The 54,955-nt window shown below is 68.2% G+C and carries 54 protein-coding genes and 5 tRNA genes; 58 read left to right on the top strand and 1 reads right to left on the bottom strand.

Translation table 11 applies throughout. The features are described 5' to 3' along the window. The 26 genes from H6A07_RS07785 to H6A07_RS07660 all read left to right on the top strand — a co-directional run. Positions 1–185: GreA/GreB family elongation factor (locus tag H6A07_RS07785; protein ID WP_204814360.1), on the top strand; the 185-nt coding region annotated here is incomplete at its 5' end. A gap of 80 nt (positions 186–265) precedes the next feature. After that, the gene (gene lysS, locus H6A07_RS07780) at positions 266–2,491 is read left to right on the top strand and encodes a lysine--tRNA ligase (RefSeq protein ID WP_204814359.1); all 2,226 of its coding nucleotides are present in this window, start codon (positions 266–268) and stop codon (positions 2,489–2,491) included. 377 nt (positions 2,492–2,868) lie between these two features. Beyond that, positions 2,869–3,981 (top strand): hypothetical protein, encoded by a 1,113-nt coding sequence (locus H6A07_RS07775; RefSeq protein ID WP_204814358.1) that lies wholly within the window; start codon positions 2,869–2,871, stop codon positions 3,979–3,981. A gap of 302 nt (positions 3,982–4,283) precedes the next feature. Then, the gene (locus H6A07_RS07770) at positions 4,284–6,866 is read left to right on the top strand and encodes an ATP-dependent Clp protease ATP-binding subunit (protein ID WP_204814357.1); all 2,583 of its coding nucleotides are present in this window, start codon (positions 4,284–4,286) and stop codon (positions 6,864–6,866) included. Between the two features lie 85 nt (positions 6,867–6,951). Further along, positions 6,952–8,028, top strand: coding sequence for a DNA integrity scanning diadenylate cyclase DisA (gene disA / locus H6A07_RS07765; protein ID WP_204814356.1), 1,077 nt, complete (start codon positions 6,952–6,954; stop codon positions 8,026–8,028). Then, complete coding sequence (gene ispD, locus H6A07_RS07760; RefSeq protein WP_204814355.1) at positions 8,028–8,792, top strand: 2-C-methyl-D-erythritol 4-phosphate cytidylyltransferase; 765 nt, start codon at positions 8,028–8,030, stop codon at positions 8,790–8,792. Before disA ends, ispD begins: the two co-directional genes overlap by 1 nt. A gap of 45 nt (positions 8,793–8,837) precedes the next feature. Next, complete coding sequence (gene ispF, locus H6A07_RS07755) at positions 8,838–9,320, top strand: 2-C-methyl-D-erythritol 2,4-cyclodiphosphate synthase (protein ID WP_204814354.1); 483 nt, start codon at positions 8,838–8,840, stop codon at positions 9,318–9,320. Between the two features lie 124 nt (positions 9,321–9,444). Then, positions 9,445–9,981, top strand: a complete 537-nt coding sequence (locus tag H6A07_RS07750) for a zinc ribbon domain-containing protein (protein ID WP_204814353.1) — start codon at positions 9,445–9,447, stop codon at positions 9,979–9,981. 77 nt (positions 9,982–10,058) lie between these two features. Then, the gene (gene cysS, locus H6A07_RS07745) at positions 10,059–11,537 is read left to right on the top strand and encodes a cysteine--tRNA ligase (protein WP_204814352.1); all 1,479 of its coding nucleotides are present in this window, start codon (positions 10,059–10,061) and stop codon (positions 11,535–11,537) included. Between the two features lie 6 nt (positions 11,538–11,543). Then, positions 11,544–12,455, top strand: a complete 912-nt coding sequence (gene rlmB, locus H6A07_RS07740) for a 23S rRNA (guanosine(2251)-2'-O)-methyltransferase RlmB (RefSeq protein ID WP_204814351.1) — start codon at positions 11,544–11,546, stop codon at positions 12,453–12,455. After that, positions 12,448–12,987, top strand: coding sequence for an NYN domain-containing protein (locus tag H6A07_RS07735; RefSeq protein ID WP_204814350.1), 540 nt, complete (start codon positions 12,448–12,450; stop codon positions 12,985–12,987). Before rlmB ends, H6A07_RS07735 begins: the two co-directional genes overlap by 8 nt. Before the next feature lie 252 nt (positions 12,988–13,239). After that, a tRNA-Thr gene (locus H6A07_RS07730) sits at positions 13,240–13,314 on the top strand. A gap of 196 nt (positions 13,315–13,510) precedes the next feature. After that, positions 13,511–13,594, top strand: a tRNA-Tyr gene (locus tag H6A07_RS07725). A 3-nt stretch (positions 13,595–13,597) separates the two neighbouring features. Next, positions 13,598–13,673: transfer RNA gene (locus H6A07_RS07720), tRNA-Thr, on the top strand. Between the two features lie 28 nt (positions 13,674–13,701). Next, a tRNA-Met gene (locus H6A07_RS07715) sits at positions 13,702–13,778 on the top strand. Positions 13,779–13,868: 90 nt separating this feature from the next. Then, positions 13,869–15,074 (top strand): elongation factor Tu, encoded by a 1,206-nt coding sequence (gene tuf / locus H6A07_RS07710; RefSeq protein ID WP_204814349.1) that lies wholly within the window; start codon positions 13,869–13,871, stop codon positions 15,072–15,074. Between the two features lie 210 nt (positions 15,075–15,284). After that, positions 15,285–15,434 carry a 50S ribosomal protein L33 gene (rpmG, locus tag H6A07_RS07705; protein WP_075575821.1) on the top strand — a complete coding sequence of 50 codons (150 nt, stop codon included), beginning with the start codon at positions 15,285–15,287 and terminating at the stop codon, positions 15,432–15,434. Positions 15,435–15,452: 18 nt separating this feature from the next. Continuing rightward, positions 15,453–15,528: transfer RNA gene (locus H6A07_RS07700), tRNA-Trp, on the top strand. 70 nt (positions 15,529–15,598) lie between these two features. Then, positions 15,599–15,997 carry a preprotein translocase subunit SecE gene (secE, locus tag H6A07_RS07695; RefSeq protein ID WP_204814348.1) on the top strand — a complete coding sequence of 133 codons (399 nt, stop codon included), beginning with the start codon at positions 15,599–15,601 and terminating at the stop codon, positions 15,995–15,997. A 2-nt stretch (positions 15,998–15,999) separates the two neighbouring features. Beyond that, entirely contained in the window at positions 16,000–16,548 is a 549-nt protein-coding gene (gene nusG, locus H6A07_RS07690) for a transcription termination/antitermination protein NusG (RefSeq protein ID WP_204814347.1), read from the top strand. Between the two features lie 94 nt (positions 16,549–16,642). Next, positions 16,643–17,071: a 50S ribosomal protein L11 gene (rplK, locus tag H6A07_RS07685; RefSeq protein WP_204814346.1), complete on the top strand. Its 429-nt coding sequence runs from the start codon at positions 16,643–16,645 to the stop codon at positions 17,069–17,071. A 122-nt stretch (positions 17,072–17,193) separates the two neighbouring features. Beyond that, positions 17,194–17,901 carry a 50S ribosomal protein L1 gene (gene rplA / locus H6A07_RS07680; protein ID WP_204814345.1) on the top strand — a complete coding sequence of 236 codons (708 nt, stop codon included), beginning with the start codon at positions 17,194–17,196 and terminating at the stop codon, positions 17,899–17,901. Positions 17,902–18,166: 265 nt separating this feature from the next. Beyond that, a complete protein-coding gene (gene rplJ / locus H6A07_RS07675; RefSeq protein WP_204814344.1) occupies positions 18,167–18,688 on the top strand; it encodes a 50S ribosomal protein L10 in 522 nt (173 codons plus the stop codon). A gap of 73 nt (positions 18,689–18,761) precedes the next feature. Beyond that, the gene (rplL, locus tag H6A07_RS07670; RefSeq protein ID WP_204814343.1) at positions 18,762–19,145 is read left to right on the top strand and encodes a 50S ribosomal protein L7/L12; all 384 of its coding nucleotides are present in this window, start codon (positions 18,762–18,764) and stop codon (positions 19,143–19,145) included. 349 nt (positions 19,146–19,494) lie between these two features. Then, positions 19,495–22,974 carry a DNA-directed RNA polymerase subunit beta gene (gene rpoB / locus H6A07_RS07665; protein ID WP_204814362.1) on the top strand — a complete coding sequence of 1,160 codons (3,480 nt, stop codon included), beginning with the start codon at positions 19,495–19,497 and terminating at the stop codon, positions 22,972–22,974. Positions 22,975–22,979: 5 nt separating this feature from the next. After that, positions 22,980–27,401: a DNA-directed RNA polymerase subunit beta' gene (locus H6A07_RS07660; protein ID WP_204814342.1), complete on the top strand. Its 4,422-nt coding sequence runs from the start codon at positions 22,980–22,982 to the stop codon at positions 27,399–27,401. 819 nt (positions 27,402–28,220) lie between these two features. On the opposite strand, the gene H6A07_RS07655 is transcribed toward H6A07_RS07660, so the two are convergent. After that, the gene (locus tag H6A07_RS07655; RefSeq protein WP_204814341.1) at positions 28,221–28,943 is read right to left on the bottom strand and encodes a biotin--[acetyl-CoA-carboxylase] ligase; all 723 of its coding nucleotides are present in this window, start codon (positions 28,941–28,943) and stop codon (positions 28,221–28,223) included. A 184-nt stretch (positions 28,944–29,127) separates the two neighbouring features. Between H6A07_RS07655 and H6A07_RS07650 the strand changes: the two genes are divergently transcribed. From H6A07_RS07650 to rpsQ, 32 genes are all read left to right on the top strand, one after another. Next, positions 29,128–30,084, top strand: coding sequence for a beta-ketoacyl-ACP synthase III (locus tag H6A07_RS07650; RefSeq protein WP_204814340.1), 957 nt, complete (start codon positions 29,128–29,130; stop codon positions 30,082–30,084). Between the two features lie 91 nt (positions 30,085–30,175). After that, the gene (locus H6A07_RS07645; RefSeq protein ID WP_204814339.1) at positions 30,176–30,412 is read left to right on the top strand and encodes an acyl carrier protein; all 237 of its coding nucleotides are present in this window, start codon (positions 30,176–30,178) and stop codon (positions 30,410–30,412) included. A gap of 2 nt (positions 30,413–30,414) precedes the next feature. Further along, the gene (gene fabK / locus H6A07_RS07640; protein ID WP_204814338.1) at positions 30,415–31,359 is read left to right on the top strand and encodes an enoyl-[acyl-carrier-protein] reductase FabK; all 945 of its coding nucleotides are present in this window, start codon (positions 30,415–30,417) and stop codon (positions 31,357–31,359) included. Next, positions 31,347–32,282 (top strand): ACP S-malonyltransferase, encoded by a 936-nt coding sequence (locus H6A07_RS07635; protein WP_204814337.1) that lies wholly within the window; start codon positions 31,347–31,349, stop codon positions 32,280–32,282. The genes fabK and H6A07_RS07635 overlap by 13 nt, the downstream gene beginning before the upstream one ends. A gap of 2 nt (positions 32,283–32,284) precedes the next feature. After that, positions 32,285–33,055: a 3-oxoacyl-[acyl-carrier-protein] reductase gene (gene fabG, locus H6A07_RS07630; protein WP_204814336.1), complete on the top strand. Its 771-nt coding sequence runs from the start codon at positions 32,285–32,287 to the stop codon at positions 33,053–33,055. Between the two features lie 31 nt (positions 33,056–33,086). Next, positions 33,087–34,334, top strand: a complete 1,248-nt coding sequence (fabF, locus tag H6A07_RS07625) for a beta-ketoacyl-ACP synthase II (protein ID WP_204814335.1) — start codon at positions 33,087–33,089, stop codon at positions 34,332–34,334. Between the two features lie 2 nt (positions 34,335–34,336). Next, positions 34,337–34,828 carry an acetyl-CoA carboxylase biotin carboxyl carrier protein gene (gene accB / locus H6A07_RS07620; protein ID WP_204814334.1) on the top strand — a complete coding sequence of 164 codons (492 nt, stop codon included), beginning with the start codon at positions 34,337–34,339 and terminating at the stop codon, positions 34,826–34,828. Positions 34,829–34,889: 61 nt separating this feature from the next. Then, positions 34,890–35,318, top strand: a complete 429-nt coding sequence (gene fabZ / locus H6A07_RS07615; RefSeq protein WP_204814333.1) for a 3-hydroxyacyl-ACP dehydratase FabZ — start codon at positions 34,890–34,892, stop codon at positions 35,316–35,318. 41 nt (positions 35,319–35,359) lie between these two features. Next, positions 35,360–36,697, top strand: a complete 1,338-nt coding sequence (locus H6A07_RS07610) for an acetyl-CoA carboxylase biotin carboxylase subunit (protein ID WP_204814332.1) — start codon at positions 35,360–35,362, stop codon at positions 36,695–36,697. Next, on the top strand, positions 36,690–38,411 hold the full coding sequence (gene accD / locus H6A07_RS07605; protein ID WP_204814331.1) for an acetyl-CoA carboxylase, carboxyltransferase subunit beta: 1,722 nt from the start codon (positions 36,690–36,692) through the stop codon (positions 38,409–38,411). Before H6A07_RS07610 ends, accD begins: the two co-directional genes overlap by 8 nt. Next, positions 38,399–39,217 (top strand): DegV family protein, encoded by an 819-nt coding sequence (locus H6A07_RS07600; protein ID WP_204814330.1) that lies wholly within the window; start codon positions 38,399–38,401, stop codon positions 39,215–39,217. Before accD ends, H6A07_RS07600 begins: the two co-directional genes overlap by 13 nt. 214 nt (positions 39,218–39,431) lie before the next feature. Beyond that, positions 39,432–40,547, top strand: coding sequence for a zinc ribbon domain-containing protein (locus H6A07_RS07595; protein ID WP_204814329.1), 1,116 nt, complete (start codon positions 39,432–39,434; stop codon positions 40,545–40,547). Positions 40,548–40,885: 338 nt separating this feature from the next. After that, positions 40,886–41,968 carry a zinc-ribbon domain-containing protein gene (locus H6A07_RS07590; RefSeq protein WP_204814328.1) on the top strand — a complete coding sequence of 361 codons (1,083 nt, stop codon included), beginning with the start codon at positions 40,886–40,888 and terminating at the stop codon, positions 41,966–41,968. Positions 41,969–42,205: 237 nt separating this feature from the next. Further along, the gene (rpsL, locus tag H6A07_RS07585; RefSeq protein ID WP_075279247.1) at positions 42,206–42,577 is read left to right on the top strand and encodes a 30S ribosomal protein S12; all 372 of its coding nucleotides are present in this window, start codon (positions 42,206–42,208) and stop codon (positions 42,575–42,577) included. Between the two features lie 44 nt (positions 42,578–42,621). Further along, positions 42,622–43,098: a 30S ribosomal protein S7 gene (gene rpsG, locus H6A07_RS07580; RefSeq protein ID WP_087227308.1), complete on the top strand. Its 477-nt coding sequence runs from the start codon at positions 42,622–42,624 to the stop codon at positions 43,096–43,098. Positions 43,099–43,122: 24 nt separating this feature from the next. Continuing rightward, positions 43,123–45,219, top strand: a complete 2,097-nt coding sequence (gene fusA, locus H6A07_RS07575) for an elongation factor G (RefSeq protein ID WP_204814327.1) — start codon at positions 43,123–43,125, stop codon at positions 45,217–45,219. Between the two features lie 39 nt (positions 45,220–45,258). Next, positions 45,259–45,567, top strand: a complete 309-nt coding sequence (rpsJ, locus tag H6A07_RS07570) for a 30S ribosomal protein S10 (RefSeq protein ID WP_075575844.1) — start codon at positions 45,259–45,261, stop codon at positions 45,565–45,567. A gap of 215 nt (positions 45,568–45,782) precedes the next feature. Next, positions 45,783–46,490: a LytR/AlgR family response regulator transcription factor gene (locus H6A07_RS07565; RefSeq protein ID WP_204814326.1), complete on the top strand. Its 708-nt coding sequence runs from the start codon at positions 45,783–45,785 to the stop codon at positions 46,488–46,490. A 6-nt stretch (positions 46,491–46,496) separates the two neighbouring features. Continuing rightward, on the top strand, positions 46,497–47,390 hold the full coding sequence (locus H6A07_RS07560; RefSeq protein WP_204814325.1) for a hypothetical protein: 894 nt from the start codon (positions 46,497–46,499) through the stop codon (positions 47,388–47,390). Beyond that, positions 47,374–48,303, top strand: coding sequence for a GHKL domain-containing protein (locus tag H6A07_RS07555; RefSeq protein WP_204814324.1), 930 nt, complete (start codon positions 47,374–47,376; stop codon positions 48,301–48,303). The genes H6A07_RS07560 and H6A07_RS07555 overlap by 17 nt, the downstream gene beginning before the upstream one ends. Positions 48,304–48,627: 324 nt before the next feature. Further along, positions 48,628–49,227, top strand: a complete 600-nt coding sequence (thrH, locus tag H6A07_RS07550) for a bifunctional phosphoserine phosphatase/homoserine phosphotransferase ThrH (RefSeq protein WP_204814323.1) — start codon at positions 48,628–48,630, stop codon at positions 49,225–49,227. Position 49,228: 1 nt separating this feature from the next. Continuing rightward, positions 49,229–49,831: a histidine phosphatase family protein gene (locus H6A07_RS07545; protein WP_204814322.1), complete on the top strand. Its 603-nt coding sequence runs from the start codon at positions 49,229–49,231 to the stop codon at positions 49,829–49,831. Between the two features lie 257 nt (positions 49,832–50,088). Next, complete coding sequence (gene rplC / locus H6A07_RS07540) at positions 50,089–50,709, top strand: 50S ribosomal protein L3 (RefSeq protein WP_204814321.1); 621 nt, start codon at positions 50,089–50,091, stop codon at positions 50,707–50,709. Between the two features lie 37 nt (positions 50,710–50,746). Beyond that, positions 50,747–51,373 carry a 50S ribosomal protein L4 gene (rplD, locus tag H6A07_RS07535; RefSeq protein WP_204814320.1) on the top strand — a complete coding sequence of 209 codons (627 nt, stop codon included), beginning with the start codon at positions 50,747–50,749 and terminating at the stop codon, positions 51,371–51,373. After that, positions 51,373–51,675, top strand: a complete 303-nt coding sequence (gene rplW / locus H6A07_RS07530; protein ID WP_204814319.1) for a 50S ribosomal protein L23 — start codon at positions 51,373–51,375, stop codon at positions 51,673–51,675. The genes rplD and rplW overlap by 1 nt, the downstream gene beginning before the upstream one ends. A gap of 134 nt (positions 51,676–51,809) precedes the next feature. Beyond that, positions 51,810–52,646, top strand: coding sequence for a 50S ribosomal protein L2 (rplB, locus tag H6A07_RS07525; RefSeq protein WP_204814318.1), 837 nt, complete (start codon positions 51,810–51,812; stop codon positions 52,644–52,646). 30 nt (positions 52,647–52,676) lie between these two features. After that, positions 52,677–52,937, top strand: a complete 261-nt coding sequence (rpsS, locus tag H6A07_RS07520; RefSeq protein WP_087227318.1) for a 30S ribosomal protein S19 — start codon at positions 52,677–52,679, stop codon at positions 52,935–52,937. A gap of 15 nt (positions 52,938–52,952) precedes the next feature. After that, positions 52,953–53,312: a 50S ribosomal protein L22 gene (gene rplV, locus H6A07_RS07515; RefSeq protein WP_204814317.1), complete on the top strand. Its 360-nt coding sequence runs from the start codon at positions 52,953–52,955 to the stop codon at positions 53,310–53,312. A 6-nt stretch (positions 53,313–53,318) separates the two neighbouring features. After that, positions 53,319–54,029 carry a 30S ribosomal protein S3 gene (gene rpsC / locus H6A07_RS07510; protein ID WP_204814316.1) on the top strand — a complete coding sequence of 237 codons (711 nt, stop codon included), beginning with the start codon at positions 53,319–53,321 and terminating at the stop codon, positions 54,027–54,029. Then, positions 54,029–54,454, top strand: a complete 426-nt coding sequence (gene rplP / locus H6A07_RS07505) for a 50S ribosomal protein L16 (protein ID WP_204814315.1) — start codon at positions 54,029–54,031, stop codon at positions 54,452–54,454. Before rpsC ends, rplP begins: the two co-directional genes overlap by 1 nt. A gap of 3 nt (positions 54,455–54,457) precedes the next feature. Continuing rightward, positions 54,458–54,673, top strand: a complete 216-nt coding sequence (gene rpmC / locus H6A07_RS07500) for a 50S ribosomal protein L29 (protein WP_075575861.1) — start codon at positions 54,458–54,460, stop codon at positions 54,671–54,673. Between the two features lie 15 nt (positions 54,674–54,688). Then, a complete protein-coding gene (gene rpsQ / locus H6A07_RS07495) occupies positions 54,689–54,955 on the top strand; it encodes a 30S ribosomal protein S17 (RefSeq protein WP_204814314.1) in 267 nt (88 codons plus the stop codon).

Here is a 54,955-nt window from a genome sequence, read left to right as displayed (position 1 = left end):
AGAAGGGCAAGCGGTCTACGTTCAGCATCGTGGGCACCACCGAGACCAACTCCCTCGAGCACCGCATCTCCGTGGAGTCCCCCGTGGGCAAGGCCCTCGTGGGTCACGAGAAGGGCGACAAGATCGAGGTCGTCGCGCCGTCCGGCAAGACGCGGAAGTACACCATCACGGGGATCTCCCGCTAGGCTACTTCCTCACCCAAGCAAGCGTGGCGCCCCGTGTCTGCGGCAAGCAGGTGCGGGGCGCCTTATCTGAAAGGACCCCCATGGCCGACAACGCCACCACCGGCGCCGCAGGCGCCACCACCGACGAGCGGACGATGCGCCGCGCCCGCCGCCAGGCCCTCATCGGCGCCGGCGTGAACCCGTACCCCATCGCCTCCGAGGTCACGGCCCACGCCGCCGAGCTGGACGAGAAGTACGCGGAGCTCGCGGACGGCACCGACACCGAGGACGTGGTGAGCGTCGCCGGCCGCATCCGGGCGCTGCGCAAGCAGGGCAAGGCAGCGTTCGTCGTGGTCGAGGACGTGACGGGCTCCATCCAGCTCTTCTGCCGTCGCGACGTGCTGGGCGACGAGGGCTGGGCGCTTCTCGCCAACCTGGACCTCGGCGACATCGTGGGTGCCGCGGGCACCGTCCTGCGCACCCGCCGCGGCCAGCTCTCCGTCTCGCCGAGCTCGCTCACCGTGCTCTCCAAGGCGCTGCGCCCGCTGCCCGAGAAGTTCCACGGCCTCACCGACCGCGAGGTCCGCTACCGCCAGCGCTACCTCGACCTCATCATGAACCCCGAGGTGCGCGACGTCTTCCGCAAGCGCAGCCGGATCGTCTCCCTCATCCGCCGCTTCATGGAGGCCGACGGCTACATGGAGGTCGAGACGCCGATGATGCACGCCATCCTCGGCGGCGCCAACGCCAAGCCGTTCGTGACGCACTTCAACGCGCTCGACCGCGACTTCTACCTGCGCATCGCCACCGAGCTGCCGCTCAAGCGTTGCATAGTGGGCGGCCTTGAGCGCGTCTTTGAGATCGGCCGCAACTTCCGCAACGAGGGCATGGACCTCACGCACAACCCCGAGTTCACCTCGATGGAGGCCTACTGCGCCTACGGCGACCTTTCCACGATGAAGCGCCTCTCGCAGGACCTCTTCAAGATGATCGCGCGCGAGGTCTGCGGCTGCGAGGAGGGCCACGAGGTCATCACCTACCAGGGGCAAAAGATCGACATGTCCGGCGAGTGGGCCAGCCGCCCGCTCTCCGAGATCGCCTCCGAGTGCGTGGGCGAGCACGTGGACATGGACACGCCGATCGAGCACCTGCGCGAGCTCTGCGAGAAGCACGGCATCGAGGTCCAGCCCAGCTGGGGTGCCGGCAAGCTGCTCTTTGAGCTCTACGACGAGCTGGGCGAGAAGACCATCGTGAACCCCACGTTCGTGTGCGACTATCCCGAGGAGGTCTCCCCGCTCTCCAAGCGCAAGCCCGAGGACCCGCGCCTCACCGACCGCTCTGAGCTGGTCATTGCCGGTCACGAGTACGCCAACGCCTTCTCCGAGCTCAACGACCCGGTGGACCAGGCGGGTCGCTTCGCCGAGCAGGTGGCGGCCAAGGGCCTGGGCGACGACGAGGCCATGGGCTACGACTACGACTACGTGCGCGCGCTCGAGTACGGCATGCCGCCGGCGGGCGGCATCGGCTACGGCATCGACCGCATGGTCATGCTCTTCTGCGACCAGCCGGCGATCCGCGACGTGCTGCTCTTCCCGGCCATGAAGCCGGAGACGGTGACGCGCGCGGACATCCAGGCGCAGGTCGCGGGCGTCGTGACGGACAACACGGCGGCCTCGGTGGACGACATCGCGGCGGACAGCGAGAAGGTCACGGCTGCGGCCGCCGAGAGCCCTGTGGCGCTCGTCGCCGGGATTGACCGCGACGCCGCGCTCGCGCTTCTCGCCGAGCACAACCACGAGGAGTTCCACATCGAGCACGGTGAGACCGTGGGCGGCGTGATGCGCGTCTTCGCCGATGAGATGGACCCCGACAACGCCGACTTCTGGGAGGTCGTGGGCATCCTGCACGACCTCGACTGGGAGGAGCATGCCGACGACCCCGTGGGCCACACCACCTATGCGGCGGAGCTCATCCGCGCGGCGGGCGGCTCCGAGGAGCTGATTCGCGCGATCCAGTCGCACAACTCGATGAACAACCCCGACCTGCCGGCGCCCGAGCTCCCCATGGAGAAGGTCCTCTTTGCCGTGGATGAGCTCACGGGCCTCATCGGCGCGGCCGTGATCATGCGCCCGAGCAAGTCCGTCATGGATTTCGAGGTGAAGTCGCTCAAGAAGAAGTTCAAGGACAAGCGCTTCGCCGCCGGCTGCAACCGCGACGTCATCCGGCAGGGCGCCGAGCTCTGCGGCTGGGAGCTCGACGAGCTCTTCTCGCGCACGATCGACGCGATGAAGGCCATCGCCCCCGACCGCGACACGTTCGGGAAGTAGGACGCATTCCTCACGTCTGTCTCACGGCGGCCGGCACTCATAAGTGTCGGCCGTCAATCTGTCTTGAGCAGACACTTGCGCACAAAACGCAAGAAGCCGCCGGCATTCCTCTGCATAATCCGTCAACTAAGCCGACACTCCGTGCGGGCACTCACGAGTGCGTCCCCTCATGTCCCTCGTGGAGAATTCGTGTCGCCGTCACGTCTCGCCCTGATGCGTTGCTCGCGCTTGTCGCATGAGGTCACGTCCTCTGACCAGCCCCTCCCCGTTGCGTCGAGCCCGTCCGTCAGCCTCGTGGAAGCTTGCTGCGAGCCAGCGGAAGTCTGGTGAAAGCGCCCCAGCCTAGTCTCTTGTCCCACCACGTCGAAAGGGGCACCATGGGACAGGACGTCTTCCTTGCCGGACGGCACTCGCTCCAGCTTACCCGCGCCGCTCGCCGCGATCCGGCCCTGCTGCTCGTCCCTGCCCCCGACGAGCATCTGCGAACGGACCAGACCGCGATTGACCTGCCGGCGCTTCGGGCGTCGCTGCCCGACATCCTTCTTCCGGTCGCTCCGGGCGCGCCGCTCGAGATGACGTTCTTCTCGCGCGAGGCGAGAAGCGAGTCTGCGCTCGTGCGGTCGCGCTGTCTGCTCGCAAGGCTGCCGAGCGCGTCCTTTCTCGAAGTGGTTCACGCGGACGGCAGCCCGTGGGACTACGCGGGGGAGGGCGCGCTGCGCCTGTTCGTGGAGTCCCCCGCGCTGAATCTCATCAGAATGTGCCAGCGGCTTGACGCCCTGGTCCGTCACGGGGCGCTCTCCCCCAACGCCGCGTTCTTCCGGTTGCTCACCTTCCCCATGGAGGCGTGCGGCTCCTACGCGCGCGATCCGAGCGACCCGGCGTTCGGGGCCTGCGCCTTCGAGCTGCCGGCGCTCTGTCGCGCCGACGACCTGGGCGCGTTTCTGAGCGAAGCGACGGGGATCAAGGGACTCCGTCAGGCTCGTCACGTGGCGGCGCTCGTCCAGGACGGGGCGGGCTCTCCGGAGGAGACGCTCCTCTCGTTTGCCTTCAAGCTTTCGCCCGAGCTCGGCGGCATAGAGGCGCCGCCCTTCTCGGAGAACGAGCCGATCGAGTGGCCGAGCGACGTGCTCCACCTTATTGAGCACCGCCGAATGCGCCCCGACTTCCACTGGGCGCGCCATCGGACCGCGTCGGAGTACAACGGCAGGGAACACGTCAGCGAGGAGGCGTTCGAGGAGGACCAGCGGCGCGTCCGCGATTACCAGACCTGCGGGATCTCGGTCTTTCCGGCGAGCTATAAGAACGTGAGCACCCTGGCGGCGCTGAACGCCTACCTTGCGCGCGTCGCGCACGCGCTGGCGCAGACCGAGGGCGCGGAGTTCGAGGCTCGGGTGCGTCGGACGCTCGCGGACGAGGGCGCGAGCTTCATGCGGCGCGTTCTTCTCAGCCAGATGCTACCTGCCGTTCCGAGCGAGAAGCCCGACTGGTAGGGGGAGCCCCAGGCGGTCGTGTTTCTCGCCCGCGCCAGGCCGCACATATGAGTGCCGGCTTGGTTGACACCTTATCCACGGGAGTGTCGGCGCTCTCTCGCACTTTGGCGCGGAGTGCGGGCTCTGTTACGCTCAAGAGCCGACACTCATGAGTGCGGGCGAGAAGAACGCGCTCGCTGCGGGCGAGAAGGGCATGGCGGCTCTCGCCCCAGGAGAGACGCGACGTCGCTTAGCGCGTTTGCGCGCACGGCGCCGTGGGTACAAACTAGTACCGTGAGACCACCGTGCGGAAGGACGCACCCATGTTCGAGAAGTTCACCGACAAGGCGCGCAAGGTGATGAGCCTCGCCCAGGACGAGGCCCGCAACCTCGGCCAGATGTACGTCGGCACCGAGCACCTGCTGCTCGCCCTCATGCGCGAGGGCGAGGGCGTGGCCGCCCAGGCGCTGGCCAAGCTCGACGTCACCTACGACGAGACGCTCGCCACCGTGCGCAGCCTTACCACCAGCGAGAACGAGCCCGTGCCCGGGGGCCACATCCCCTTCACGCCGCGCGCCAAGCGCGTGCTCGAGGGCGCCTACCGCGAGACGATGACCCACGGCCAGACCTACATCGCCACCGAGCACCTGCTGCTCGGCATCGTCGCCGAGGGCAACGGCCGCGCGATGGACGCCCTGCGCCAGATGGGCGTCTCCGGCGACGCGGTCCGCAACGCCGTGAACGAGCTCGCCGGCAAGAGCGCCGAGACCGCCTCGCAGCAGCCTGCCACCGCCGACGTGCGCATGGCCGGCTTCGGCGGGCCGTCCCAGCAGGGCGAGGAGGGCTCGGTCCTGGAGCAGTACGGCCGCAACCTCACCAAGCTCGCGGCGGACGGCAAGCTCGACCCCGTGATCGGCCGCGACCGGGAGATCGAGCGCGTCATGCAGGTCCTCGCGCGCCGCCAGAAGAACAACCCGCTCATCCTCGGTGACCCGGGCGTGGGCAAGACCGCGATCGTCGAGGGCCTCGCCCAGCTCATCGCCTCGGGCAACGTCCCGGACATCCTGCGCGGCAAGCAGGTCTGGACGCTCGACCTCGCGAGCCTCGTCGCCGGCTCCAAGTATCGCGGCGAGTTCGAGGAGCGCATGAAGAAGGTCGTGGCGGAGCTCGAGGCCTCCGAGGACGACGTCCTCTTCATCGACGAGATTCACACCGTCATCGGCGCGGGCTCGGCCGAGGGCTCGATCGACGCCGCCTCTATCCTCAAGCCGCCCCTCTCGCGCGGTGAGATCCAGGTCATCGGCGCCACCACGGCCGAGGAGTTCCGCAAGCACGTCGAGAAGGACACCGCCTTCGAGCGCCGCTTCCAGCCGGTCAACATTGGCGAGCCCAGCCCCGAGGACACGATCAAGATCATCGAGGGCCTGAAGGACCGCTACGAGAAGCACCACCACGTCCGCTACACCGACGCCGCGATTCTCGCCGCCGTGACCCTCTCGAGCCGCTACGTGCAGGACCGCTTCCTGCCCGACAAGGCCATCGACGTGCTCGACGAGGCCGGCGCGCGCACGCGCGTTCACAAGATGGCGCTCCCGCCCGAGATTGCCCAGGTCGACGCCGAGCTCGCCCGCGTGTGCGAGGAGAAGTCCGCCGCCGCGGCCGCTCAGGAGTTCGAGGACGCCGCCCGCCTGCGCGACGAGGAGAAGTCGCTCGTGGCCCGCCGCGACGAGCTCGAGCACGCCTGGCGCGAGGAGCTCGCGGCCAACGTGGTCACGGTCGACGAGCAGGACATCGCGGACGTGGTCTCCTCCATGACCGGCGTGCCCGTCTCCAACCTCACCGAGGCCGAGGCCTCCAAGCTCCTGCGCTGCGAGGACGTGCTGCACCAGCGCGTCGTCGGCCAGGACGAGGCCGTGACCAAGGTCGCCAAGGCCATCCGCCGCAGCCGCAGCCCCCTCAAGGACCCGCGCCGCCCCGGCGGCTCGTTCATCTTCCTCGGCCCCTCGGGCGTGGGCAAGACCGAGCTCGCCAAGGCGCTCGCCGAGTTCCTCTTTGGCTCCGAGGAGGCGCTCATCAGCTTTGACATGTCCGAGTTCATGGAGAAGCACACCGTCTCCAAGCTCGTCGGCGCGCCCCCGGGCTACGTGGGCTACGACGAGGGCGGCGAGCTCACCAAGGCCGTGCGCCGCCGGCCCTACTCGGTCGTGCTCTTCGACGAGGTGGAGAAGGCGCACCCCGACGTCTTCAACGTCCTGCTCCAGATCCTGGAGGAGGGTCGCCTGACCGACGGCCAGGGTCGCCACGTGGACTTCTCCAACACCGTCATCATCATGACGTCCAACATCGGCGCGCGCGACATCGCGCAGACCACCACGATGGGCTTCTCGGCCCAGGGCGCGTCCGGCCTCTCCGACCAGGAGATCGAGAGCCGCGTCATGACCGAGCTCAAGAAGCACTTCCGCCCGGAGTTTCTGAACCGCGTGGACGAGGTCGTGGTCTTCAAGTCGCTCACCGGCGAGCAGCTGCGCGACATCGTGGAGCTCATGGTGGCCGACCTGCGCGACCGCCTCGTCGCCGAGGGCATGTCCATCGAGCTCACGAACGCCGCGCGCGACCTCGTGGCCAAGCGCGGGGCGGACCCGGTCTACGGCGCCCGCCCGCTGCGCCGGGCGATTCAAACGCTCATTGAGGACCCGCTCTCCGAGGAGCTGCTGCAGGGCCTCTGGCACAAGGGCGAGATCATTCGCGTGGACGAGAAGGACGGCGCGCTCGTCTTCGAGCACGCGGTCGGCGAGATTCCCGCGCCGCGCCGTCGCGAGTCGATGAGCTCGCCCGACCTTCTCGGCCCCACACCCTCCGCCCCGTCAGCGGCTGGCGCCGGCGGCCTGCTGACCGCAGGGGAGTAGGGGGTTGAGAGCCGGCCGGGACCGACCCGGCCGGCGTGCGGACGGCGCTATACTCGTATCGGAGGCAACGACGAGAGGGGCACCCGTGGAAGCCACCCAGCTCGACCCAGCGACCGAGCGCGAGCAGCGCTTCGAGGACGCGATCAGAAAGACCGCGCCCGGCACGCCGCTGCGCACGGCCCTCGACATGATCCTCGCCGGCCACCTCGGCGCGCTCGTCTGCGTCGGCGACACCGAGAACGTCCTCGCCGCCGGCGATGACGGCTTCAAGCTGGACGTCTCCTTCACCGCCAACCGCCTCTTCGAGCTCTGCAAGATGGACGGCGCGGTGGTCATCGACCGCGACCTCACCAAGATCCTGCGCGCCAACTATCACCTCAACCCGGACCCGTCGCTGCCCACCTCCGAGACCGGCACGCGCCACCGCACCGCCGCGCGGATGAGCCTGCTCACCAAGGCGATGGTCATCTCCGTCTCGGAGCGGCGCTCGGTGGTCAACGTCTACGTGGACGGCCGCGGCTACGAGCTCAAGAGCGTGAGCGACCTGCTCTCCACCGTGAACCAGCTCACCGTGGCCATGCAGAACACGCGCAACCAGCTCGACCGCAGCCTGCTGCGCCTCACGAGCCTCGAGCTCGACAACTGCGTCACGCTCGGTGACCTCACGAGCGTCTTCTACCTCTTCGAGGTGCTCCAGTCGGCGGGCCAGGAGCTCGACGCCTGCATCGCGCAGCTCGGGCGCGAGGGCAAGATCGCCCAGATGCAGCGCGAGGAGTACCTCGCGGGCACGGACGAGGCCTACACGCTCATGATCCGCGACTACGCGGCGGACTCCTCGGAGGAGACGGCGCGCACCATCCGCAAGCGCCTGCACGACACCGTGAACACGCAGCTGCGCTCCGCCAAGCTCGTCGCCAAGATCCTCGGCTACACGGACGGGCGCGGCGAGGACTCCATCATGACGCCGCTCGGCCTGCGCACCCTCTCGCGCGTCTCGGTCGTGCGCGACGGCATGGCCGACAAGATCGTCGACGAGTACGGCTCGCTCCAGGAGGTGCTCGAGGCCGTGGACGACGACCCGTCGCGCCTCGGCGAGATCGGCGTTAAGAACCCCGGCGTGCTGGCCAACAGCCTCCACCGCATGTGGGACAAGGGGGAGTGATGGGCGCGCCCGTGCCGGCCCCCTGCCCGTGCGCCGCGCGCGTGGGGGAGGTCGCCCCGGCCGCCGACACCTGCGCGGTCATCGTGGCGGGCGGCTCCGGGGAGCGGTTCGGCGACCCGCGCGGCAAGCAGTTCGTGGACCTCTGCGGCCTGCCGCTCATGGGCTGGTCGGTCATGGCCTTCGACCGCGCGGCGTCCGTCGCGCGCATCGTCGTGGTCTGCGCGCCGGACCGTGCGGAGCAGGTCGAGAAGGACGTCCTCGCGCGGCTCTCCCTCGAGACGCCGGTCGTCCTCGCGCCCTCGGGCGCCACGCGGCAGGACTCCGTGCGCTCGGGCCTGGAGGCCGTCCCGCGCGACCTCGCGCTCGTCGCGGTGCACGACGCTGCGCGCCCGCTCGTCGAGGTCGAGCAGATCGAGGCCGCGTGCGAAGCGGTGCGCGCCGACGAGGCGCTGGCGGGCGCGATTCTCGCCACGAGGTCGGTGGACACGCTCAAGCTGGTGGAGGGCACCACGATCGTGGCCACGCCGGACCGCTCGTTCTACTGGGCCGCGCAGACCCCGCAGGTGTTCCGGCGCCGCGTCCTTCTCGCCGCCCACAAGGCCGCCGCGCACGAGGGCTACCAGGGGACCGACGACGCGTCGCTCGTGGAGCGCACGGGCGGGCGCGTCCGCGTGGTCGAGTCCACGCGCGACAACATCAAGATCACGCTGCCCGAGGACCTCGCCCTGGCCGAGGCCACCCTCGCCCGGCGCCTACTTGCCTAAAAGGGGTCAGACCCCTTTTAGGCAACTTCTGCGGAGGAGGCCAGAATGACGCGCATCGGACACGGCTTTGACGTGCACGCATTCGCCGAAGGGCGCAAGCTGGTCCTGGGCGGCGTCGACGTTCCGTGTGAGCGCGGCCTCGCCGGCCACTCAGACGCGGACGTCGTGGCGCACGCGCTCATGGACGCCGTGCTCGGCGCCCTGCGCGAGGGCGACATCGGCAAGCTCTTCCCGGACACCGACCCCGCCTACGAGGGCGCGGACTCGCTCGCGCTCATGCGCCGCGTGGCGGAGCTCGCCCGTGCGCGCGGCTGGCGCGTCGCGGACGCGGACTGCACCATCGCCGCCCAGGCCCCCAAGCTCGCCCCCTACCGCGACGAGATGCGCGCCAACATGGCCGCCGCGCTCGGCGTCCCCACGGACGCCGTGGGCGTGAAGGCCACCACCACCGAGCGCCTCGGCTTCGTGGGCCGCGAGGAGGGCATCGCCGCCTGGGCCGTCGTCCTGCTGGAGCGCGCGGGCGCATAGTTCTTTTCGTCACGCACCGGCACTTCTCGCCGCCGCCCCGATGCCGGCCGGCGGACGCCTCCCGATTTGCGGGCTTTCTGGCTGCTAGCATGAGAGGCGCCGAAACGCGAGAGGGGAGACGCCGATGTTCTGCCAAAACTGTGGTGCCCAGCTTCCGGACGACGCGCGGTTCTGCAGGGAGTGCGGCGCGCCGACGGCCTCCCTCGCCCCGGCCGCTCCCGTGCAGCCCGCACCGTCCCCGGTCGCAATCGCCCCGTCGGCGGACCCGGAGGAGGACGCGCTCTTCTCGCTGCCCCTGGGCGTGATGACCACCCAGCCTTCGGCGCGCGGGAAGCGTTCCAACATCGTCGTCGCGCCCCGGGGAGACACCCTGCGGGCCGTGGCCGCCTTCGAGTCCGTGCTCTCGACGGCGGGCTTCAAGCGGACCGACTACCGGGGCGAGCCGATCTGGAAGAAGGGCGTCGGCGCGATGACGGCCATGCAGTACGTGCGCCTGCGCACGCGCGGCGACCTGATCGGGGTCTCGGCCTGGGTCATGGTGGGCCTGGGCAGCGCGGACATCCACGAGATGCCGCTCACGGGCCTTGTCGCCGGCATCCCCAAGAAGTCGCTCGAGAGCACCGTCAAGGCGGGAATCAACGCCGTGGAGGCCTGCGCCTAGGGTGCGTCGCAGGCGAGATGCGTCCGGCCCGCGCGCTATACTGGCATGACCAACCAACGGACAGCCAAGGAGCGCCCATGCTCGTCTACAACAGCCAGACGCACAAGAAGGAGGAGCTCGTCCCCATCGAGGACGGCAAGATCCGGATGTACGTCTGCGGCCCCACGGTCTACGACCAGATCCACATCGGCAACGCGCGCACGTTCCTCGCGTTCGACGTGATCCGCCGCTACCTCATGTACAAGGGCTACCAGGTCACCTTTGCCCAGAACCTCACCGACGTGGACGACAAGATCATCAACCGCGCCAACGAGACCGGCCGCACGGCCGCCGAGGTCGCCGAGGAGTGCTCCAACGCCTTCATCGAGCAGATGCACCGCTTCGGCGTGCTGGACCCGGACATCCGCCCGCGCGCCACGCACGAGATCGAGGCCATGCAGGAGATGATCCAGCGCCTCATCGAGCGCGGCGTGGCCTACCCCGTGCCCTCCGGCGACGTCTACTTCTCCGTCCGTGCGGACAAGAGCTACGGCATCCTCTCCGGGCGCAGCCTGGACCAGATGCGTGCCGGCGAGCGCGTGGAGGTCAACGACGAGAAGCGCGACCCCTTCGACTTTGCCCTCTGGAAGGCCGCCAAGCCCGGCGAGCCCAGCTGGCCCAGCCCCTGGGGCGACGGTCGCCCCGGCTGGCACACCGAGTGCTGCGCGATGATCCACCGCTACCTGGGCACGCCGATCGACATCCACGGCGGCGGCGCCGACCTCATCTTCCCGCACCACGAGAACGAGACCGCCCAGGCCATGTGCGCCTGGGACTCCGCGCTCGCCAACACCTGGATGCACACCGGGATGCTGCGCGTGGACGGCGAGAAGATGTCCAAGAGCCTCGGCAACTTCTACACGCTCAAGGAGGTGCTCGACAAGTACCCCGCCGACGCCGTGCGCCTGCTCATGCTGCAGACCCACTACCGCGCGCCGCTGGACTTCTCCTTCGAGCGCCTGGAGGGCGTGGCCGGCACGCTCGAGCGCCTGCAGACCTGCGTGCGCAACCTCCGCTGGGCCGCCGAGCGCTCCCCGCAGGACGGCGAGCTCAACGACGCGGACCGCGCTCTCGGCACGCAGATTGACGCCGCGCGTGAGGAGTTCTGCCGCCAGATGGACGACGACTTCAACACCGCCGGCGGCCTTGCCGCGATCTTCTCGCTCGTGACCGCCGCCAACACCTACCTGGCCGATGCCGCAGACGACACCTCCACGGCCGTCTGCCTGCGCGCCGCCGACATGCTCTCCGAGCTGGCGGACGTCATGGGCATCAGCCTCTCGCGCTCCGCCGGGGACGACGACCTGCCCGCCGGCCTCGTGGACCTCGCGCGCGAGCAGGCCGGCTACGAGGGCTCGTCCGCTGCGGAGGCGGCCGAGGTCCTTCTCGCCGCGCGCCAGCGGGCCCGTGCTGAGAAGAACTGGGGGGTCGCCGACGCCATCCGCGACGGCATCACCGCGCTCGGCCTCGTGGTCGAGGACACCGCCGCCGGCGCCCGCCTGCACCGCAAGGAGTAGGCGACCATGGCAAAGAACCAGTCTCGCACGCCGGGGCGCGACGTCCGGGGCGGCAAGGGCAAGGGGGGCCGCCCCTTCCGCCCGGCCCAGGGCAAGGGCCCGCGCGGCGAGAAGAACCGTCCGCCTGCGGCCCGCCCGGGCGCCGCGCGCCGCGGCCCGCAGGACCGTACGGACTTGATCGAGGGCCGGCGCGCCGTCGAGGAGGCGCTGGCCTGCGGGATGCCGCTGCGCTCGGCGCTCGTGCAGGAGCGCTCCGGCGAGCGCGACCAGGCGCTCGAGCGGATTGCCGCCCGGCTTGACGAGGCCGGCGTGCCGGTGGAGCGCGTGCCGCGCGGCCGGCTCGACGCGCTCTCCAGCCATGGCGCCCACCAGGGCGTCGTCGTGCGGACGCGGCCCTTCGCCTACGCCGAGCTCGCGGACGTGATCGCGGCGGCGGGGGAGGGCCCGGCGCTCGTGGTGGTGCTCGACCACGTGACCGACCAGGGCAACTTCGGCGCCATCGTGCGCACGGCCGAGGTCGTGGGCGCGGCGGGCGTCGTCGTGGCCAAGGCGCGCGCGGCCTCGGTGGGCGTGGGCGCGTACAAGACCTCCGCCGGCGCCGTCATGCACCTGCCGATCGCGCAGGTGCCCAACCTGGCGCGCGCGATCGACGAGCTCAAGGCCGCCGGCTTCTGGGCCTGTGCGGCCACCGAGCACGCAGCCGAGGACGTCTGGCACGCCCCCATGGGCGGGCGTCTGGCGCTCGTAATGGGCTCGGAGGGCGAGGGCATCTCACGCCTGGTGGCCGAGAAGTGCGACTTTGCCTGCAAGCTCCCGCAGCGCGGGCGCGTGGAGTCGCTCAACGTGGCCCAGGCCACGACCGTGCTCTGCTACGAGTGGCTGCGCCGCGTCGAGTGTGGCGGCGAGGCCGATGCCTAGGGCGGCCTCCTCGCGCGAGCTGCTCGTGGTGGACGGTTACAACGTCATCTACAAGTCCGCGCGCTACCTCGCGCGGATGGATCAGACCGCAGAGGGAGACCCCTTCGAGCAGGCGCGCGACCTGCTCGTCGCCGATGTGGCCGCCTACGCCAAGGGCCGCTACGAGCCCGTGATCGTCTTCGACGCGGCGGGCAACGTCTCCCCGGAGCGCCCCGACCTCTCCAAGGCCGGCGTGCGCCTGGTCTTCTCGCCCGCCGGCGAGTCGGCCGACACCGTGATCGAGCGCCTGGTTACCGAGGCGCGTCTCGCGCCGCAAGCCGTGACGGTGGTCACCTCGGACAACACCATCAGGGCCACGGTGGGTGGCATCCCCGTGACGCGCGTCTCGAGCGACGTGCTCGTGACCAACATGGACGCGCTGGACGCCGAGTACCGCCAGGCCAACGCCGAGCGCCAGACCCAGCACATGCGCCTCGAGGACCGCATCGACCCGGCGGCGCGCGAGAAGCTCTGGCGCCTTCTGCGCGGCTAGGGCAGCACGGCCCTTCTCGCCCGCGCTCCCTCTCAGCCGGCACTCATGAGTGTCGGCTGAACTGATGTCCTGAGCCGGCACTCCTTGTCAAACACCAAGAGGTGGCCGACACTCCTGCCCATAACTAGTCAACTAGGCCGGCACTCCGCGCCGACACATATGAGTGTCGGCTCCCTATCGTAGGGGTGCGTGCGCCGGGCGAAAAGAACGCGCTTCTCGCCGTCCGCCGGACCCGCTATCATGGACGAACACGCCGGCATGGCTCAATGGCAGAGCAACGGTTTTGTAAACCGTGGGTTGGGGGTTCGACTCCCTCTGCCGGCTCCAGGAACCCTTCGCGGGGTCGCGGCGTCGTCGCGGCCCCGCGTTCTTGTCGGCGCCCCCTTCCACCTGCGGATGTGTGCGCCTCGTGAGGATGGATACGCCCGGCCACGGGGTATATGTTGACAAGATTTTTCCCGCGTCGTAATCTATCTCCCGCTTGCAGGGGAGAACGCGCCCTGCGGGTGGCTGAAAACGGAATGGGGATGTGGCACAGCGGCAACTGCGGCGGACTGTAAATCCGCTCCCTCTGGGTTCCTTGGTTCGAGTCCAAGCATCCCCACCATCCGCCCGTGTAGCTCAGTCGGTAGAGCACTTCGTTGGTAACGAAGAGGTCACCGGTTCAAATCCGGTCGCGGGCTCCATCTTCCGCCTTTCAGTCGCACGGCACTTGCCGGTGTAGCTCAGTTGGTTAGAGCACGCGGCTCATACCCGCGATGTCACTGGTTCGAGTCCAGTCACCGGTACCAGAGCTCAAGGCGGCGCCTCGGCGCCGCTTGGCATAAGTACGCAGTTTGTTTGGATTGGCCGCAAGGCCGGTTCCAGAAGGAGGATGGCACATGGCCAAGGAGAAGTTCGATCGTTCCAAGCCGCACGTAAACATCGGTACCATCGGTCACGTCGACCACGGCAAGACCACCCTGACTGCGGCCATCACCAAGGTCCTCTCCGAGACCGAGGGCTGCAAGGCCGACTTCACCGCCTTCGAGAACATCGACAAGGCCCCCGAGGAGCGCCAGCGCGGCATCACCATCAACGTCGCCCACATCGAGTACGAGACCTGGGAGCGCCACTACGCCCACGTCGACTGCCCGGGCCACGCTGACTACATCAAGAACATGATCTCCGGTGCGGCTCAGATGGACGGCGCCATCCTCGTCATCGCCGCCACCGACGGCCCGATGGCCCAGACCCGTGAGCACATCCTGCTCGCCCGTCAGGTCGGCGTGCCCTACATCGTCGTGTTCCTGAACAAGTGCGACATGGTCGACGACGAGGAGCTCATCGACCTCGTTGAGATGGAGACCCGCGACCTCCTGACCGAGTACGACTTCCCCGGCGACGACCTGCCGATCATCCGCGGCTCCGCCCTCGGCGCCCTCAACGGCGAGGAGAAGTGGGTCGAGTCCGTGCGCGAGCTCATGCACACCGTCGACTCCTACATCCCCACGCCGCCGCGTGACAACGACAAGCCGTTCCTGATGGCCATCGAGGACGTCATGACCATCTCCGGCCGCGGCACCGTCGCCACCGGCCGTGTCGAGCGCGGCGAGCTCAAGCTCAACGAGCCGGTCGAGATCATCGGCATCCGCGAGAAGCAGTCCTCTGTCGCCACCGGCATCGAGATGTTCCGCAAGACGATGGACTTCTGCGAGGCCGGCGACAACGTGGGCATCCTGCTCCGTGGCATCAAGCGTGAGGACATCGAGCGCGGCCAGGTCATCTGCAAGCCCGGCTCCGTCACCCCGCACTCCGAGTTCACCGGCGAGATTTACGTCCTCACCAAGGAGGAGGGCGGCCGTCACACGCCGTTCTTCGCCGGCTACCGTCCGCAGTTCTACTTCCGCACCACGGACATCACCGGTGACATCTCCGAGCTTACCGACTCCAACGGCACCAAGGTCGAGATGGCCATGCCGGGCGACCACGTGACCGTGAAGTGCAAGCTCATCCACTCCATCGCCATGGAGCAGGGCGACAAGTTCGCCATCCGCGAGGGCGGCCACACCGTCGGCGACGGCCGCGTCTCCACCATCATCGAGTAGAACTCGCTGATTCGCACCACCGGGGCCCGGCACTCGTGCCGGGCCCCTTTTTCTCCACGAGACGTCGTTCTTCTCGCCTCTGTACGTTTTGTGATGAAAGAGACGAGAAGAGCGCTGCCTTGACAAAACCGGAAGGTGGATGGTAGCGTATACCACCGCGTCACGTTCGAGGGAAACTCCCTCCAACGAGAAGTACTTTCAGGAGGATCAATGCGTACTCTGGTTACCCTCGCGTGCACTGAGTGCAAGCGCCGCAACTACACCACGGACAAGAACAAGTCCAACAACCCCGACCGCATGGAGTTGAAGAAGTACTGCCCGTGGTGCCACAAGCACACGCTCCACAGGGAGACCCGCTAGCAGGTGGGCTTTCCAAACAGGCCAGTAGCTCCAATGGTAGAGCGGCGGTCTCCAAAACCGTTTGTTGAGGGTTCGAGTCCTTCCTGGCCTGCCAGATTTCACCACCGGCTTTCCCTTCGGGGTTAGCCGGTTTCCATGTAAGGCACGTCTTCGAGGGAGAGCCGATGGCGAACAAGGACCGCAACAAGAGGAGCGCCCGCAAGGCCCGCGCCGAGGAGCGCGCCCGCGTCGAGGCCGCCCAGGCAGCCTCCGCCGGCTCTTCGTCCAAGTCCGCCAAGGACGCCCCGAAGGGCGACAAGAAGGTCGAGAAGAAGGCGGAGAAGAAGCCTGAGAAGAAGGCCGCCAAGAAGTCGGACAAGAAGCCCGGCATCTTCCGCCGCTTCCTCAACTACCTCGGTGACGTCCGCTCCGAGATGCGACGCGTCGTGTGGCCGTCCAGAGACGAGCTCAAGAGCTACTCGGTGGCCATCATCGCCATGCTCATCGTCTTTGGCGTCGTCATCTGGCTCGTCGACTCCGGCATCGTCGCCGCGCTCGTCGGCTACACCAGTCTGAGGGGATAGACATGGCTAAGCGCTGGTACGTGATTCACACCTACTCGGGCTACGAGAACAAGGTCAAGGCCGACCTCGAGCACCGCATCGAGACCTACGGCCTCGGCGACCAGATCGTGGACATCCAGATTCCCACGGAGGAGGTCACCGAGATCAAGGAGGGCGGCAAGCGCGAGACCAAGGAGTCCAAGGTCCTGCCGAGCTACGTCCTCGTGCGCATGGAGGGCAACGACGACACGTGGTCCTTCGTCCGCAACACCCCGGGCGTCACGGGCTTCGTGGGCCCCGACGGCAAGCCCTCGCCGCTGCGCCGCAGCGAGTTCGACAAGATCATGCGCCGCACGGGCGTGCGCGGCACCGCGCCGGTCGCGCCCAAGCGCACCTCCACCTCGATCGAGGTCGGCCAGGCCGTGCGCGTGGTCTCCGGCCCGCTGGCGGACTTCGACGGCCAGGTCTCCGAGGTCATGCCCGAGTCCGGCAAGGTCAAGGTCATGCTCATGATCTTCGGCCGCGAGACCCCGGTCGAGCTCACGCTCGAGCAGGTTGCCACGATCGCCTAGTCAGCACGGAACCTCCGCCCGCCCGAATCGGTGAGGATTGCTTCTCGGGTGCGGCGCGGACATAGCAAGCACGTCATCGCTCAAGGAGAGAACCATGGCCAAGAAGAAGGTTGTCCACTTCATCAAGCTTCAGATTCCCGCCGGCGCCGCCAACCCCGCGCCTCCCGTCGGCCCCGCCCTCGGTGCCGCTCAGGTCAACATCATGCAGTTCTGCCAGGCGTTCAACGCCGCCACGCAGGACAAGGCCGGCGACATCATCCCCGTCGAGATCTCGGTCTACGAGGACCGCACGTTCGACTTCGTCTGCAAGACCCCGCCTGCGGCCCAGCTGATCAAGAAGGAGCTCGGCCTCAAGAGCGGCTCCGGCGTGCCCCAGCGCGACAAGGTCGGCCAGCTCACCCAGGAGCAGCTCACCAAGATCGCCGAGATCAAGATGCCGGACCTCAACGCCAACGACATCGAGGCCGCCAAGAAGATCGTCGCCGGCACCGCCCGCTCCATGGGCGTCACCATCGCCGAGTAGCACGCGTACTGTGTGGAAAAGGGACCGTCCCTTTTCCACGTTAGGAATGTGGAAAAGGGGCTGCCCCTTTTCCACACGACGTGGGAGGGCGAGAAGCCCGCTGACCACAGGAGGAACGTAACATGCCCAAGCACGGAAAGAACTACAAGGCCGCTGCCGCCAAGGTCGAGAGCACCAAGCTCTACTCGCCCAAGGCCGCCATGGAGCTCGCCAAGGAGCTCGCCCCCGCCAAGTTCGACGAGACCGTCGAGGTCGCCGTCCGTCTCGGCGTCGACACCCGCAAGGCCGACCAGAACGTCCGCGGCTCGATCGCGCTGCCCCACGGCACCGGCAAGACCGTGCGCGTCGCCGTCTTCGCCGAGGGCGAGAAGGCCCGCGAGGCCGAGGCCGCCGGTGCCGACATCGTGGGCTCCGACGACCTCGTGGCCCAGGTGCAGGCCGGCGAGCTGAACTTCGACGCCGCCATCGCCACGCCCAACATGATGGGCAAGGTCGGCCGCCTCGGCAAGATCCTCGGTCCCCGCGGCCTCATGCCCAACCCCAAGCTCGGCACCGTCACCATGGACGTCGCCAAGATGGTCGGCGAGCTCAAGGCCGGCCGCGTCGAGTACCGCGCCGACCGCTACGGCATCTGCCACGTCCCGATGGGCAAGGTCTCCTTTGACACCGAGAAGCTCGTCGAGAACTACGGCGCGCTGCTCACCGAGCTTCTCCGCGTGAAGCCGTCGAGCGCCAAGGGCAAGTACGTCAAGTCCGTCGTCATCTCCACCACGATGGGCCCTGGCATCAAGGTCGACACCACCCGCACGCGCAACTTCATGGACGACTAGCGCGTTTTTCTCCACCAGCTTGACGGGCTTCTCGCCCCGTGACAGAATGTCGCGTGCGAGACGCTCGTCTCGCGACCGTTTCATCGCATGTCCGCTGCCAGAGACAGCCGGTGCCGCAAGGCTTAAAGGGGAAACCCGCCTGCCGAGGTGGTCTGAGAGATAGCATCCTCGAGGACCCCGTCTGGCACGCCAGAACGGGGTCTTCTCATGCGGAGGCCCGCCCGTCGGCGGCATGCCCGACCGCAGCAAGAGGAGGTGTAACAACATGCCATCCAAGTCCAACGTCGAGATGCTCGAGAAGGTTGCCGGCTCCATCGAGAAGTCCGGCGGCGTCTTTGTCGTCGACTATCGTGGCCTCTCCGTCGCCGAGACGCAGGAGGTCCGTCGCGCCCTGCGCGCGGCCGGTGCTGAGATGAAGGTGTACAAGAACAACATCGTCAAGATCGCTCTTGAGAACGCCGGACTCCCCAACATCGACGAGATGCTCGCCGGCACCTGTGCCTACGTCTTCTACGAGAAGGACCCCGTCGATGCCGCCAAGGTCATCAAGGAGCAGTCCGAGAAGCTCAAGAAGATGGAGTTCGTCGGCGCCATCGCCGACGGCAAGGCCCTCTCCGCCGACGAGGCCAAGGCCTACGCCGACCTGCCCAACCGCGAGCAGCTCATGGGTCAGATCGCTGGCCTCATCAGCGGCTTCGCGCGCGACATCGCCGTGTGCGTCAGCGAGGTGCCGGCGGGTCTCGCCCGCAGCATCAACGCTGTGTCCGAGCAGAAGCAGGCTGCCTAGCACCACCCGCGGCCCACGCCGCATACGCAAACGCAAATCCGCGCGCACCGCGCGGGACCGAAAGGATTGAAACATGGCTAAGCTCACCACCGAGGAGATCGTTGACGCCCTCAAGGAGATGACCCTGCTCGAGGCTTCCGAGCTCGTCAAGGCCATCGAGGAGACCTTCGGCGTCTCCGCCGCCGCCCCCGTCGCCGTGGCCGCCGCCCCCGCCGCCGGCGCCGCTGCCGCCGAGGAGGAGGAGAAGACCAACTTCGACGTCGTGCTCGAGGGCTTCGGCGACAACAAGATCGCCGTCATCAAGGTCGTCCGCGCTCTGACCAGCCTCGGCCTCAAGGAGGCCAAGGAGGTCGTCGAGGGTGCCCCCAAGGCCGTCCTCGAGGGCGCCAAGAAGGAGGACGCCGAGGCCGCCAAGAAGCAGCTCGAGGAGGCCGGCGCCACCGTCACCCTCAAGTAAGTTCGCTTACCTCAGGGTCACAGGCACTGCCGAGGGGTCGGACCTGCGGGTCCGGCCCCTTTTTGCGTGCGGAGGCTCTTCTCGCCCGGCGCTTCTCGTAACGCGTCCCGATAATGAGGCCGCTCACCGAACCTCCACAACAGGGCTGGGCGAGAAGAACGTTTGTGCAGGTAGATACCTTGGAAGGCGACGGCTACTAAAAACGGGCGCGCAAGTCAAGACTTTACGTTGACCGGCCAGGTTGCTTTCGGTAGATTATTACGTTGCGACAATTGCCGCCTTCCACCCTTTTAGAAGGAGGAAAAGCCTGGTGTCTACCGCAAAGACTGCACTTACCAAACCACAGGGCATGACCGGACGCAAGACCTTCAGCAAGATCGCCCCGGCGATGGAGCTGCCCAACCTGATCGACGTTCAGAAGAGCTCCTTCGAGCGCTTCATGGGCGAGGGCCTTGCCGAGTCCTTCTCCGAGTTCTCCCCGATTGAGAACTCGGCCCACACCATGGAGGTCGTCTTTGGCGACCACCAGTTCGGCGACCCGGCCCACACCATCGCCGAGTGCTGCGCCAAGGACATCTCCTACCAGGCACCCCTCTTCGTTGACGTGCGCTTTGTCAACAAGGAGACGGGCGAGATGAAGGAGCAGCTCGTCTTCATGGGCGACTTCCCGCTCATGACCGACCGCGGCACCTTCATCATCAACGGCTCCGAGCGCGTCGTCGTCTCGCAGCTCGTCCGCTCCCCGGGTGTGTACTTCTCGGCCGAGATGGACAACGGCGTCCTCGTGCACAAGGTCCAGTTCATCCCCGCGCGAGGTGCGTGGCTGGAGTTCGAGGTCGACAAGCGCGGCCACCTCGTCGTCTCCATCGACCGCAAGCGTCGCCAGTCCGCGATGGTCTTCCTGCGCGCCCTCGGCATCGCCGAGAGCGACGACGAGATCTACGCCCTGCTCGGCGACTCCGACGTCGTCCGCAACACCCTCGAGCGCGACGCCTCCACCACCCGTGAGGCCGCCCTGCGCGAGATCTACCAGCGCCAGCGCCCCGGCGAGCCCGCCACGGCCGACGCCGGCCGGCTGCTCCTCGACGGCCTCTACTTCAACGCCCAGCGCTACGACCTGGCGCGCGTGGGCCGCTACAAGATCAACAAGAAGCTCGAGCTCGCGTCCGAGGAGGAGAGCCGCGTCCTCACCAACGAGGACATCGTCGAGGCCATCCGCTACCTGCTGGCGCTGCACGCCGGCGACGACACCAAGCGCGTCGACGACATCGACCACTTCGGCAACCGTCGCGTCCGCACCGTGGGCGAGCTTGTCCAGAACCAGTTCCGCATCGGCATGAGCCGCATGGAGCGCGTGGTCCGCGAGCGCATGGCCTCCCAGGACGCCGACGACATCACGCCGCAGAGCCTGATCAACATCCGCCCGATCGTGGCGGCCATCAAGGAGTTCTTCGGCTCCTCGCAGCTCTCGCAGTTCATGGACCAGGCCAACCCCCTCTCCGGCCTCACGCACAAGCGCCGTCTCTCCGCGCTCGGCCCGGGCGGCCTCGCCGGCCACAAGTCCGGCTCCAGCCGTCGCACCAACGTGCCGACGGCCGTCCGCGACGTCCACAACTCGCACTACTCCCGCATGTGCCCGATCGAGACCCCCGAGGGCCCCAACATCGGTCTGATCGGCTCGCTCGCGCTCTACGCGCGCGTCAACGAGTACGGCTTCATCGAGGCGCCGTACCGCCGCGTCGTGGACGGCAAGGTCACCGACGAGATCCACTGGATGACCGCCGACGAGGAGGAGTCCCACAACATCGCGCCGGCCAACACGCCGTTCGACCCCAAGACCGGCGAGTTCGTGGAGGTCGACTCCAAGGGCAACGTCACGCGCCCCGAGCGCGTCATCGCGCGCACCCGCGACTTCGACGGCTCCTTCGGCGCGCCCGCGCAGGTGGCCGTCGAGGACGTCGACTACATGGACGTCTCCCCGCGCCAGCTGCTCTCCGTGGCCGCCAACCTCATCCCGTTCCTCGAGCATGACGACGCCAAGCGTACCCTCATGGGCGCCAACATGCAGCGCCAGGCCGTGCCCCTGATCAAGGCGCACGCGCCGTTCGTGGGCACCGGCATGGAGGAGCGCGCCGCGCTCGACTCCGGCGAGCTCATCCGCGCCGCGCATGCCGGCACCGTCACCGAGGTCGACGCCGCCCACGTGGTCGTCTACTCCGACGAGCACGGCTCCGAGCGCTACGACCTGCCCAAGTACGAGCGCTCCAACCAGTCCACCTGCATCAACCACCGTCCGATCGTGCACGCGGGCGAGAAGGTCGAGGCGGGCCAGCCGCTCGCCGACGGCACCTCGATCGACCACTGCGAGCTCGCCCTCGGCGCCAACCTGACCGTGGCCTACATGCCGTGGGAGGGCTTCAACTACGAGGACGGCATCATCGTCTCCGAGCGCGTGGTCCAGGAGGACCTCCTCACCTCGGTGAGCATCTCCCGCCACGAGATCGACGCCCGCGACACCAAGCTCGGCTCCGAGGAGATCACCCGCGAGATCCCCAACCTCTCCGAGGACATGCTCGCCAACCTGGACGACGACGGCATCATCCGCATCGGCGCCGAGGTCGGCCCCGGCGACATCCTCGTCGGCAAGGTCACGCCCAAGGGCGAGACGGCCCTCACCGCCGAGGAGCGCCTCCTGCGCGCCATCTTCGGCGCCAAGGCCCACGACGTGCGCGACACCTCCCTCAAGATGCCGCACGGCGCCTACGGCCGCGTCGTCGACGTGGTCCGCTTCTCGCGCGAGGCCGGCGACGACCTCCCGCCGGGAGTCAACGAGCTCGTCCGCGTCTTCGTGGCGCAGCGCCGCAAGATCCAGCAGGGCGACAAGATCGCCGGCCGCCACGGCAACAAGGGCGTCGTCTGCAACGTCCTGCCCGTCGAGGACATGCCCTACATGGCCGACGGCACGCCCGTCGACGTCCTTCTCGACCCGCTGGGCGTCCCCTCCCGTATGAACGTGGGCCAGCTGCTGGAGTGCCACCTCGGCTGGGGTGCCGCGCACGGCTGGGACGACGAGTCCACCGAGTCCGAGCGCTACGTGCCCGGCCCCATCCCCGTGGCCACGCCGGTCTTTGACGGCGCCACCGACGAGGAGGTCGCGGAGGTCCTGCGTCGCACCAACATCAACATGATGAACAAGGCCAAGCTCGACTACGGCGACCACATGCGCGAGGAGTTCGTCCCGCAGCTCAACGAGCTCGGCAAGACGACCCTCTACGACGGCCGCACCGGCGAGGCCTTCAAGAGCCCGATCACCGTGGGCACGAGCTACATCCTCAAGCTCGGCCACATGGTGGACGACAAGATCCACGCGCGCTCGACCGGCCCCTACAGCCTCGTCACCCAGCAGCCGCTCGGCGGCAAGGCCCAGTTCGGCGGCCAGCGCTTCGGCGAGATGGAGGTGTGGGCCCTCTACGCCTACGGCGCGGCCAACGTCCTCCAGGAGATCCTCACCGTCAAGTCCGACGACACCAACGGCCGCGTCAAGACCTACGAGTCCATCGTCAAGGGCGAGAACGTGCCGTCCGCCGGCATCCCCGAGTCCTTCAAGGTCCTCGTCAAGGAGATCCGCTCCCTGGCCCTGGACATCGAGCCGATCTCCTACCAGAAGCGCGCCGAGCGCGCGGCGCAGGACCGCGCCGAGGCGGCCGAGAGCGCCGTTGACGTCTTCGCCGACATGTCCGACGCCGACGACCTCGTCCGCGGCCTGGGCGACCTCGAGGCCGAGGACGCCCCCGCCCTCGTCGGTGACGCGAACAGCGATAAGGAGTAGCAACAGTGGCAGATTTCGACACCACCGATTTCGACGCGATCAAGATCTCCCTTGCCTCCGCTGACCGCATCCGCAGCTGGTCGCACGGCGAGGTCAAGAAGCCCGAGACCATCAACTACCGCACCCTCAAGCCCGAGAAGGACGGCCTGTTCTGCGAGAAGATCTTTGGCCCGACCAAGGACTGGGAGTGCGCCTGCGGCAAGTACAAGGGCATCCGCTTCCGCGGCATCGTCTGCGAGCGCTGCGGCGTCGAGGTGACCACGGCCAAGGTGCGCCGCGAGCGCATGGGCCACATCGAGCTCGCGGCCCCCGTGAGCCACATCTGGTACTTCAAGAGCCCGACGAGCTTCCCGCTCGCCCGCCTGCTCGACATCAAGAGCAAGGACCTCGAGAAGGTCCTGTACTTCGCCAGCTACATCATCACCAAGGTCGACTCCGAGGCCCGCGAGGCCGACGCCGCCGACCTCAAGGAGGAGCTGGACGCCGACCTCGAGGAGCTGGACGCCGAGCGCGACGACCAGATCGCCCGCCTGCGCGAGCAGGGCGAGGGCGGCGAGGACGAGTTCGGCGACATCGAGCCGCTCTCCGAGGACGAGATCCGCGCTGGCATCGCCGACCTCGAGGCCGAGTACGAGGACGAGAAGCGCCTGCGCACCGAGGCCTACGAGAAGTTCATGCAGCTCGAGGAGCGCGAGCTCATCTCCGACGAGGGGCTCTTCTCCGAGCTCAAGCGCTACTACGGCATCTACTTCAAGGGCGGCATGGGCGCCGAGGCCGTCCGCGAGCTCCTGCGCGGCATCGACCTCGAGGCCGAGGCCAAGGAGCTGCGCGAGGTCATCGCCTCCGACACCGCCCAGAAGCAGAAGCGCGAGAAGGCCATCAAGCGCCTGGAGATCGTCGACGCCTTCCTCAAGGGCGGCAACGACCCGGCCAACATGATCCTCGACGTCATCCCGGTCATCCCGCCCGACCTGCGCCCGATGGTGCAGCTCGACGGCGGCCGCTTCGCGGCGTCGGACCTCAACGACCTCTACCGTCGCGTGATTAACCGCAACAACCGCCTCAAGCGCCTGCTCGACCTCGACGCCCCGGCGATCATCGTCAACAACGAGAAGCGCATGCTCCAGGAGTCCGTGGACGCGCTCTTCGACAACGGCCGTCGCGGCCGTCCCGTCACCGGCCGTGGCGGGCGCCCGCTGAAGTCGCTCGCCGAGGCCCTCAAGGGCAAGCAGGGCCGCTTCCGTCAGAACCTGCTCGGCAAGCGCGTCGACTACTCCGGCCGCTCGGTCATCGTCGTCGACCCCAAGCTCAAGCTGCACCAGTGCGGCTTGCCGTCGCAGATGGCGCTCGAGCTCTTCAAGCCGTTCGTGATGCGCCGCCTCGTCGAGCTCGGCAAGGTCGAGAACATCAAGGGCGCCAAGCGCGCGATCGACCGCCAGCTCCCGACCGTGTGGGACGTCCTCGACGAGGTGATCCAGGATCGCCTGGTCCTGCTCAACCGCGCCCCCACGCTGCACCGCCTCTCCATCCAGGCCTTCGAGCCGGTCCTCGTTGAGGGCAAGGCCATCCACCTGCACCCGCTCGTGTGCGCCCCCTTCAACGCCGACTTCGACGGCGACCAGATGTCGGTGCACGTGCCGCTCTCCACGCAGGCCCAGACCGAGGCCCGCGTCCTCATGCTCTCGTCCAACAACCTGCGCTCGCCGGCCTCCGGCAAGGTGCTGACCGTCCCGTCGCAGGACATGGTCTTCGGCTCCTACTACCTGACCACGCAGAAGGGCGAGAAGAACGACGAGACGCCGATCTTCGCCAACTTCGACGACGCGCTTCTCGCCATTGACATGAACCACGAGCTGGACCTCCAGCAGCCCGTCGTCGTGCGCGTGAGCGCCGCCGACGCCAACGTGGTCGAGGGCGACCGCAAGCTCTTCCGCGTCATGAACGCTCGCGGCGACTTCGAGGACCTCGACGTCACCGAGCACACCGCGCGCTTTGACACCACGATCGGCCGCATCATCTTCAACCGCCAGTGCCTGCCCGCCGACTACCCCTTCATCAACTACAAGATGGTGAAGAGCGACATCGGCGCCCTGGTTAACGACTGCTGCGACCGCTACAGCCTGGCCGAGGTTGAGCCGATCCTGGACGCCATCAAGGAGACCGGCTTCCACTACGCCACGCTCGCGGGCCTGACGGTCTCGGTCTGGGACGCCACGATCCCGGCCGACAAGCCGCAGATCCTCGAGGAGGCCCAGGGCCGCGTCGACGAGATCAACGAGTACTACGAGGACGGCTTCCTCTCCGACGTGGAGCGCCACACCGAGGTCGTCAACGCGTGGACCGAGTGCACCGACCTTCTCGCCACCGAGATGCTCGCGGGCTTCGCCGAGGACAACCCCATCTACATGATGGCTGACTCCGGCGCCCGTGGCTCCAAGACGCAGCTGCGCCAGCTCGCCGGCATGCGAGGCCTCATGGCCGACATGTCCGGTGACACCATCGACCTGCCGATCAAGGCCAACTTCCGCGAGGGCCTCGAGCCGCTGGAGTACTTCATCTCCACCTACGGCGCGCGCAAGGGCCTCGTCGACACGGCCTCGCACACCTCCGACTCCGGCTACCTGACCCGTCGTCTGGTCGACGTGGCCCAGGACGTCATCGTGCGCGAGGAGGACTGCGGCACCGACGAGGGCGTCACCTACCCGCTGATCAAGCCGGGCGAGACCGACGTGGACACCGACCTCATCGGCCGCTGCGCGCTGAACGACATCGTCGACCCCGTCACCGGCGAGGTTCTTGTCGCCCGCGACGGCTACATCGAGTCCAAGGAGGACCTCGAGATGCTCGTCGAGCACGGCCTCAAGAAGGTCGAGCTCCGCGCGCTGCTTACCTGCAAGTCCAAGTACGGCGTCTGCCAGAAGTGCTACGGCTGGGACCTCTCCACGCGCCGTCCGGTCAACATCGGCACGGCGGTCGGCATCATTGCCGCCCAGTCCATCGGCGAGCCGGGCACCCAGCTCACGATGCGCACGATTCACTCCGGCGGCGTTGCGGGCGCGGACGACATCACGCAGGGCCTTCCCACGGTCGCCCGCATGTTCGACGTCGTCGGCAACGTCAACGAGAAGATCCTCGGCCGCGAGGCCGACCTCGCGCCCGTCTCCGGCGTGCTCCGCATCACGCCCGAGCAGGCCGAGTACCTGCTGCGCATCGTCGACGCTGACGACGCGACCCGCACCATCGAGGAGTGGCGCGTCCCCGCGTCCGTGCGCTTCATGCCGGGCGTCGAGGACGGCGTCGAGGTCCGCGCCGGCGACCAGATCACCCGCGGCTTCGTCAACTTCCGCAAGCTGCGCCGCCTGACCGACATCGAGTCGACGATGCACACCTTCGTCGAGTCGGTCAAGGACGTCTACACGTCCCAGGGCGTCGACCTCAACGACAAGCACATCGAGGTCATCGCGCGCCAGATGCTGCGCCGCGTCCAGGTGACCAACCCCGGCGACTCCCAGTACCTGCTGGGCCAGTACGTCGACCGCTACGTCTTCGCCGACACCGTGCGCAACGTGGCGCTCGCCGGCGGCACCCCGCCCGAGGCGGAGCCGGTCATCCTCGGCACGCTCAAGGTGGCCTCGAGCATCGACTCCTGGCTCTCCAGCGCGTCGTTCATCCGCACCGCCGGCGTCCTCACCGAGGCCGCCATCGAGGGCGACGTGGATCACCTGCTCGACCTCAAGTCCAACGTCATCGTGGGCAAGCAGATCCCGGCCGGCACCGGCCTCTCCGCCTACCACGACGTGGAGCTCACCTACCACGGGACCAAGATCGACGGCCCCACGTCCCCGCTCGCCAAGAGCCTGCCCGAGTGGGCGCCCGACGAGCTCAAGGGCATCGAGGAGCAGCTCCCCAAGCAGCTCGACTGGGTTGGTGACGACTACGGCTTCGGCGGCGTGTACTCCAAGAACGGCCGCACGCTCTCCAGCGAGGACGCCAAGCTCTACCTGTTCGACGACCTCGGCGTCTCGCAGCGCTGGACCAACAAGTTCAGCGAGGTGGGCATCGAGACCGTGGGCGACCTCATCGGCAAGACCGAGGACGACCTGCTGCGCATCGACGGCATCGGTGCCAAGGCGATCGAGGAGCTCCGCGACGGCCTGGAGGCCCGCGGCCTGCTCTACATCCTCGAGCCCGACGAGGACGAGGCCGACAGCGAGGATCTCTCCCAGCTGCTCAACATGGTCTTCTCGCCCGACGCTGACGCCGACATCATGCTCGGCACCGCCGCGCCCGCGACGCACCACTTCGATGACGACGAGCTGATCGGCGGCTCCGACGCCGCCAGCGAGGGCTCCGACGTCATCAACGAGGACCTTGGCTCCCTTGACGACCTCCTCTCGCAGGTGGTCCGCCAGGAGTCCGAGGAGTAGGCGCTCGTCTACGCATCCGTAAGGGGCGGCCCGGTTCTTCTCCCCGGCTTACTGCGCTTTGCGCAGAAGTCGCCGGGCGAGAAGAACCGGGCCGCCCCGCCTGCTACGTCGAAAGTCGCCAACCGAAAAATGCCGGCCTTGTTCCGCGACGCCCTAAGAAACAGCGCCCTTGTCCCGGGACGTTCTACGAATTGGCGGGCTTGCTCCGTGATGAGCGCGCGAAGCCGCGCAAGGGCCAGGTTTCCTAGAGCGGGCCGTGACAAGGGTAGGGTTTTCCGGAACGTCGCGTGCCAAGGGCCCGGAATCCTGGAAGGCTACGGAACAGGGGCGCCGTTTCCTGGAGCGTGAGGAACGTCGGCGGTCAAGATGAGCGCCCGTTCTAAGAAACGCTTCCCTTGCCCGTGCGCGTCTAGGAATAGCCGCCCTTGTTCCGAAGCGCTCTAAGAATCGGTAAGCTTGCTCCGCGACGTTCTAAGAATCGGCGGGGTTGCTCCGCGATGAGGCCGCAAAGCTGCGCAAGGGCTAGATTTCCTAGAGTGAGTCGTGACAAGGGTAGGGTTTTCCGGAACGTCGCGTGCCAAGGGGCCGGAATCCTGGAAGGCTCCGGAACAGGGGCGCCGTTTCCTGGAGCGTGAGGAACGTCGGCGGTCAAGATGAGCGCCCGTTCTAAGAAACGCCGCCCTTGCCCGTGCGCATCTAAGAATCGCCGCCCTTGTCCCGGGACGTTCTAAGAATCGGCGGGCTTGTGCCGCGCCAGGGGCGCGATGCCGCGACAAGGTTCGGAATTACTAGAGCGCTCCGGAACAAGGGCGCCGTTCTCTAGCCGCGCACGGGACGCAGGGAGGCCTGCTCGGCGGCCCAGGCGACCCCGTCCACGACGGCGCGGCCCCAGGGGTCGACGGTCTCGAAGACGCCGCGCGCGACCTCGGAGCCGTCCGTGGCCGCGAGCACGCGGACCTTCTCGCCCAGCCAGGCAAGACGGGCCAGGTAGTCGTCCCGGATGCCGTCGAGCGGGCGGTCCCCGGGCGCCGCCGCCCACGCGTCGACCCGCGCGACGATCGCGGCACGCAGCTCCTCGGCCAGGGGCGAGAAGGACCGTGCGTCTCCCAGCTCCGCCAGGCAGACCGCATCCAGCTCGCGCGGCGCGCGCCCCACGTTGACGCCGACGCCGCAGACCGCGAACGCCTCCCCGGCGTCGTCGCGCGCGGCCTCCACGAGGATCCCGGCGAGCTTGCGTCCCTGCGCGAGCACGTCGTTGGGCCACTTGAGCTGCGCCTCGTTCAAAACGTCGGTCACGCCCAGCCCGCACGCGGCGGCCAAGCCCGGCAGTCGCGACGGCGCCACGCGCGGCCGCAGCACCACGGAGAGGTAGAGGTTGCCGACAGGTGACGCCCAGACGTGCCCGCGCCGCCCGCGCCCGGCTGTCTGGAGGCGCGCGGCCACGGCCCAACCGTGACAGGCGCCCGCCCGGCCGAGCGCGAGCGCGTCGTCGTTGGTGGAGTCCGTCACGTCACGCACCGTGAGCAGCCGCTCCGCTCCCATGTCCCTCCGTTCGTCGGCGGCCCTGCGGTCGTCCCGAATGTTAGCGTTACCCATGTGGAGACATCGTGGCAAAATGTCTCCGCAGGCATAAGAACGTTTCCATGCGGGAGTCTTTTGCTAGCCTAGCAGAGATGTTGACGCGTTAACAATTCCGCGCCGACAGCGACTCAAGACGGGAGGCGACATGGGGTTCCGCGTACTGGGCACCGGCTCCGCGCTACCTGCGCGGGCGGTCACCAACGACGAGCTCTCCGAGTTCCTCGACACGTCGGACGAGTGGATCTCGCAGCGCACCGGCATCTCCGAGCGGCGGCTCTGCACCACCGAGACCCTCGACGACCTGGCGCTCGCGGCGAGCCGCGCGGCCCTCGAGGCGGCGGGCGTGACGGCCGACCAGCTCGACCTGATCGTCTGCTCCACCACGAGCGGCGACCACCTCATGCCGGCCGAGGCCTGCGCGATCGCGGAGCTTCTCGGCGCGTCCTGCCCGGCCTTCGACGTCTCCGCCGCCTGCGCGGGCTTCGTCTTCGCGCTGGACGTGGCGGACGGCTACTTCGCCCGCGGCCGTGCCGAGCGCGTGCTCGTGATCTCGGCCGAGAAGGTCAGTCGCCTCGTCGACTGGACGGACCGCGCCACGTGCGTGCTCTTCGGCGACGGCGCCGCTGCGGCGGTGCTCGGCGCGGACGGGGACAACCCGCTCGCCGTGCGCCTCTCCACCGAGCCCGCGGTCGACATCCTGCACGTCCCCGGTGTCCCGGGCACCTCGCCCTACGACAAGACCGAGCGCCCCGAGCCGCACCTCGCGATGGAGGGCCGCCGCGTCTTCAAGTTCGGCGTGAACGCGATCGTGACCTCGGTCACCGAGCTCGCCGCCGAGGCCGGCATCGACGTCGCCGACATCGACCACTTCGTCTTTCACCAGGCCAACGAGCGCATCCTCTCGTCGGCCGTGAGCCGTCTCGGGATCGACGACGCCCGCGTGGCGCGCGCCCTCGCCGAGACCGGCAACATCTCGAGCGCGTGCATCCCGCTCGCGCTCGACCGCCTGGTCCGCTCGGGCAAGCTCGAGCGCGGCCAGCTCGTGGCTCTCGTCGGCTTTGGCGCGGGCCTCGACACGGGGGCGTGCCTGCTGCGCTGGTAGCGCAAGCGCGAGCGGCAGCGCGGCGCGACCCCGCCCCAAACCGTCCATTGGAGCGCCCGCCGGGCGCATGGAGAAAGAAGGAGAACCAACAATGGCAGACCAGACCACCTTCGACCGCGTGTGCGACATCGTCCGCGAGCAGGCCGGCCTCGACGACACCGAGCTCACCGCCGAGACCAAGCTCTCCGAGATCGGCCTTGACAGCCTCGCCACCGTCGAGGCCGTCATGGCGTGCGAGGACGAGTTCGGCATCGAGATCGACGCCGAGTCCAACCCCGAGACGATCGGCGAGTTCGTCTCCATGGTCGAGTCCCTCCTGGAGAACTAGCCATGCTGCGCACCCCCATCTGTGACCTTCTCGGCATCGAGAAGCCCGTCTTCCAGGGCGGTATGGCCTGGATCGCCGACGCCAGCCTCGCCTCCGCCGTCTCCGAGGCCGGCGGCCTCGGCATCATCGCGGCCATGAACGCCAACGCCGACTGGCTGCGCGACCAGATCCACGAGCTGCGCGAGAAGACCGACAAGCCCTTCGGCGTGAACGTGATGCTCATGAGCCCGTTCGCCGACGAGGTGGCCCAGGTCGTCATTGACGAGCACGTCCCCGTGGTCGTGACCGGCGCCGGCAACCCCACCAAGTACATGAAGGCGTGGAACGCCGCGGGCATCAAGGTCATCCCCGTCGTCGCCTCCGTCGCGCTCGCCAAGCTCGTGCAGCGCGCCGGCGCCGCCGCCGTGGTGGCCGAGGGCACCGAGTCCGGCGGCCACATCGGCGAGACCTCGACCATGGCCCTCGTGCCGCAGGTCGTGGACGCCGTGAAGATTCCCGTCATCGCCGCCGGCGGCATCGCCGACGGGCGCGGGGTCGCCGCCGCCCTCATGCTCGGCGCCGTGGGGGTCCAGGTGGGGACGCGCTTCCTCGTGGCCGACGAGTGCACCGTCTCGGACAAGTACAAGGAGATGGTCCTCAAGGCCAACGACATCGCCACGCGCGCCACCGGCCGCTCGACCGGCCACCCGGTCCGCGCCCTCAAGAACCCGTTCTCCAACAAGTACGCCCAGATGGAGTCCGCGGGCGCGCCCGAGGAGGAGCTCAACGCCTTCGGCACCGGCGCCCTGCGCAAGGCCGCCAAGGAGGGCGACTACGAGAACGGCAGCTTCCTCTGCGGTCAGATCGCCGGCATGGTCCACGAGCGCCAGAGCGCGCTCCAGATCGTCGACGACCTCGTGAACGGGGCCGAGAAGGTCCTGGCAGGAGCCATGCAATGGGTAAAGTAGCGTTTCTCTTCGCCGGCCAGGGCGCCCAGCACCCCGGCATGTGCGCGGACCTCATCGCGGCCGAGCCCGCGGCCAAGGCCGTCTTCGACGCGGCCGACGCCGTGCGTCCCGGCACCACCGAGCAGTGCCTCTACGGCACCAAGGAGGAGCTCGCGCAGACGATCAACACGCAGCCCTGCGTCTTTGCCGCCGACCTCGCGTGCGCCCGCGCGCTCGCCGCGCACGGCGTGCGCCCGGACGTGGTGGCGGGCTTCTCGCTCGGCGAGGTCGCCGCGCTCACCTTTGCCGGCGCCTACACCGACGAGCAGGGCTTCGAGCTCGTGTGCCACCGCGCCGAGCTCATGGCGGACGCGGCCGAGAAGAACCCCGGCGCCATGCGCGCCGTCGTGAAGCTCGACGCCGCCACCGTCGAGCGCCTCGCCGCCGAGGCAGGCGAGGCCTGGCCCGTGAACTATAACAGCCCGCTCCAGACCGTCGTCGCGGGCACGTCCGAGGCCTGCGAGAAGCTCGATCTTCTCGTCAAGGAGGCCAAGGGCCGTGCGATGAAGGTCGCCGTCTCGGGTGCCTTCCACAGCCCGTTCATGGCGGACGCCGAGAAGGGCCTCGCCGCGTACCTCGCGGACGGCCACGCGCCGGCCGAGCCGTCCGTGCCCGTGCTGGCCAACCGCACGGGAGAGGCCTACCCGGCCGACGAGGCGGCTCGCGTCGAGCTGCTCTCCAGCCAGGTGGCCAACCCCGTCCAGTGGGTCCGCACGCTGCAGAACATGGCTGTGGACGGCGTGGACACCTTCGTCGAGGTGGGCCCCGGCAAGACCCTGACGGGCCTGGTGACCCGCACGCTCGAGGGCGTCACGGCGCTGCCGTGCGAGACCGTCGAGCAGCTCGAGGCGGTTCTCGCCGCGCTTTCCGAGAAGGGGGAGTAGAGATGGTCGAGAAGAACGGCGCGCTCGAGCGCGACGCCGGGCGCCGCGTGGCCCTCGTGACCGGCGCCTCCCGCGGCATCGGCCGCGCGATCGCCGAGGGGCTCGCCGCCGACGGCTTTGACCTGGCGCTCGTCTACGCCGGCAACGAGGCTGCGGCCGCCGAGGCCGTCGCCGCCTGCGAGGCCGCCGGCGCCACCGCGCGCGCCTACCGCTGCGACGTCGCATCCGCCGACGAGGTCAAGGCTACCGTGGACGCGGTGCTCGCGGACTTCGGCAGCGTCTGGGCCCTCGTCAACAACGCCGGCGTCACGCGCGACGGCCTGCTCGTCCGCATGAGCGACGAGGACTTCGCCCGCGTGATCGACGTCAACCTCAAGGGCGCCTTCCACACCGCCCGCGCCCTCGCGCGCGCCTTCATGCGCCAGCGCGGCGGCCGCATCGTCAACATGGCCTCGGTCGTGGGTCTCATGGGCAACGCCGGCCAGGCCAACTACGCGGCCTCCAAGGCGGGGCTGATCGGCCTCACCAAGTCGCTCGCGCGCGAGCTCGCGCCGCGCGGCGTCACGGTGAACGCAATCGCGCCCGGCTTCGTGGAGACCGACATGACGGCCGTGCTCTCCGAGAGCGTGGTCGAGGGCTACGAGAAGCAGATCCCGCTCGGGCGCCTGGCGAGCGCCGACGAGGTGGCCGCCGTGGCGCGCTTCCTCGTGAGCGACGCGGCGTCCTACGTGACCGGCGAGGTCATCCGCGTCGACGGCGGCATGGCGATGTAGAAGGCACTTCCGGACGCAGGGGAGTTTTGAGATGGAACACAGGGTTGCAATCACCGGCATCGGCGCCGTGACGCCGCTCGGCAACACCGCCAAGGAGACCTGGGAGGGCATGGTCGCCGGCCGCTGCGGCATCGGCCCCATCACCCACTTCGACACCGAGGCCTTCAAGGTCAAGGTGGCCGCCGAGGTCAAGGGCTTCGACGGCGCGGCGCTTCTCGGCAAGCAGGAGGCCGCCCACCTGGACCTCTACGCGCAGTACGCGCTCGTCGCCTCCGACGAGGCCATGGCCGACTCCGGCCTCTCCGCCGACGGCGCGATCGACCACGAGCGCCTGGGCGTCTACGTGGGCTCGGGCGTGGGCGGCATCAACGCCTTCGCCGACAACTGCCACACGATCGCCGCGCGCGGCCCGCGTCGCGCGTCCCCGTTCATGATCACGATGATGATCGCGAACATGGCCACCGGCAACATCGCCATCCGCCACAAGGCGCTCGGCCCCACCCTGCCCGTCGTGACCGCGTGCGCCACCTCCGCCCACGCCGTGGGCGAGGCCTTCCGCGCGATTAAGCACGGCTACGCCGACGCGATCCTGGCCGGCGGCGCCGAAGCGGCCATCATGCCCGAGTCCATTGCCGGCTTTACCAGCTGCCGTGCCCTCTCCACCAACCCCGACCCGGCCACGGCCTGCCGCCCGTTCGACGCCGACCGCGACGGCTTCATCATGGGCGAGGGCGCCTGCGTGCTCGTCCTGGAGCAGTGGGAGCACGCCGTCGCGCGCGGTGCCCACATCTACGCCGAGGTCGTGGGCTACGGCAACACCGACGACGCCTACCACATCACCAGCCCCGACCCAGAGGCCGCCGGCATCACCCGCGCGATCCGCCAGGCCGTGGAGGAGGGCGGCGTCAAGCCCGAGGAGGGCCTCTACATCAACGCCCACGGCACCTCGACCAAGCTCAACGACTCCTCCGAGACCCGCGGCTTCAAGCAGGCGCTCGGCGAGGAGGCCGCCCGCGCCGCGCACGTCTCCTCGACCAAGTCCATGACCGGCCACATGATCGGCGCGACCGGCGCCGTGGAGGCCATGGCCTGCGCGCTCGCGCTCGAGAACGGCGTCGTGCCGCCCACGATTAACTACCGCACCCCCGATCCGGAGTGCGACCTCGACTACACGCCCAACGAGGCCAAGGAGTGCGAGCTCACCTGGGCCCTCTCCACCAACCTCGGCTTTGGCGGGCACAACGCCGCGCTGGCGCTGCGCGCCGCGGGAAGGGAGTAAGCATGGACTCCGAGAAGATCTCGCAGATCGCCGACATCATGGCGTCCCACGGCCTCGCGCGCGTGCGCGTGGAGGAGAGCGACGGCTCGGCCGTCGAGCTCGAGTACGGCATGGCGACCCCGGCCGCGCCCGTCGCCGCCCCGGCCGCGCCGTCCTTCTCGCCCGCCCCAGTGGCTGCGGCACCCGCGAGCGCGCCGGCTCCCGCCGAGCCCGCCGCCGAGGCGCCGGCGCCCGCCGACGAGGCCCTCGACATGGCCCACACCACCGCCGTGCGCGCCCCGATGGTCGGCGTCTTCTACGCCGCCCCCGCCCCCGGCGCCGAGCCCTTCGTGCACGTGGGCTCCAAGGTCAAGAAGGGCGAGACCCTCTGCGTCATCGAGGCCATGAAGGTCATGAACGAGGTCACCGCCGAGGCCGACGGCGAGGTCGTGGACATCTGCGTGAAGGACGGCGACCTCGTGGAGTACGGCTGCTGCCTCATGAAGATCTACTAGATGCCTAAAAGGGGTCTGACCCCTTTTAGGCAAGTTTGCGCGGGATGGGAGCTGAATGCGCATGAACAAGGAAGAGCTCAAGAGCCTGCTGCCGCACCGCGAGCCGATGCTGCTGCTCGACGAGGCGGAGGTCGTGGACGGCGAGGCCCACGGCAGGATCACAATCACCGGGGACGAGTTCTTCGTCCAGGGCCACTTCCCGGGCAACCCCATCGTCCCGGGCGTGATCCAGTGCGAGATGCTCGCGCAGAACTGCTGCGTGCTGCTCGCCGACGACCTCGCCGCCAAGGGCGCCACGCCCATGTACACGAGCCTCAACAACGTGCGCTTCAAGCGCCCGGTGCGCCCCGGCGACACGATCGAGCTCACCTGCCGCATCACCCGCAGCCGCGGGCCCTTCCGCTTCGCCTCGGGCGAGGCGCGCGTGGACGGCGAGGTCTGCTGCCAGGCGGAGATGTCCTTCGCCCTGATGCCCGCCGACAAGGCCTAGGCCACCGGCCGAGAAAAACGTCAAGACGCCGGGAGGCGACGATGTTCGACAAGATCCTCATTGCAAACCGCGGCGAGATCGCGGTCCGCGTGATCCGGGCCTGCAAGGAGATGGGCGTCAAGACCGTGGCCATCTACTCCACGGCCGACGCCGAGGCCCTGCACGTGGCCCTCGCCGACGAGGCCTACTGCATCGGCGGCCCGCGCCCGGCGGACAGCTACCTCAACGAGGACGCCATCATCACGGTGGCGCTGCAGTCCGGCGCCAAGGCCATCCACCCGGGCTACGGGTTCTTCTCGGAGAACTCGCACTTCGCCCGCGAGTGCCAGGAGTGCGGGCTCGTGTTCATCGGCCCCGACCCCGACGTCATCGACCGCATGGGCGACAAGGACGCCGCGCGCCGCACCGCGCGCGAGGCCGGCGTGCCCATCGTCCCGGGCTGCGACCTGCTCGCGAGCGCCGAGGAGGCCGAGCGCGAGGCCGCCCGGATCGGCTGCCCCGTGCTCATCAAGGCCCGCTCGGGCGGCGGCGGCCGCGGCATCCGCAAGGTCGAGGACCCCGCCGACGCCGGCAAGGCCTTCACCGAGGCGCACGCCGAGGCCGAGGCCGCCTTCGGCGACGGTGAGTGCTACATGGAGAAGTTCGTCTCGCCCGCGCACCACGTGGAGGTGCAGGTCCTGGCCGACGCCCACGGCAACGTGGTCTCCCTCGGCGAGCGCGAGTGCTCCGTGCAGCGCCGCAACCAGAAGCTCGTGGAGGAGAGCCCGGCGCCGTGCCTGGACGCGCACCCCGGCGTCCGCGAGCGCATGCACAAGGCCGCCCGCGACCTCACGCGCGCCGTGGGCTACGTGGGCGTGGGCACGATCGAGTTCCTCTTCGCCGACGACGGCAACTTCTACTTCATGGAGATGAACACGCGCCTGCAGGTGGAGCACCCGGTCACGGAGTTCGTGAGCGGCGTCGACCTCGTCAAGTGGCAGCTGCGCGTGGCGGCTGGCGCCGAGCTGCCCTTCTCGGCCGGCAACATCGACGCGACCGGCCATGCCATCGAGTGCCGCATCAACGCCGAGACCCCGGACTTCCTCCCGTCCTGCGGCGAGGTCACGATGCTGCACGTCCCCGGCGGCCCGCAGGTGCGCTTTGACTCCGCGCTCTACGTGGGCGCCGTCGTGCCGCCCTACTACGACTCGCTGCTCGGCAAGCTCATCGTCTGCTCGTCCACGCGCGAGGAGGCCATCCGCAAGATGCGCTCCGCCCTCGGCGAGCTGGTCGTGGAGGGCGTGGCCGAGAACAGCGAGCTGCACCTCGACATCCTCTCCAACCCCGAGTTCGTCTCCGGCAACTACCACACCAACCTGATGGAGCACCTCTATGAGTAAGCGCGAGAAGAGCGTCAACACGCTCGAGAGCCCGGTGACCGAGGTCGCCGCGGAGCTCCCCGAGCGCCACATCCTGGTCAAGTGCCCCGGGTGCCGTAGGGTGATCGACCAGTCCAAGTTTGCCGAGAACCTCGACGTGTGCCCGCGCTGTGGACGTCACCTGCGCGTCTCCGGGCGCAAGCGCATGCGTATGACGGTGGACGCCGGGACCTTCGAGGAATGGGACCGCGAGCTCGCCGCCACGGACTTCCTGGAGTTCCCCGGCTACGTGGAGAAGCTCGAGGCTGCGCGCGAGAAGAGCCACGAGAACGACGCCGTGGTCTGTGGCCGCGGGCGCGTGGGCGGCCACGACTGCGCCCTCTTCTTCATGAACGCCGACTTCATGATGGGCTCGATGGGCTCCGTGGTGGGCGAGAAGATCTGCCGCACGTTCGAGCGGGCCACCGAGCTCGGCCTGCCGGTCGTGGGCTTCACCGTCTCCGGCGGCGCCCGCATGCAGGAGGGCACGACCTCGCTCATGCAGATGGCCAAGGTCTCGGCGGCCGTGCGGCGCCACGGCGAGCGCGGCCTGCTCTACCTCACCGTGCTCACCGACCCCACCACCGGCGGCGTCACCGCGAGCTTTGCCATGGAGGGCGACGTCATCCTCGCCGAGCCCGGGGCCCTGGTGGCCTTTGCCGGCCCGCGCGTGATCGAGCAGACCACGCACAAGAAGCTGCCCGCCGGCTTCCAGCGCTCCGAGTTCCTGCTCGAGCACGGCTTCTGCGACCTCATCGTGGAGCGCCGCGACCTGGTGGCCACGATCTCCGAGCTGCTCGCCCTGCACGCGGGCGAGGTCCCGGCCGCCGGCGCGCCCCACGCGCTCGCGCACGAGGAGCCCCGACGCGGCCGCGGCGCGCGGCCCAAGCGCACGCCGGAGCCCGAGAGCGCCTACGACATCGTCAAGCTCACGCGCTCCACGGAGCGCGCCACGGCGCTGGAGCTGATCGAGCGCGGCTGGGACGGCTTCGTGGAGCTCCACGGCGACCGCCTCTACGCCGATGACGCCGCCGTTGTGGCGGGCATCGCCTGGAAGGGCGAGCGCGTCATGACCGTGATCGCCATCGAGCGCGGTAACACTACCAAGGAGCGCGTGCGCCGCAACTTTGGCATGGCGCACCCCGAGGGCTACCGCAAGGCCCTGCGCCTCATGCGCCAGGCCGAGAAGTTCGGCCGGCCCGTGGTCTGCCTCGTGGACACCTCCGGCGCCTACTGCGGCATCGGGGCCGAGGAGCGCGGCCAGGGCGAGGCCATCGCGACCAATCTCGTGGCGATGAGCGGCCTGCGCACGCCGATCGTGAGTGTGGTGGTGGGCGAGGGCGGCTCGGGCGGCGCGCTGGCGCTCGCCGTGGCCGACCGCGTCTACATGCTCGGCAGCGCTGCGTACTCCGTGGTGAGCCCCGAGGGCTGCGCGTCGATTCTCTGGAAGGACACCAAGCGCGCGGACGAGGCCGCCGCCGCCCTGCGCATCACGGCCGATGACCTCTCCAAGCTGGGCCTCATCGACGGCGTGGTGGCCGACCTCGGCCTCACGCACACCGAGCTCGCCCACGACCTCGTGCGCGAGGTGGAGCTCGCGCTCGACGAGCTCTCCGGCCTTACCGCCGACGAGCTCGTGGCGCGCCGCTACGACAAGTTCCGCGCGATGGGAGGCGACCGCACATGCTCGCTCTAGTCACCGACTCCACCTGCGGCCTCACCCGCAACGAGGCCGCCGAGCTCGGCGTCGACGTGCTGCCGATGGGCTACGCCGCCGGCGGCGTCCGCCACGCCGAGGGCTTCGTCGGCGAGAACGGCGACTACGCGCCGGCGCTTTCCGGCGGCGGCCTGGTGACCACCGAGGCCGTGCGCCCGTCCGCCTTCGAGCGCGCGTTCCGCCGTCACCTCGACGCCGGGAACAACGTGCTCTGCCTCACGATCTCCTCGCGGCTCTCCGGCGCGTTCCGCAGCGCCGAGCAGGCCGCCGAGGCCGTGGCCGACCCGCGCGTGACCGTCTTTGACTCCTGGGAGACCGCCGGCGCGCTCGAGTTTCTCGTCCGCCGGGCCCGCGCGCTCGCCAATGCCGGCGAGACGGTCGAGAAGATCGTGGCCGCGCTGACGGAGCTGCGCGCCTCCACGCGCATCGTCTTCTCCGTGCCCGACATGGCGGCCCTCTCCCGCAGCGGCCGGCTCGGCGCGATTCGCCGCGCGGTGGCGACCAAGCTCAACCGCTACCCGGTGATGGCCCTCAGCGAGGGCGGCATCGTCAAGCTCGCCGACGGCCGCGGCGCGCGCGGCATGGCGGCGGCGATGGCCGACCGCATCCCGGCGGGGACGACCGAGCTTTTGGTCTCGCACTTCGGCCCGCGCGGCGTCGAGGCCCGCGAGGTCCTGCTCGCCGCGCGCGAGCGCTTCCCGGAGGCCCACCTGCGCGTCAAGGACGGCGGCCCGGTGCTCGCCAAGCACCTCGGCGTCGGCGCCGTCGGCCTCTCCTGGGCGTAGCCGCCGCGAGCCACGCGTCCTTCTCGCCCGCCGTATTCATCCCGTCACCGAGGCGGAGCATCTGCGGAAAAATGGCCCCTTTGAGGCCCCTGTTTTCCGCGGATGCTCCGCCTCGGCGTTTGTGCGTCGCGGCGACCGCCCGCCGACGCCTCCGGTGCCGCCGGGGCGAGCGGCGCTATCGTGGTGCAAACGCATCGCGATAAGGGAGGCAACCATGTTCTGTCCTCGCTGCGGGTCCCGGCTCCCTGACGGAGCCAAGTTCTGCGCCTCCTGCGGGACGCAGCTCGGCGAGAAGAGCGTCGGCCCGGCGCCCGCCCCGGCTCCGGCCCCGCAGCCCAAGAGGCGCCGCCGCGCCCCCGTCGTCGCTGCGGTGATCGCCCTCGTCGCCCTTCTCGCCGGCGGCGGCGTCGCTGCCTGGTGGTTCCTCCTCCGCCCGAAGCCGGTGTACGTGTGCACGAAGTCGGAATATGTCCTGAAAACGTCCTCATCTGCCGGAATCGAGACCTTCATGGCGGGGGCTCTCGTGCCTTCCAGCGTTTGCTGCAACATCTACATTGTGCCCGGCCTCGATACGAGTAACGCGTTCAACTGGGAGAACGATTATTCCGAGCGCGGCGCCCTCATGTCGCGCACACAGACGTTTGCATTGATGGATGGCGCTCAGTCGGAGACGTATGGCTACGGCCTCGACGAGTGCGGCAACACCTCATCGCGCTCCATGGACGGCGTGAGCGTCGACATCACCTATGACGACCAGCAGAGGCCGGTCGTGGTTTCGGGCCTGGGCGGCGGCCGAACGACCTATTCCTACGGCGATGACGGGTCGTACTCCTACGTAACCGTCGACGAGGACGGCGGTGTGCTTGATAGGGCTCAGTTTGGCTCGGATGGCAAGATGGTGTCGCGGGTCACTTCATATGATTCCCCCGATGCGACGCTCGAGCTGAGCTATGAGGATGGGTTCCTCACGAATGCGTCCTGGGTGGGCAGCGACGGAACCGTTGAGGCTCAGGTCACGGGTACGCTGCGCAGAGACGGGCAGGGACGGGTCGCGGAGGTCGCGCTGTCCGCCAGTGGAGACACGAGCCGGGCGTCAATCTTCGGCCTGGACTACTACGACCGCATCTGCTTCGAGTACGACGAGAACGGCAACATCAGCAGGTGCTATGCCCCCTGGAAGAGCCCGGACGCGTGGCAGGTCTTCTCGGACGGCGACACCCCGGGCGTGCCGGACACGGAGAACGTCTACGACTACCGCCTTGAGTACGAGCGCATCGACAACCCCACGCCGCTCGTGCGCCTCTTGGGCGGGAAGAGCCTGCTGTCGTAGCCGGTCGGCGCCGCCCCTCGCCGCCGAGAGTGCATTTCGGCGGCGACAAGAACGCTCGCATGCAGCTTTTGCGTGCTGGTCTGTTCGTCGAGGCAAATCCGAGTGGTTGGCGAGGACAGATTGTGCGCACTCGCTCAGGTTATGCGCGCTGCCGAAGGTTATGCACTGCTTGTGTGCTTGCAAAACAGCAGGTAAATGATGTGGGGAGAAGAACGTGCCGTTGCGCCCGTGCGCATAACCTCCGACTATGCGCACAACCTCCGCTCGCCGACGTGGTCGACGTTGCCGGGGCAGCTGGGGCTATCGTGGTGCAAACGCATCGAATCAAGGAGGCAACCATGTTCTGTCCCCGCTGCGGGTCCCGGCTCCCCGACGGAGCCAAGTTCTGTGCCTCCTGCGGCGCGCGGCTCGGCGAGAAGAGTGCCGGCCCGGCGCCCGCCCCGGCTCCGGCCCCGCAGCCCAGGAAGCGCCGCCGCGCCCCCGTCGTCGCTGCGGTGATCGCCCTCGTCGCCCTTCTCGCCGGCGGCGGCGTCGCGGCTTGGTGGTTCCTCCTCCGCCCGGAGCCGGTGTACGTTCGTACCAGCTCGCAGCCGGTCTGGACCAACCCGCAGGCAATCGAAGACTCCGCATTGGGCGACGCGATGGCGACGAACATGGAGACGGCCGTAAGCGTCGCCCCCACTAGGACGACCTGGTCGCTAAAGGACCTGACCATCGAGCTCTCCGATCGCGGGGCAACACTGAGCGAGACAAACGGCGGCGGGGAGCGCACGACCTACAGCCTTGATGACAAAGGAAACGTGACCGGTGCGACCGGGGCGGCGGGCGAGTGGTCAGAGACAAACGTCTATGACGAGCAGGACCGCATCGTGAAGAGCACTTCCTCGGAGGGCAACTGGGCCGAGTACTCCTATACCGACGACGGTTCGTGCGCCATCGCGTACTTCGACGCGGACGGCACCAGAACGAGCGAGCTCAGCTATGACGCACGGGGCAACCGGACCTCCAACGTGTTCTACTGGAGGGGTGGAGGTATGTCCGGAAGCTACCAATACGAAGACGGGTTTCTGAGCCGCTACGTCCTCTACAACATGGACGGCTCCGCAGAGCTCGATACGACGTTCTCCCTTGAGCGCGACTCCCGGGGACGCGTGACCGCGATCTCCTCACCGGACGGCTCGTGGGGTTATGTCGACCCGCCCGATCTCTACTTTGACCGCGTCTGCCTCGAGTACGACGAGAACGGCTGCGTCTCGCGCATGTATGCGCCGTGGGCGAGCGCCGAGAAGAAGGAGGAGTTTCGCTCCCAGTACGGCGCCGTGCCCAACGAGGACAACGTCTTCGACCTCCACTATGAGTACCGGCGGATAGACGAACCGACCCCGCACGTCAGGTTTAAGAACCGGGGGAACAACGCCTAGGGCGAGCGCCGAGCGGGCGCGGCGCGACGGCGCGTCTCGGCGGCGTCACGGCCACCGGCCCTTCTCGCCGCGCGTGAACGCCTCGTGGAGAATGGATACGCCCGGGACCGTGGCGTTTTGACAACAGGCCCTCATGCGCGTAACGTTCATCGTCGCGTCAATCCGGGGCAGAGGTGCTGCTCGGCCCTTGAATACGAGTAAATGAGCACGTCGTCGATAGTACAGAAGGAGAGAGCTTTGCCTACTATCAACCAGCTGGTCCGCAAGGGCCGCATGAGCGTCAAGGCCAAGTCCAAGAACGCCGCCCTGCAGCACAACCCCCAGAAGCGCGGCGTCTGCACCCGCGTCTTCACCACCACCCCCAAGAAGCCGAACTCCGCCCTTCGTAAGGTCGCCCGTGTGCGCCTCGTGAACGGCATCGAGGTCACCGCCTACATCCCCGGCGAGGGCCACAACCTCCAGGAGCACTCCATCGTCCTCATCCGCGGCGGCCGCGTGCGCGACCTCCCCGGTGTCCGCTACAAGATCATCCGTGGCGCCTACGACTGCGCCGCCGTCCAGAACCGCCAGAAGGCGCGTTCCCGCTACGGCACCAAGCGCCCGAAGTAGCAAACGCCGCGTAACCGATCGCACATCACCGAAGGAGATACACCATGCCGCGTCGTGCAGCAGCCAAGAACCACCGTCGTGAGGTCCAGCCTGACGCCGTCTACAACAACCGTCTCGTGACCCAGCTCATCAACAAGGTCCTTCTCGACGGCAAGAAGTCCACCGCCGAGCGCATCGTCTACGGCGCCTTTGACATCGTGGCCGAGAAGAGCGGCGAGGACGCCCTCACCGTCTTCAAGAAGGCCATGGACAACGTCCGCCCGACCCTCGAGGTCAAGCCCAAGCGCGTGGGCGGCGCCACCTACCAGGTGCCGATGGAGGTCAACTCCCGTCGCGCCACCACCCTCGCCATCCGCTGGATTGTCAACTTCTCCCGCGCCCGCAAGGAGAAGACGATGGCCGAGCGCCTCGCCAACGAGATCCTCGACGCCTCCAACGGCGTCGGCGCCTCCATCAAGAAGCGTGAGGACCTCTTCAAGATGGCCGAGGCCAACCGCGCCTTCTCTCACTACCGCTTCTAGTCCGCGAGACCGAGGAGAAGCCACATGGCAAAGGTTAAGTACAAGCTCGAGGACCTCCGCAACATCGGCATCATGGCCCACATCGACGCCGGCAAGACCACCACGACGGAGCGCATCCTCTACTACACGGGCAAGACCCACAAGATCGGCGAGGTCCACGACGGCGCCGCCACCATGGACTGGATGGTCCAGGAGCAGGAGCGCGGCGTGACCATCACCTCCGCGGCCACCACGTGCTTCTGGAAGGACCACGTCATCCAGATCATCGACACCCCGGGTCACGTGGACTTCACGTCCGAGGTCGAGCGCTGCCTGCGCGTCCTCGACGGTGCCGTGGCGGTCTTCGACGCCGTCGCCGGCGTCCAGCCGCAGTCCGAGACCGTCTGGCGTCAGGCCACCACGTACGGCGTGCCCCGCATCGCCTTCATCAACAAGTACGACCGCGTGGGCGCCGACTTCTTCCACGCCATCGAGACCATGAAGGACCGCCTGCACGCCAACGCCGTGGCGGCCCAGATCCCGATGGGCGCCGAGTCCAACTTCTGGGGTCTCGTGGACCTGGTCACCATGACCGCCTGGGACTTCAAGGAGGACGCCAAGGGCATGATCTACCCCGAGCCCATGGACGCCATCCCCGACGAGTTCGTGGACCTCGCCCAGGAGAAGCGCGAGGAGCTGCTCGACGCCGCCTCCAACTTCTCCGACGAGATCATGGAGGCCGTGCTCGAGGAGGCCGAGATCGACGTCGACATGCTCAAGGCGGCCCTGCGCAAGGGCGTCATCGCCGGCGAGCTCAACCTCGTCTTCGTGGGCTCCGCCTACAAGAACAAGGGCATCCAGGAGCTCCTCGACGCCGTCGTGGACTACCTCCCGAGCCCGCTCGACGTCACCGAGATCGACGGCACCAACCTCAAGGGCGAGCCCGAGGTCCGTCATGCCGACCCGAAGGAGCCCTTCGCGGCCCTCGCCTTCAAGATCATGACCGACCCCTACGTCGGCAAGCTCACCTACATCCGCGTGTACTCCGGTCAGGCGGAGGCGGGCTCCTACGTCTACAACTCGGTCAAGGACAACCGCGAGCGCCTCGGCCGCATCCTCGAGATGAACGCCAACGAGCGCGTCGACCGCGACAACTGCTCCGCCGGTGACATCGTCGCCTGCGTCGGCCTCAAGAACACCACCACGGGCGAGACCCTCTGCGACGAGAAGCACCCGATCATCCTCGAGTCCATCGAGTTCGCGACGCCGGTCATCTCCGTCGCCGTGGAGCCCAAGACCAAGGCCGAGCAGGACAAGATGTCCGTGGGCCTGGCCAAGCTCGCCGAGGAGGACCCGACCTTCCAGGTCCACACCGACCACGAGACCGGTCAGACCATCATCTCCGGCATGGGCGAGCTGCACCTGGAGATCATCGTTGACCGTCTGCGCCGCGAGTTCAAGGTTGACGCCAACGTCGGCAAGCCGCAGGTCGCCTACCGCGAGACCGCTGGCAAGGCCGTCATGCACGCCGAGGGCAAGTTCGTCCGCCAGTCCGGCGGTCGCGGCCAGTACGGTCACGCGATCATCGACATGGAGCCCAACGAGGAGGGCAAGGGCTACGAGTTCGAGAACGCCATCGTCGGCGGCGTGATCCCGAAGGAGTACATCCCCTCCATCGACAAGGGCATCCAGGAGGCGCTCGAGAGTGGCGTCATCGCCGGCTACCCGGTCGTCGACATCAAGGTCAAGCTCATCGACGGCTCCTACCACGAGGTCGACTCCTCCGAGGCCGCCTTCAAGATCGCCGGCTCCATGGCGATCAAGGACGCCCTCAAGAAGTCCGACCCGATTCTCCTCGAGCCCGTCGAGCAGGTCGAGGTCGAGACGCCCGAGCAGTACATGGGCGACGTCATGGGCAACCTCTCCTCCCGCCGCGGCAAGATCGAGGGCATGGAGGACCGTCGCGACACCAAGGTCATCAAGGCCAAGGTGCCGCTGGGCGAGATGTTCGGCTACGCCACCGACCTCCGCTCCCAGACCCAGGGCCGTGCGAGCTACACCATGCAGTTCGACTCCTACGAGCCCGTCCCGAAGAACATTCGCGACGAGATCGTCGCCAAGAACGGCGGAAGCGCTTCCTAAGTCAACGACCACGAGCCCAAGCTCATTTGGAGGTACACAGTGTCAAGCCAGAAGATCAGGATTCGCCTCAAGGGCTACGACCACGAGGTCGTTGACCAGTCCGCGAAGCTCATCGTCGACACCGCTCAGAAGACCGGTGCCCGCGTGTCCGGCCCCATCCCCCTGCCCACCGAGCGCAATCTCTACACGGTCATCCGCTCGCCGCACAAGGACAAGGACTCCCGCGAGCAGTTCGAGATGCGCACCCACAAGCGCCTCATCGACATCCTCGACCCGGCTGCCGCCACGGTTGATTCGCTTATGCGCCTTGACCTCCCGGCCGGCGTGGACATCGAGATCAAGCTCTAAGTCCGCAGGGTTTTGAGCACAGGGGAGCCCCCGACCTTCCGATGGGAGGTCGGGGGCTCCTTGTGTGACGCGACTCCCGCTCGTGATGCCGTGGATGCCAATTATTACGTCAACCGCGCCAGATATGACGAGAAGGACCTCGAAGGCCGGTTCACCTGAAAAGCTTGGCGCCTGTTCTGGCTAAACTGAACCTGCGATTTCAGGCAGGGGGTCAGATGGGCTGCACCATTGTCATAGTCGACGACGTCGAGACGGAGGCGCACGAGCTCGAGCGACTGCTCCGACGGACCCCGGACGGCGTGGAGGCGCAGATCTCCACGTTCTTCTCGGCGGACGCCCTGGAGGCGCATCTGCGGGACAGCCCTGCGCCCGACGTGCTCTTTCTTGACGTGGTCCTGGATGGGGAGAACGGGATAGACCTCGTGGAGAGGCTTGGGGTCGACGTGTGCACCCAGGTCGTCTACGTGAGCGGGTACGACCAGTTCCATACGCGCGCCTATGCGACGAGGCACGCCAGCTTTCTCAAGAAGCCCCTCGACCAGGGGGACGTGAGCCTGGCGCTCGCTCAGGCGCTCCGACGCGCGAGCGCGCTCGCGGCGCCCCCGCTCATGCTGCGCCACGACCGCGTCACGGACATCGTCCGCCCCGAGGACATCCTCTACGTGGAGAGCGACCGACGCAACGTGATCGTTCACGCGCGTACGGCCTCGCATCGAGCCTACGCCAAGCTCTCGGACATCCTGGGGCAGCTCCCGCCCAACTTCGTGCGTTGCCATCAGAGCTATGCCGTCAACCTGGACTGCGTGATTCGCCTGGGGACGGACTCGGTCACGCTCGCGTCGGGGGAGACCGTCCCCGTGAGCCGCCGTTGGCGCTCCTCCGTGCGCGAGGCGCTGTTCGACCGGATTCGCGAGGGGTGCTAGCGTCCCTTGTCCGTCCCGATGTTCCAGAGCGTCTGCGTGTGCGGCGTGCTCGTCCCGATGCTGCTGGTGGCGTACGCGTTTCTCGACACCATCCTGACGCCCCGCTGGCCGCGCGTCCTGAGCGTGGTTCAGGTGGTGCTCGTGCTCCAGATGGTTCTGGTCGTGGGGGCGGCGCACACGAGGGTCACCTCGATCGTTGCGAGCGTGGCGCTTCCGGTCCTTCTCTATGCGGATGACCTGCGGGATCGCGTGCTCGCCGCGTCCCTGTTGCTCATTTCGGTGCGAGCGGCCGAGATGGTGGGCACCTCGGTATGGATGCTGCTCACGGGCGGCGCGGCGGCCCAGTCGGTCGCGGCGTCCTGGGCGAGCTATCCCGCGCATGTTGCGTCGTCGCTTCTCGCCGCGCTGGTCATGTCGCTCCTGCTTCGGGCGTTCGTGCGCCAGCTCGGCCCCGTGCGCGCTGGCCTGGGCGGACGCACGAGGACGCTCGTCGGGTTTCTTGGCACGCAGGCGGTGGCGCTTCTTGTCCTGGGCAACGCCATCCTGCGCGATGCGCCCGGCGAGGTCTCCCTGATCGCCGCTGCGACGGCTGTCTGCCTGCTGTGCGCCCTCGCCGACGTGGAGATGTTTCGCATGATGGGACGACTGCGCGTGCGCGAGGGGGAGCTGGCGCGGGCGCGCGAACTCGGCTTGGCCGTCAACGAGCTTGCCGATCGCGCCCGGCGTGAGATGGAGGCCCTGTCCGAGGCCGCAATGCTCCGCCATGACGTGCGCAACCATCTCCAGGTCCTGTGCACGCTCGTCGAGCGGGGGGACGAGGCCGAGGCGACCGGATACGCGCGCGGGCTGGTCCGGGCGTGGGGTCCTGGCGGGAGGGGCGACGGTGACCGGGGTGCATGAGCTCGCCGCCGGCGCCTCGCTCGTGGCTGGCATCGGTCTCGTATGCTTTGCGGTGCCGCTGTGGGTGGCGGCGCGCCCGCTCTCGATGCGGCGACGTCTGGCAAGCCTGCTCTGCCCGGCGAGCCAGGTGGCCGTCGTGGCCCTGGCCCATGCGGCGGTGCGCGCGGGGTCGATCTCGGACGGGAGCGCGCTGGTCGTGGCCTTCCTCGCGCTGGCCTGCGCCGTGCTCGACGTCATGGTCGTGCGGGCGTTCGTCGAGGCTGAGGGGGCGGACGCAGCGCGCCGGCGCGCTCGCGCGGCGGAGGAGCAGGTCGCGGCACAGCGCGAGCACCTGCGCACGTTGGCTCGGGCGCGGAACGAGGCGTCCGAGCTGCGAGAGCGCGCGGCGAGCCTGTTCGCGACCGTGGCGGACGCGCTGGAGCGGGGCGAGCGGGGGCGCGCGCTCGAGCTGCTGCGGGAGGGCGAGCCAGCCGCTGCCCCGGTACGGGTGCCCTGCGCGAACCCCGTCGCCGCGGCCCTGCTCTCCGCCAAGGCGACGCGTTGCGACGAGCTCGGCATCGCCTGGCGCTGCCGCTGCGAGCTGCCGGAGCGCCTCGGCCTCCCCAACGAGGAGCTCTGCGCCCTGCTCTCGAACCTGCTGGACAACGCGATCGAGGCGGCTCGCACGTGCGGGTGCGCGGACGCCTTCGTGCGCTCGGTCGTCCGGGTGAGCCACGGGTTCCTCTCCGTGCGCGTCGAGAACTCCTACGCCCCTGATGACATCGCGGAGGAAAAGCGACAGGGGGGGATGCTTCCGGAGCACGGCTGGGGGATGCGAATCGTGGAGTCGCTGGTGCGTGCGCGAGACGGCGAGCTCACGGTGAGCCGCGCGGACGGCGTCTGGTGCGCCCATGCGATCGTGCGTCTCGACTGAGAGCAGACGTTCCGGCGTCCGATCCTGCAAAACGGCCGCTCGTGTGATGGAGAGGCCGTTGCAGATGCAAAACCCTCCTTCGTGTGATAGAAAAAACGCCCAAAACGGACAATAGGTTCAATACTCTATGGACTCAACTGGGGCTTTGTCAGAGGGGTTCCGGCCGGGGGCCGGAAAACCTATCACACGAAGAAGGGTTTTGCCGTCCGGAGCGCCCGACCATCACACGAGCGGTCGTTTTGCAGAACGTCGGCATGTTTCGAAGCGGAAATCATCGCCGTGTATGATGGGCGTAAAAGCGCAGCGCCGAAGAAGGGACGTGCCATGAACATCGTCTGCCTCGACCTCGAGGGCGTGCTCGTGCCGGAGATTTGGATTGCGTTCTCCGAGGAGTCCGGCATCCCCGAGCTCTCGCGCACCACGCGCGACGAGCCGGACTACGACAAGCTCATGGCCTTCCGCATCGCCACGCTGCGCGAGCACGGGCTGGGCCTGCCCCAGATCCAGGACGTCATCGCGCGCATCGACCCGCTGCCCGGTGCGCGCGAGTTCCTGGACGCGCTGCGCGAGCGCACGCAGGTCGTGATTCTCTCCGACACCTTCGAGGAGTTCGCGCGTCCGCTCATGGCCAAGCTCGCCTGGCCCACGCTGCTGTGCAACTCGCTTGAGGTGGCGCCGGACGGCACCATCCTCCGTCACCGCATGCGCTGCGAGAACTCCAAGCTCACCACCGTCCGTGCGCTCCAGAGCTGCGGCCTCGAGACCATCGCCGCCGGGGACTCCTTCAACGACCTCGCCATGATCCGCGCGAGCAAGGCGGGGTTCCTCTTCCGCAGCACGCCTGCCATCCAGGCTGACAACCCCGATCTCCCGGCGTTCACCGAGTACGCCGACCTCCTCGACGCCATCACGGAGGCGCTCTAGCATGCCCACGCTCTACGTGCTCCGCCACGGACAGACTGAGTACAACCTGCAGCATCGCGTTCAGGGCCGCTGCGACTCGCCGCTCACGCCGCTCGGCGTGGAGCAGGCTCGCGCGGCGGCGCGCTGGATCGCGGCTCAGGGGGTGCGCTTCGACCGGATGTGCACCTCGCCGCTCGGGCGCGCCGTCGCAACGCTCGAGGTGGTGCGCGAGGAGCTGCAGGCGGCTGGCGAGACCGACCTGCCGCCGATAGAGCCGATGAACGGGCTGATGGAGCGCAGCTACGGCCCCTTCGAGGGCGGCCCGGCCGCCGACGTGCCGGCCGAGCTCTGGGACCCCGGCGAGACGCTCGTTCCGTACGGCGGGGAGGGGAGCGCCGCCCTGCGTGAGCGCGTCGTCGCGGCGATGACCGAGATCATGGACGCACCCGGCGTGGAGCGCGCGCTCGCGGTCTGCCACGGCTCGGCGACGCTGCAGTTCAAGAAGGCGTGGGAGCCCCTGGCGCGCTGCCCGCAGGACGTGCATCTCGGCAACTGCTGCGTCCTGGTCTACGACTACGATCCCGCCGCCCGCACCTTCGCCTGCGAGCGAATCGTGAACCAGTAGCTGCCGGCGGCCGTCCGCCCGGCCCGCCCTGCATGGATACGCCCGGGGGCGCGGAAAGCGCAGCCGCAGCTCAGCGCCCTCAAAATTTCTGTGGAGACATTGTGCAGCCAGTCCCGCGCGTGTAGACTAGACAGGCTGCTCAAAAGGGGAGAGCTGTGTCTCGACCCCAAGAGCCGCAGATACAGGACGTGGTCCGCTGGGGACGGGCGCAAGGGGCGCCCGACATAGCCCATGACCACCGAGGGTTAGGAAAGAGCATGGTCAGCACGATCCTTGGCCGCAAGCTTGGGATGACGCAGATCTGGGACGAGGACGACAACGTCGTGCCCGTCACCGTCATCCAGGCTGGCCCCTGCACCGTCTCGCAGGTCAAGACGAAGGCGACCGACGGCTACGACGCCGTCCAGATCGGCTTCGGAGACATCTCCGCCAAGCACGTCAACAAGCCCATGGCCGGCCACTTCAAGGCCGCCGGCGTCGAGCCGATGCGCTACCTGCGCGAGGTCCGCGTCGAGAACGGCGAGGAGCACAAGACGGGCGACGTCGTCACCGTCGCCGACTTCGCCGAGGTCAAGGCCGTCGACGTCATCGGCACCTCCAAGGGCAAGGGCTTCCAGGGCACCATCAAGCGCTGGAACTTCTCCCGCGGCCCCATGACCCACGGCTCCCGCAACCAGCGCAAGCCCGGCTCCATCGGCCAGTGCGCCTACCCCGCGCGCGTCCGCAAGGGCCTGCACATGTACGGCCACATGGGCGACGAGCGCGTGACGGTCAAGAACCTCAAGCTCGTCCGCATCGACGCCGAGCAGAACCTCATGCTCGTCAAGGGCGCTGTCCCCGGCGGCAAGAACGCTCTCGTCCAGATCCGCATGGCCTAAGTGCCAGGAAAACTCTTAGGCTAACAAGGAGGACAGAATGTCCAAGTACGCAATCAAGAACGCCGAGGGGGCTCAGGTCGCCGAGGCCGAGCTCGCCGATGGCGTCTTCGGCATCGAGCCGAACATCCCCGTCATCCACCAGGTCGTGACCTGCCAGGACAGCTGCGCCCGCCAGGGCACCCACGCCGTGAAGAACCGCCACGACGTGTCCGGCGGCGGCGCCAAGCCCTACCGCCAGAAGGGCACCGGCCGCGCCCGTCAGGGTTCCACGCGCGCCGCGCAGTGGACCGGCGGCGGCGTCGTCTTTGGCCCCACCCCGCGCACCCACAACAAGCGCATTAACAACAAGATGGTCAAGCTCGCCATGCGCTCCGTGCTCTCCGGCAAGGTCGCCGACCAGGAGCTCGTGCTCGTCGACGCGCTCTCCTTCGAGAAGCCGTCCACCAAGCAGGCCAAGGCCCTTCTCGCCGGCCTCGGCATCGGCGACAAGCGCGTGACCATCGTCGTCGCGGACGATGACGTGAACACCTACCTCTCGTTCCGCAACCTCGTCGGCGTCAGCGTCATCGGCGCCTCCGAGGCCACCACGCGCTCCCTGATCGACAACGGCGCGCTCGTCATGACCGCCGACATCGCGAAGCAGTTCGAGGAGGTGCTCGCATAATGAACTCCGCCTACGACGTCATCATTCGCCCGGTCGTCTCCGAGCGTTCCTTCGACCTCATCGAGCAGGGCAAGTACACCTTCGAGGTGGCCAAGTCCGCCCCCAAGGAGGAGATCGCCAGCGCCGTGGAGAAGCTCTTTGGCGTCCACGTGCTCAAGGTCAACACCATGAACGTCTCCGGCAAGAAGAAGCGCGTCCGCTACCAGACCCCCGGCACCACGCGCTCCTGGAAGAAGGCCGTCGTGACCCTCGCCGCCGGCGAGACGATCGAGATCTTCGGCAACCAGCAGGCCGCCGAGTAGCGCTTCCGCCCGGGCCTCGGACGGGGCTCGGGCAGCATGCCGCGCATGATGGATACGCGCGGTACCGTGGTAATCCGGTGTCGTCCGCCACTCCCTGAGCGGAACGGCCAACGGAAAAGAAGGGAAAGGTTTCAATGGCAGTCAAGCACCTCAAGCCCACGAGCGCCGGCAGGCGTTTCCAGACGGTCTCGGACTTCTCCGAGATCACCTGCACCAAGCCCGAGAAGTCGCTTCTCGAGCCCCTGCCCAAGAAGGCCGGCCGCAACAACAACGGCCGCATCACGACCCGCCACCAGGGCGGCGGCCACAAGCGCCAGTACCGCAAGATCGACTTCAAGCGCCGCAAGGACGACGTCCCTGCCAAGGTCGCCACGATCGAGTACGACCCCAACCGCTCCGCCCGCATCGCGCTGCTGCACTACGTCGACGGCGCCAAGGCCTACATCCTGTGCCCCGAGGGCCTGCACGTGGGCGACACCGTCATCTCCGGCACCAAGGACATCGACATCAAGCCGGGCAACTGCATGCCGCTCTCCGAGATTCCGGTCGGCACGCTCGTCCACGCCGTCGAGTTCCAGCCGGGCAAGGGCGCCGCTATGGCCCGCGCCGCCGGCACCTCCGTCCAGCTCATGGGCAAGGACAACGGCTACGCCGTCCTGCGCATGCCCTCCTCCGAGCTTCGCCGCGTCCTGCTCACCTGCCGCGCCACCATCGGCGAGGTCGGCAACGCCGAGCACTCCAACATCGTCGTCGGCAAGGCCGGCCGCAGCCGCTGGGCCGGCGTCCGCCCGACCGTCCGTGGTACCGTCATGAACCCGGTCGACCACCCGCATGGCGGCGGCGAGGGCAAGAACCACACCTCCGGTCGCCCGTCCGTGACGCCGTGGGGCAAGCCGACGAAGGGTTACAAGACGCGCGACCCGAAGAAGGCCTCCAACCGCCTGATCATCCGTCGCCGCAAGTCCAAGTAGTCGGAACACGAGTAGTAGGAGATAGAAAGCATGAGCAGAAGTCTCAAGAAGGGCCCGTTCGTGGAGACTCGCCTCCTCGCGCGTGTCGCCGCTCAGAACGAGGCCGGCACCAAGGAGGTCATCAAGACCTGGTCGCGCTCCTCGACCATCTTCCCCGAGATGGTCGGTCACACGATCGCCGTCCACGACGGCCGCAAGCACGTGCCCGTGTACGTCACCGAGTCCATGGTCGGGCACAAGCTGGGCGAGTTCGCCCCCACCCGCACGTTCCGTGGCCACAAGGCCAACTAGGGAGGTAGGAGCTAGATGCCTCAGAACAACACCAACGAGGTTCGCGCCACGGCCAAGTACGTGCGCATCGCGCCGCGCAAGGCCCGCGCCGTCGTCTCGCTGATCCGCAACCTCCCCGTCGAGAAGGCCCTCGAGGTCCTGCAGTTCTCGACCCGCGCCGCCTCCGTCGACGTGGCCAAGGTCCTGCGCTCCGCGATCGCCAACGCTGAGAACAACAACGGCATGCGCGGCGACAACCTCTACGTCAAGCTCGCCTACGTTGACGAGGGCCCCACCCTCAAGCGCATCCGTCCGCGCGCCAAGGGCTCCGCGTCGCGCATCAACAAGCGCATGAGCCACATCACCGTCGTCGTCGCTCCGCGAAAGGAGGCGTAAGCGAGCATGGGTCACAAGGTTCAGCCTACCGGCTTCCGTCTCGGCATCACCGAGGAGTGGCGTTCCCGCTGGTACGCCGATAAGAACTATGCCGAGACCCTCGGCAACGACCTCGCCGTCCGCTCCTACCTCGAGAAGCGCCTCGCCAAGGCCGCCCTCTCCCGCGTGGACATCGAGCGCGCCGGCGACAAGGTGAAGGTCACCATCTACACCGCCCGCCCGGGCATCGTGATCGGCAAGAAGGGCGCCGACATCGACGTCCTGCGCTCCGACCTCGAGAAGGTCGCCAAGGTCGGCAAGGGCATGGTCAACGTGGACGTCGTCGAGGTCAAGCGCCCCGAGCTCGACGCCAATTTGGTCGCCCAGTCGATCGCCGAGCAGCTCGAGCAGCGCGTCGCCTTCCGTCGCGCCATGCGCAAGGCCGTCCAGTCCGCCCGCAAGGCCGGCGCCAAGGGCATCCGCATCCAGTGCTCCGGCCGTCTCAACGGCGCGGAGATGGGCCGTCGCGAGTGGTACCGCGAGGGTCGCGTGCCCCTGCACACCCTGCGTGCCGTGATTGACTACGGCCAGTCCACCGCTCGCACCACCATGGGTGCCTGCGGCGTCAAGGTTTGGATCTACTTCGGCGAGAAGCTGCCCGGCCAGGCCACGCCCCGTCCGGCGCTCGAGGGCTCCTCGCGTCCTCGCCGCGGTCGCAATGAGAGGAGGGGCCGTTAATGCTCGCACCTAAGCGCGTTCTCCACCGCAAGGTCCAGCGTGGCTCCATGAAGGGTCACGCCAAGGGCAACACCGAGCTGCACTTTGGCTCCTACGGCATCCAGGCCCTCGAGGCGCACTGGATCACCAACCGTCAGATCGAGGCCTGCCGTGTCGCCATGACCCGCTACATGAAGCGTGGCGGCAAGGTCTGGATCACCATCTTCCCCGACAAGCCCATCACCAAGAAGCCCGCCGAGACCCGCATGGGCTCCGGCAAGGGCAACCCCGAGGAGTGGGTGGCCGTCGTCAAGCCGGGCCGCATCATGTTCGAGATCGACGGCGTGCCCGACGAGGTGGCTCGCGAGGCCCTGCGTCTTGCCCAGCACAAGCTGCCCATCAAGACCAAGATCGTCGCCCGCACCGACAAGGACGGGGAGGAATAGTCAATGAAGTACAAGGACATCCAGGCCATGAGCGACGACGAGCTCGCCAAGAAGCTGGAGGAGGGCCGCGCGGAGCTCTTCAACCTCCGCTTCCAGATGGCCACCAGCCAGCTCGACAACACGGCTCGCGTCAAGACCGTGAAGAAGGACATCGCGCGCGTCCTCACCGAGCAGCGCGCCCGTCAGATCGCCGCGGAGAAGTCCGCCGCCCAGAACTAACCAGGAGATATGACTATGGCTGAGACCGAGAAGAGGAACGCGCGCAAGGTCGTCACCGGGACGGTCGTCTCCATCTCTGGCGACAAGTCCATCACGGTGAAGATCGACTATCGCAAGCGTCACCCCAAGTACGGCAAGATGATGACCATCTCGAAGAAGCTCCACGCCCACGACGAGAAGAACGAGTGCGGCATCGGCGACCTCGTGACCGTCATGGAGTGCCGCCCGCTCTCCAAGACCAAGCGCTGGCGTCTCGTGGAGATCGTCGAGCGCGCCAAGTAA

This window comes from Olsenella uli (genome assembly GCF_016899935.1).
Lineage (GTDB): Bacteria > Actinomycetota > Coriobacteriia > Coriobacteriales > Atopobiaceae > Thermophilibacter > Thermophilibacter uli_B.
Note: the sequence above shows the minus strand (reverse complement) of the source record. Positions and strands in the feature narration are given on the sequence as shown.

Coding starts and splice junctions, on each gene's coding strand:
- thrH (WP_204814323.1), top strand. CDS start 48,628: ATGAACATCGTCTGCCTCGACCTCGAGGGCGTGCTCGTGCCGGAGATT.
- fabZ (WP_204814333.1), top strand. CDS start 34,890: ATGAACAAGGAAGAGCTCAAGAGCCTGCTGCCGCACCGCGAGCCGATG.
- lysS (WP_204814359.1), top strand. CDS start 266: ATGGCCGACAACGCCACCACCGGCGCCGCAGGCGCCACCACCGACGAG.
- rpsS (WP_087227318.1), top strand. CDS start 52,677: ATGAGCAGAAGTCTCAAGAAGGGCCCGTTCGTGGAGACTCGCCTCCTC.
- H6A07_RS07735 (WP_204814350.1), top strand. CDS start 12,448: ATGCCTAGGGCGGCCTCCTCGCGCGAGCTGCTCGTGGTGGACGGTTAC.
- H6A07_RS07650 (WP_204814340.1), top strand. CDS start 29,128: ATGGGGTTCCGCGTACTGGGCACCGGCTCCGCGCTACCTGCGCGGGCG.
- H6A07_RS07590 (WP_204814328.1), top strand. CDS start 40,886: ATGTTCTGTCCCCGCTGCGGGTCCCGGCTCCCCGACGGAGCCAAGTTC.
- secE (WP_204814348.1), top strand. CDS start 15,599: ATGGCGAACAAGGACCGCAACAAGAGGAGCGCCCGCAAGGCCCGCGCC.
- H6A07_RS07655 (WP_204814341.1), bottom strand. CDS start 28,943: ATGGGAGCGGAGCGGCTGCTCACGGTGCGTGACGTGACGGACTCCACC.
- accD (WP_204814331.1), top strand. CDS start 36,690: ATGAGTAAGCGCGAGAAGAGCGTCAACACGCTCGAGAGCCCGGTGACC.
- rplL (WP_204814343.1), top strand. CDS start 18,762: ATGGCTAAGCTCACCACCGAGGAGATCGTTGACGCCCTCAAGGAGATG.
- fabG (WP_204814336.1), top strand. CDS start 32,285: ATGGTCGAGAAGAACGGCGCGCTCGAGCGCGACGCCGGGCGCCGCGTG.
- rplW (WP_204814319.1), top strand. CDS start 51,373: ATGAACTCCGCCTACGACGTCATCATTCGCCCGGTCGTCTCCGAGCGT.
- rlmB (WP_204814351.1), top strand. CDS start 11,544: ATGGCAAAGAACCAGTCTCGCACGCCGGGGCGCGACGTCCGGGGCGGC.
- cysS (WP_204814352.1), top strand. CDS start 10,059: ATGCTCGTCTACAACAGCCAGACGCACAAGAAGGAGGAGCTCGTCCCC.
- rplA (WP_204814345.1), top strand. CDS start 17,194: ATGCCCAAGCACGGAAAGAACTACAAGGCCGCTGCCGCCAAGGTCGAG.
- H6A07_RS07600 (WP_204814330.1), top strand. CDS start 38,399: ATGCTCGCTCTAGTCACCGACTCCACCTGCGGCCTCACCCGCAACGAG.
- rplB (WP_204814318.1), top strand. CDS start 51,810: ATGGCAGTCAAGCACCTCAAGCCCACGAGCGCCGGCAGGCGTTTCCAG.
- tuf (WP_204814349.1), top strand. CDS start 13,869: ATGGCCAAGGAGAAGTTCGATCGTTCCAAGCCGCACGTAAACATCGGT.
- rpsG (WP_087227308.1), top strand. CDS start 42,622: ATGCCGCGTCGTGCAGCAGCCAAGAACCACCGTCGTGAGGTCCAGCCT.
- rplJ (WP_204814344.1), top strand. CDS start 18,167: ATGCCATCCAAGTCCAACGTCGAGATGCTCGAGAAGGTTGCCGGCTCC.
- H6A07_RS07645 (WP_204814339.1), top strand. CDS start 30,176: ATGGCAGACCAGACCACCTTCGACCGCGTGTGCGACATCGTCCGCGAG.
- rpsC (WP_204814316.1), top strand. CDS start 53,319: ATGGGTCACAAGGTTCAGCCTACCGGCTTCCGTCTCGGCATCACCGAG.
- rpoB (WP_204814362.1), top strand. CDS start 19,495: ATGACCGGACGCAAGACCTTCAGCAAGATCGCCCCGGCGATGGAGCTG.
- H6A07_RS07770 (WP_204814357.1), top strand. CDS start 4,284: ATGTTCGAGAAGTTCACCGACAAGGCGCGCAAGGTGATGAGCCTCGCC.
- H6A07_RS07635 (WP_204814337.1), top strand. CDS start 31,347: ATGGGTAAAGTAGCGTTTCTCTTCGCCGGCCAGGGCGCCCAGCACCCC.
- H6A07_RS07610 (WP_204814332.1), top strand. CDS start 35,360: ATGTTCGACAAGATCCTCATTGCAAACCGCGGCGAGATCGCGGTCCGC.
- H6A07_RS07595 (WP_204814329.1), top strand. CDS start 39,432: ATGTTCTGTCCTCGCTGCGGGTCCCGGCTCCCTGACGGAGCCAAGTTC.
- rpmG (WP_075575821.1), top strand. CDS start 15,285: ATGCGTACTCTGGTTACCCTCGCGTGCACTGAGTGCAAGCGCCGCAAC.
- rpmC (WP_075575861.1), top strand. CDS start 54,458: ATGAAGTACAAGGACATCCAGGCCATGAGCGACGACGAGCTCGCCAAG.
- rplP (WP_204814315.1), top strand. CDS start 54,029: ATGCTCGCACCTAAGCGCGTTCTCCACCGCAAGGTCCAGCGTGGCTCC.
- rplC (WP_204814321.1), top strand. CDS start 50,089: ATGGTCAGCACGATCCTTGGCCGCAAGCTTGGGATGACGCAGATCTGG.
- rplK (WP_204814346.1), top strand. CDS start 16,643: ATGGCCAAGAAGAAGGTTGTCCACTTCATCAAGCTTCAGATTCCCGCC.
- H6A07_RS07565 (WP_204814326.1), top strand. CDS start 45,783: ATGGGCTGCACCATTGTCATAGTCGACGACGTCGAGACGGAGGCGCAC.
- H6A07_RS07750 (WP_204814353.1), top strand. CDS start 9,445: ATGTTCTGCCAAAACTGTGGTGCCCAGCTTCCGGACGACGCGCGGTTC.
- nusG (WP_204814347.1), top strand. CDS start 16,000: ATGGCTAAGCGCTGGTACGTGATTCACACCTACTCGGGCTACGAGAAC.
- rplV (WP_204814317.1), top strand. CDS start 52,953: ATGCCTCAGAACAACACCAACGAGGTTCGCGCCACGGCCAAGTACGTG.
- fabF (WP_204814335.1), top strand. CDS start 33,087: ATGGAACACAGGGTTGCAATCACCGGCATCGGCGCCGTGACGCCGCTC.
- ispF (WP_204814354.1), top strand. CDS start 8,838: ATGACGCGCATCGGACACGGCTTTGACGTGCACGCATTCGCCGAAGGG.
- rpsQ (WP_204814314.1), top strand. CDS start 54,689: ATGGCTGAGACCGAGAAGAGGAACGCGCGCAAGGTCGTCACCGGGACG.
- rplD (WP_204814320.1), top strand. CDS start 50,747: ATGTCCAAGTACGCAATCAAGAACGCCGAGGGGGCTCAGGTCGCCGAG.
- fusA (WP_204814327.1), top strand. CDS start 43,123: ATGGCAAAGGTTAAGTACAAGCTCGAGGACCTCCGCAACATCGGCATC.
- fabK (WP_204814338.1), top strand. CDS start 30,415: ATGCTGCGCACCCCCATCTGTGACCTTCTCGGCATCGAGAAGCCCGTC.
- ispD (WP_204814355.1), top strand. CDS start 8,028: ATGGGCGCGCCCGTGCCGGCCCCCTGCCCGTGCGCCGCGCGCGTGGGG.
- H6A07_RS07545 (WP_204814322.1), top strand. CDS start 49,229: ATGCCCACGCTCTACGTGCTCCGCCACGGACAGACTGAGTACAACCTG.
- accB (WP_204814334.1), top strand. CDS start 34,337: ATGGACTCCGAGAAGATCTCGCAGATCGCCGACATCATGGCGTCCCAC.
- H6A07_RS07775 (WP_204814358.1), top strand. CDS start 2,869: ATGGGACAGGACGTCTTCCTTGCCGGACGGCACTCGCTCCAGCTTACC.